Genomic DNA, 51,773 nt, shown 5'->3' on the forward strand with positions numbered 1-51,773 from the left:
ACGTAGACGCTCGAATTCATGGGCATTCTATCAACTGCGAATGTTCATTGAGTACAAATCTCTTGGCGCTGGAATTCGAGTTACCTCTATTTCCCCAGCCTATACCTCTCAAATGTGTCACAACTGCCTACACATTCATCCTGTAAAAGGAAAGTCTTACCGTAGTGGCAAGACTTTCCAATGTGGGCATTGTGGTTGGCATGGAGATGCCGACTTTAATGGAGCCAATAATATTGCACTTGTGGGGCTGTCTATAAACCAGCCTGGAGGCACGGGGTTATCGTGCAAGTTAAACCGAACTATTGAGTATGTTCAGCTTAGCTTGTTCGATGACTTCAGGGCTACTAAAAACCCAAACCTCAGCTCTTAGCAGGTCTGGGTAGTTTATTTTTCTGGATACGGGGTGATACCTCAGTTATAGCCGTTTTCACTTGGATAGGTACATCTAAACTGAGTTCGATACAAGAAGCTGCTTCACAAAAGAATAAAACTTTTAGGCGATAAGTGGCAACGATAGAATAAGGCTTTCAGCTTGATGCTGAACTCAGGTTATATTTGAGCAATAGTAAACGGAAAATTTTCTGGCGTGTTCAGGTGGAACAACGATGAGAAAAGATGCGGTGATAGACTCCACAGGATGCTACCGCTACTGGCTATTGCGGGAATGGGACTCTAATTCTCGGAAGGTTGCTTTTATTATGCTTAATCCAAGTCGTGCGGATGCGACTATTGATGACCCTACGCTGCGTCGCTGCATCAGTTTCGCTCAATCTTGGGGTTATGGTTCCCTTGAAGTAGTCAACCTATTTGGTTACCGAGCTACAAAACCAGCAGACCTGATCAAGGTAAAAGACCCCGTAGGGTCAGAAAATGATCGCTATCTTCAAGAGGCTGTTAAACGAGGAAATAGAACTATTTTAGCTTGGGGTAATCGGGGCATTTTGAGGAACCGCTGTAGAGAGGTTCTCAATTTGCTAACTGGCTGTGATCCACTCTACTGCTTGGGAATTACTAAGATAGGTTGTCCACGCCATCCACTTTATGTTAAAAGCAACACAGAATTGTCCATTTATTCATCTTGAATAAATGGACAAATATTTATTATTATACTGTTTTTGCTCATATATGCTTAATTAAGTCAGTATTTCAATTGAATTGATAAATGATAGAGCGTTCATCAAGATCTACAACAACCTTCCCACCCCGGTTTTTTTCGACCTGTCGCCAAACTTCATAGCCACTCAGAATGGCTTTTTCCCAATCACCAAGCGAACACTGAGAAACTTCTAAATGTGAGGTCATATTTTTGATAGTTTTCAGGAGTTGGTAATCAAGAGTTGAAACGGCTTCTAAAAATTGGTGATCTTTGGTATAGCTAAACACAAGAGCTGATATACCTTCCTCTATGGCTATTGCACGACCGCCATCTTCAACTTCGTCAATGCCGGAATCGCTTTTTCGTTTAAGTTTAAGGTTACTACGAATGACTGGAGACCATCCTAAAACTGCGGCGTATGATAAATGAAAAATGTCGTGAAAGCGGTAGCCATCACTTGAGTAGGAGTTATCAGTGAGGTCATTCCCAATCTGTTTTCCATTGATAAATGCTTTCATCTTCACTGAAGTATTTTCACTTATCTCTGTAATTTCGACCTCAAACTGACGTGGTAAGCGCTCATGTTCTGGAAAATTATTGTCGAATATGTAAACACCTGTTTGGACTAAATTTTTCCATCCCCAGCGGTCGCGACATTTTTTCAGATTACCTTCCGCAATTTGTTCCAAATTAAGCTCGAACTTGCTAGACACATTGGCAATATACCACAATAGATCGCCCAACTCTTCTGCAACACGCTCTTTAAAAAGCTTATGGGCTTCGCCATCGCGAAGGTACTTTTTGTACTCACTGAGCAACTCACCTGCTTCACCAACTAAGCCCATTAGAGGTATAGTTATTCCATTTCCTGTCTTGCTGGTAACTTGGTAGGTCTCTTGTGCTTGTTCTTGATATTCGCGAAAATCCATTATCCGCTCCTTGAGATTCTAAAATGAAACTAAGTATCAGCTTTTGTTGTTTTGTATTCTTCAATAGCCGGGTTAATTCCCCACTTGGGTGGATACCAGTAATCTAAGGTTTGTCCTTTACCAGAATACTTCTGCTTGATGCGAGTTCGACCTGATATTCCGAAAATATCGGGATGTTTCATCCGAGCATATTTATCGACTTCACAAAATAGATTTTGGCAATCAATTAATTGTAGCTTTCTTCCCCATAGGGACTGAAAATTTAGTCCTAATCGCTCAAACTCGGACTCTTGCCTTTCTGCCATAAGCTTGATAATTCCTTGCTCATTGAAATTACCGAGATCAGTAAAGCATTTACGAATACCATCTAGTGCTCCCGGTCCAGGAATTACAAATTCCATCTCACTGAAGTTCGTAATTTCGCTATAGTTCACATCAGTAATGAACTGATATGCCAAAAAATCACCGATGGTTGGATATTCACGCAGTAAATCGAATCCTTGCTGCATATTTTTAGCATCGGCAAGCTTTTTAGGCAACTCATTAGCCATCATCTGCTCGATTAGCTGGAGATGATTGCGGTGTTTTGCAGTGTGTCCGAAGTTTGTTCTTCCTGATGGCATGATGTATGCGGCAGAATAGATGGTTTGACCTGACTGAATGGCATCTTTGAGAACTTGGTCATAGCGTTCAAAGGAATATTCATCGTAAATAATGGAACCAAGTTTGTTCTCTAAAAGCTGCCACGTTTCGATCTTATTGAAGATTTTGAATAGGATAACTCTAAAGAACACCTCGTTAGGTGATGACGGAAGGTCATCTCGATAGATGACATTACGGATTAAATACTGGCTTACACGATCTGATGCACGGTAGGCATTGGTAAACTTATATGTCGAAATAATTGGATCATCAGTCCAAGGTATCGGTGCATTTTTCAGCTTTTTGAAAAATATTTTTTGCCGTTCAGCAGCGAATCGCCAGTAAGTATTGAATACAATAGTAGGCTTGACAGGCAGAATGTGTGAAATCATGTCTGGGGCAGAGCTTCTGTCGTCGCCATACTCACCAAAATCAAGACTTAGTTGTTTGTTTTGTTCGACGTTTTCAGTAACGTTTTTCTGACGTTGGATGCCCATATTATATTCTATGCGTTATCTGTTCGTGAGTTGTTGCAGCAAGCCTTGTCAAGCCACCTTTTTTAGGATAATGAGGCTATTATCTGACTTAGTAATGGTGTTGAGCTTGGCTACACCAACGAAGCAATGTTTAACTTAGCGATCGCGCTCTAAATCATCTATTACCTTTTGCAGATACCAATTCTCCGGCATCCCCGGATATTTTTTCTTAGCTATTTCAATCAAACGGGCAGCAACATCCCAGTATCCCCCCACCATCCGCAGGAGTTGTTGTTGTAACTCTCGATCCACCCGCGCATTCGACCAAATTTGTCGTTCTTGATTGATAAAGATATCTTTCTGATTCAATTGAGCCGAGCGTTTTTTCATCACGGCTTCAGCCTTTGCTATTTGTTGCTTCTGCTGATTTAATGCCTGATGATACTTCTGCCAATCCTGTTTCTCAAAATACAAGTTCGCCGCTTCTTGATAATCATCCGCTGCGCCTTGGTAATCTTGAAAATCAGCACGCGCCGCCGCCCGATGATAATAAATTTGTGGATCATTGGGCTGAATATTCAACCCTCGTGAATAGTCCTCAATTCCTTGGCGATAGTCGCCCAGTTTTGAGTAAGCTTGACCCCGACAGACGTAAAATTGAGAATTTTCTGGTTGTAGCTCAAGTAACTGGGTAAAATCATCGATCGCGCCCCGATAGTCCCCCAGTTCAATGCGAACCCGCCCCCGATAGTGACGAACTTGGATATCCTGGGGATCGAGCTGCATGGCTCGACCGAGATCTTGCATCGCTCCTTGTAAATTCCTCAATTTACTGCGAATAATTCCGCGATAGCAATAGGCTCTAGCATCATTGGGCGCAACTTGCAACAGCCACTGGCAATCCTCTAAGGCTTCCCGATAGTTCCCCCGTTCTAGCTTGGTGATAACCTGAGTCAGATATTTCTGCGTTTCAGCCGCACTCGCCGCCTGGATTTGCGCTGCCTGAATTTGTTTGATACTCTCTAGGCAATTCTGGCAATTGTCTTTATCCTTCTGTTCCAGGTACAGTTTTGCGGCTTGTTTAAAAGATGCGATCGCGTCTTTCATTTTCCCCAACCGACGGTAGGCTGTACCTTGCAGCTTATAAGCAGCCCCGTGATTACTATCAATCTGGAGAACCTGTTGAGCATCCTCCAGGGAAGCTTGAGCATCTCCCTGCGCCAACTGAGCCAAACTGCGCCCCAAATAACTATCCAGATGTTCAGGATTCACCTGTATCGCCTGAGAATAGTCTGCGATCGCACCTTGCCAATCCCCCAAATCAAAGCGAGCCAATCCCCGTTTGCAGTAAGCATCGGCAAATTCCGGATTAATCTGCAACGCTTGCTCAAAATCCTGAATCGCTCCCTCTAAATCTCCTTGTTGCGCCTTCTGTCGCCCTCGCTCGTAAAATTCGCGCTCCATTTCCCACTTCCAACTTTTTTGTGCGATCGCCAGTTGTCTTGCCCGTTATCATAACTCATCGCCTCTAGACAGATGAGGCAACCCAGATCAGGCGTGTAATATATAAAAAGAGATAATTCTTAAAAAAAGTTCATGATTGTTTCCGCCTCTGGCTTCGATAGATTTAAACAAGCAATCAAAGAAAAGGTCTTTTTTGGCAATGAACCCACTCCGGAGTTGATTGCCATCCTCATCGTCTACTTTGTCCAAGGTATCCTAGGGCTAGCCCGTTTAGCGATTAGCTTTTTCCTCAAAGATGAACTGGGTTTGAGTCCAGCCCAAGTCGCAGCGCTGCTGGGGATTGCCGCCTTACCCTGGGTAATTAAACCCCTATTTGGCTTTCTGTCCGACGGACTTCCCTTATTTGGCTATCGCCGCCGCCCCTATTTAGTCCTGTCGGGCTTAATGGGAACAGCCGCGTGGTTAAGTTTAGCAACAGTAGTCGATACAGCTTGGGCTGCAACCCTTGCCATTCTCCTAAGTTCCCTATCCGTAGCCATTAGTGATGTCATCGTAGACTCGCTAGTGGTGGAACGGGCAAGGCGGGAATCCCTCAGCGACTCCGGTTCCCTGCAATCCCTAACTTGGGGCACCTCTGCCCTAGGGGGATTGATTACGGCTTATCTGAGTGGTTGGCTACTGGAGGCGTTCAATACACAAACTGTTTTTGGCATCACCGCCACCTTTCCCCTACTCGTCTGTGGCGTGGCGTGGTTAATTGCTGAAGAATCCGTCACTTCCGGGATGAACATCGCCACCGTCACCCAGCAAATCAAGCAACTGCGCCATGCGGTTACCCAAAAAGCAATTTGGTTACCCACCGCGTTTATCTTTCTGTGGCAAGCCACACCCACAGCCGATTCAGCCTTTTTCTTCTTCTCCACCAATGAACTAGGATTTGAGCCGGAATTTTTAGGGCGGGTGCGTTTAGTCACCAGTTTGGCGTCTCTGGTGGGTATCTGGCTATTTCAACGCTTTTTAAAAGGCATTCCCTTCCGCACGATTATGGGGTGGACAACCGTGCTGTCGGCTGTTTTGGGAATGAGTGCCTTAATTCTAGTTACCCATGCGAATCGAAGCTTAGGCATTGATGATCACTGGTTTAGCTTAGGGGACAGTCTAATTCTGACGGTGATGGGGCAGATTGCGTTTATGCCTGTACTCGTGCTTTCAGCAAGACTTTGCCCGTCCGGGGTAGAAGCCACCTTATTTGCCCTGCTGATGTCTGTATGGAATTTGGCAGGACTACTATCTCACGAATTTGGCGCGTTATTAACCCATTGGCTAGGAGTTACAGAACATAACTTTGATCGCCTGTGGTTATTAGTCACGATTACGAACCTCTCTAGCTTATTACCATTGCCCTTCTTAGGTTGGTTACCGACGAGTGATCCGCAAGCTGAAATCAAATCCGAAACCGAATCAAAATCATTACCGCCAGCAGAAGTATTTGAACATCATACGTCGGGTTCTCTATTAGAACAGCCATTCCTACCCGACGTCATGCCAGAGTTTATCCGGGTTTGTAGTGAGGACTTTAGTCCTCTTGTCAAAAGCGCTAAAGCGCCTACTACCAAAGGGGTTTGTAGTGAGGACTTTAGTCCTCTTGTCAAAAGCGCTAAAGCGCCTACTACAAACAAACAACACGATTAAATAACGAGGGAATAAACGATGATTGCAACAGAACAATTTTTTGAATCAAAGTATTCACTATCCTATGACCGCGAAGGATGGAAACGGGGGTATCAATCCCAACCGAATGAATATGATTACTGGATTGAGGACATTGAAGGAGAAATTCCGCCAGCGCTGAATGGCACGTTGTTTCGCAATGGTCCGGGTTTACTTGATATCAACGGTCAACCACTGCATCACCCCTTTGATGGCGATGGTATGATATGCGCGATCGCCTTTGATCAAGGTCGTGCTTATTTCCGCAATCGCTTTGTCCGTACTGAAGGCTTTCTTAAAGAACAAGAAGCCGGAAAAATGCTGTATCGCGGTGTTTTTGGCACGCAAAAGCCCGGAGGGTGGCTGGCAAATGCCTTTGATATTGATATCAAAAATATCGCCAACACAAATGTGATTTACTGGGGCGGTAAATTATTAGCCCTTTGGGAAGCGGCGGAACCCTATCGGTTAGACCCCAAAACCTTAGACACCATCGGAAAAGAAACTCTAGACGGTATTTTGGCACCCGGAGAGGCGTTTGGCGCCCACCCTTGGATTGACCCAAGCTGTAACCAAGATGGGGGTGCGCCTTGTTTGGTGAATTTTGCGATTAAACCGGGTTTTTCCACCAAAATCACCATTTATGAATTAGATGAAGCTGGCACATTAAAACGTGGTCAGTGTCGCACGGTTCCGGGTTTTGCCTTTATCCATGACTTTGTAATTACGCCGAATTACTGCATCTTTTTCCAAAATCCTGTCACCTATAATCCTTTTCCTTTCCTGTTGGGATTAAAAGGGGCGGGTCAATGTGTAGACTTTAAACCCAACGCACCGACTCGGATTTTAGTAATTCCGCGTCATGGTAATGAACCGATGCAAGTCTTAGAATCTGAAGCTGGGTTTATTTTTCACCATGCGAATGCCTTTGAGCAAGGGGAGCAAATTTGTGTGGATTCTATCTGCTATGAGTCTTTAACTCAAGTGGACTCGGAGATAGATTATCGGGACGTGGATTTTGATGCGCTTCCACCCGGGCAACTTTTTCGGTTTACGCTTAATCTAGGGGATGCTACGGTACAACGACAGCGACTATTAGAACGTTCCTGTGAGTTTCCCTGTGTTCATCCCGATCACGTTGGACGCCCTTACCGTTATGTATACATGGGAGTGGCTCATAATCCCACAGGCAATGCTCCACTGCAAGCCATTTCTAAGCTAGATCTAACCACAGGAGAGGAACAAATTTGGAGTGCAGCCCCCCATGGCTTTGTCAGCGAACCGATTTTTGTTCCCCATCCTGAAGCGAAGCGAGAAGATGAGGGTTGGGTGTTAACCTTGGTCTATGATTCGAGTCATCATCGCTCCGATGTGGTGATTTTAGACAGTCGAGATTTAAACCAAGGCGCGATCGCACGACTGCATCTGAAGCATCATATTCCTTACGGATTGCATGGAAGTTGGACTTCGACAGTCTTTTAATAAGAATATGACTCGCGCCCGCCCTCATCGATTTATTTAGGGGCGGGTTTCACTACTATCGTTTTGCACAAATGTGACTCGCACCCGCTCCATCTCCCCCATCTTCCCCATCTTCCCCATCTCCTAAGGCTCGATAGCTTAAAATTATAAATATCCACGGCTGATCGTATTGTCCTATCTCTCAGCAGAATAGAGAACAGGTCAAACCAAAATCTAGACAATAGCGATTCTCAGCCGCTGCGGAGATTTCTCTAAATTATGATATCGAAGCAGAATAATTTTGGTGGAGAACAGTTATGAAATTTAGCATTGTCATCACGACTTATAACCGCCTCACCTTGCTCAGGCGGGCAATTGACAGTGCTTTGGCTCAAACGATACCTTGCGAGGTGATTGTGGTGGATGATAGCTCGTCTGATGGTACAGAGGTTTATGTGCAACAGCGACACAAAGAACTCTTAGACAGGGGTGACGCTCGTTTAATTTATCACCGAAATTCTACAAAACTGGGTCACTCAGGAGCGGTCAATCAGGGTGTAGCATTGGCAACAGGAGACTGGGTGAAACTGGTGGATGATGATGACTACCTTGCCCCTAAGTGTCTTGAAGAAATGGCTAAAGCGATCTCCGGGCGTCCAGAGGCTGTGATTTGCTCCTGTCGAGCCATTCAGGTTGATAGGAATGAAAAAGAAGTCAGCAGAAGTCGGCAAGTTGGCAAGGGAACGCTTGTATATATTCCCCAAGACGAGATTCATTACGCCATGCTTTTGGAACTATTGCCATTTGGCACTCCTGTACAAGTGGCATTTTCCCGTCTAGCTTTTCTTAAATCAGGAGGATGGGATGCAAAATTCGATACTAATTATGATGATATTGATTCCTGGATTAGAATTGCCCAGTTTGGTGATGCCGTTTTTATAAATAAATATCTGGCTTACCGGACTGTTTGGGATGGATCATTTAACTGCAAGTTTACTTTAGAGAATCGCCTAGAAACAAACCTGATAATTAAAGAAGAAATTTATGCTTGCATTAGCGATAAATATCGGCATACTTTGCCTAACTTATCAGATATAAAGTCGTCAACAATATTACATTGGGGATTTGTCGCGCTTAAAAAAATGGAAGTTTTTATCGCTATAAAGATTTGGCTAAAAACCGAATTTTTTCTAGGGGGATCAAGGCTATTTCTGAAGAGATTACTTTATAAAAATAGTTTGGATAAACTATTGCAAGATTCTCAAATTAATACTTCTTTTTTAGTAACTCGTAAAAATAAAAAAGCTACTTAAGTCAAAGTGAGGGAGTTGACACTTCCGTCGCTCAAAGCGAGGGTCTTCTCAGGACTCTCAGATAAGAGTGCTGAGATTTTCCTAACACTCCACACCCGGTCACCCTATACCCCGTCTGCTTTTTGGCGTTCTTAGCCGCCCCTTCAGGTTTTGGGGTAAAATCAAGAGTTCGCAGTCAAACGAAAATGCTTGTAGTAAGGGAGATACTTCTATGACCCGGATGTATTACGACACAGATGCTAACTTAGACCTACTTAGCGATAAAACTATCGCAATTATCGGGTATGGGTCTCAAGGTCACGCCCACGCCCTGAATCTCAAAGAGAGTGGCATCAAGGTGATTGTGGGTTTGTATCCGGGCAGTAAGTCGGTGGCGAAAGCGGAGTCAGCCGGATTAACGGTTCATTCTGTTGCTGAGGCGGCGAAAGCGGCGGATGTGATTATGATTTTATTACCGGATGAGGTACAGAAAACCGTTTACAATGTAGAAATTGCCCCGAATCTGAAAAAAGGGAACGTCCTTGCCTTCGCCCATGGGTTTAATATTCACTTTGGTCAAGTCGTTCCCCCACCTGATGTGGATGTGATTATGGTGGCACCCAAAGGACCAGGACATTTAGTGCGACGGACTTACGAACAGGGAGAAGGTGTCCCTTGCCTATTTGCCGTGTATCAGGATGCCACAGGTCAAGCTCGCGATCGCGCCATGGCGTATGCTAAAGGGATTGGTGGAACTCGTGCGGGTATTTTAGAAACCACATTCCGGGAAGAAACGGAAACCGATTTATTTGGTGAACAAGCGGTGTTATGTGGCGGATTGAGTTCCTTAATTAAAGCCGGATTTGAAACCTTAGTGGCGGCGGGTTATCAGCCAGAGTTAGCGTATTTTGAATGTCTCCACGAAGTCAAACTAATTGTGGATTTGATTGTGGAAGGCGGACTCGCCAATATGCGTGACAGTATCTCTAATACTGCTGAATATGGCGATTATACCCGTGGACCTCGCATCGTTAACGATGAAACCCGCGCCGAGATGCAGAAAATCCTGAAAGAAATTCAATCCGGTCAATTTGCCCGTGAGTTTGTCTTAGAAAACCAGTCAGGTAAAGCTGGATTCACCGCCATGCGCCGTCAAGAAGCTGAACATCCTATAGAAGAGGTGGGTAAAGATTTACGGGCAATGTTTAGTTGGTTGAAAAAGTAGTTATTAGTCATTTGTCATTTGTCATTTGTTAATTTTTGGCAAGACAATTGGCAAATGACATCAGTCTTTATAACCCAGTCCGCGCAGGCGGACTTTGTTTGTGTAGCAGCGATTTCAATCGCCTTGGCAAAAGGGGGTAATAAAGGTGGATTTGGTATAACATTTGTCCTCTTATTCAGCAAACCCCAATTATCATGAACGGGTAAATGCGTAGCGATAATGACAACAAATAACCTCGAATCAACCAAATCAAAAATAGACTCACCGCCAAATTGGACGGCATTAATTTTATTATCAGTCGCTTTAATTGCTTTGTCGCTAACTGCCATCTTTATCAAGATATCGGTTCAGGAAATTAGCGCCAATGCCACGGTATTCAATCGCCTCTGGATAGCAACAATTATCTTTGGGTTGTGGAATAGCTTTAAGCAACTCCAAAACAAGGAGTTGGATGAGCCGGCTGAAACCAATTCACACTATCAGATAAGTGAAATCATGCTTCTGTTGGGTGTCGCTATTGTTCATGTCATGGGTCGATTTTTGTGGACATGGTCGCTGACTCAAACCAATGCGGCAAATGCGACGGTTCTGTCTAATATGCCTCCCCTATTCACCGCGTTAGGAGGATGGTTGTTTTTCGGTCAGCGTTTTGACCGCCGATTTGTGTTTGGGTTAGGAATTGCTCTGGCTGGAGCTATTGGGTTAGGATTAGAGGATTTATTTCTATCAGAAAATAGCTTGTTCAGTGAAACCGCGTTTATTGGTGATGCGGCGGCGTTATTATCTGCCATGTTCTATGCTGCCAGTTTTTTAATCCTGGAGCAACTTCGCAGTCGATTAGCGGTTCAAAATATCCTCCTGTGGCGCTGCTTGTTGGGTACATTGTTTATGATACCCGTTGTGCTGATGCTGGAAGACCAACTGTTTCCAATGTCTTGGCAAGGGTGGCTAGCGGTGTTCGGTTTGGCGGCTATCTGTGAAGGATTAGGACATGGGTTAATTGTCTATAGTCTCAAGTATTTCTCTTCCGCATTTGTAACCCTGGTTCTGTTGCTTGAACCTGTGATGACTGCCGTTTTTGCTTGGATACTTTTCTCGGAAGGTTTAAGTCTTCTCAACCTATTAGCCTTTGCTGTGATTCTTGAGGGTATCTATTTAGCCAAAACCGGTAAGGGAGCTGATAAAGCCTAAAAACTCCTCCGACTTTTCACGCCATTTGGAACAATCAACATCAAACTTAACCCCCCTCCCGTCCCCCTTATCAATGGATAATTAATAATTGATAATTGATAATTGATTAATTAGGTCTAAGACCTCTTCGTTTACGAAGAAATTAAAAAATATTTTCCTTAAATTCAATCCTCTTCTTTTAAGGAGAGGTCATTATCCATTGTTCATTATCCATTGTCAATTTGTGAACGATCCCCCTCTTCCCTTATAGATCCCCCTCCCGTCCCCCTTAAAAAGGGGGAAGCCAGCGGATGCGGGAGCTTTTTTTGCACGGGGAAGCCAGAGGATGCGGGAGCTTTTTTTGCAGGGAAGGGGGGGAATTCAAAGCCTCTCTCTAACCCCCCTTTTTCCCCCCTTTTTCCCCCCTTTCAAAGGGGGGCTAGGGGGGATGGGGGCTAGGGGGGATGGGGGCTAGGGGGGATGGAGAGAGGTTTGGAGAGAGGTTTTCCAGATCCCGACCAAAAGTATCGGCAACTTAGTATTAAAACGTAATTCTATCTAAATTCAACATAAATTAGTCCTCCAAAACTACTAGATTAGTTTGAACCGCTATGGTGAAAGAGTCTTGATTTGAAATCCCTCAAAGACAACTTGAAACCCTTCCCGTTCCGGTGACGCACACATTAAACCCACTTGCACTGTTTCTGTTTCAGTTAAATAAGCCAATCTCATCATCGTAAACTGCTCGCCGTCAAGGGAATAGTTGATCTCGACAGCGCCGCCGCTACGTTGTAGTTTTAACCATAAGGATGGAGGATTTTCCGGAATACCCACCACAGACCAATCCGAATACTCTCGCGTAATCACCGTGCTGGCATATTGTACACCGAAGACAAACTCAATTCCACACTTTAACCACGTCTGATCATTCTCGCGGATCATTAACCCCGCTTGGTCATAAAGTTCCTGATACTGTCCAGTGATTTTCACAACAGCTATAAAATCACCGGTTATGTCCTGATAATAAAAATGTCCCGTATCGCGGATAAATCCGTAATGCGTCTTGCGCCAGAAGTCTGTTTTTAGTCCTGACGTGACTGTAATTACTTGCTCTTGTTCATTCCAGACAGGCGGTTCATTATACCATTTCATGGAAAGTTATCTCTAAGTAGGTGGACACAATTAAAGGCGGGCGGTCGAGAACTCGCTACCCTTGAGAAGCAAGCTACGTCATTCGTCCTTCCTCCTTTGTAAGGGTTTGAGGTCTATTTACAAAACTTATGATATACAGTAGGGTGGGCATTGCCCACCAGCCTTAGGTCCCTCAAGTCGTTACACAATTAAAAATTAAACGGTACAAGCCATCTCGATAGTGGGGATTCTCTCCCAGATTGGGAATCCGATAAGGGTACACTAAACTGCTAGGAACCCAAGCTTGCGCCCTCACATCGGGATTCCGGAAAACAAGGAATTTCCGTCGTCAGAGCTACTTTGTTAAGTTTTGTAAAAAAATAATCCGTCCTGGTTGTGTATGATGCAATTAATGTATACTTAACCGTGGCATAAACGCTAGATCGCCTGATCTTAATTGTGACTTTGCCTAACAATCACTTTTGCACCCAGCTCGGTAACAACTCCAAATAAGTAATCTTACGAATACAGTGTGGGCTTCAGAAGTAGTCTTTTCCAAGAGCCTGAGGACTTTTTAACATCAGAAACACTACGTTCTTTCAGAATGTAGAGATGTGTTATGGCGTGTCTGTCATGGCTGTGATGGCATGGCTTTTACCTATTGTTTTCCCTCATATCTATCGTTGTAATTAGCTATTTAGAAAGGTGAAATAGCGGTGAACTCCGAGAAAATTTCCTGTTACCTGAATCGCTTGGATCATAGAGGTTCATTTTTGGGGCTGATGAATCAAGGCTCTTGGCAAGAAGTAAATTTTGTCGCCACCCAGGCAGGTCAAGTTCGGGGTGGTCATTTTCATACCAGAACCCACGAAGTCATCTTTTTGGTGCGTGGGAAAGCCGAGGTAGAACTGCAACATTGCCACGATCCTCAGCAAAAACAACAATTTATTTTGAACTCAGGAGAAGGCATTCAGATCAAACCCTACATGCTGCACACCTTGCGTTATTTAGAGGACAGTGAGCAAGTTGCCCTATTAGATGTTCCCTTTGATCCGGAAAATCCTGATCTTCACACCCTGGCTGCCACTAACTCATAAGGTAAGTCTAAATTTTATGGATTGGCTAGATAAGTTTAATCCGTTCTCGTCGGAAAAAGGCTAGAGCAAGTCTCTTCGTACAAATATTTGGGAAAAAGATAACCGATGATTCCTCAAATTCAACCGTGGATTGATGATAGTGAATGGCTCGAAGTTAAACGGGTTATCGAGTCAACGTACTTAACCGAAAATAAAGTTACAGCCAAGTTTGAAGCTGGGATTAAAGAATTAACCGGGGCAAAACACGCGATCGCGGTTTGCAATGGTACCGCTGCCCTGTATTGCGCCTTAAAAGCTTTAGATATTGGTCATGGGGATGAAGTGATTGTCCCCAACTTAACCTTCGTGGCGTCCGCGAATGCCGTAATTATGGTAGGCGCCAAGCCCATCTTTTGTCCAGTACGAGCCGATACTCTGTGCATTGATGTAGACGCCGCAGCCGGGTTAGTCACGGACAAGACGAAAGCAATTATGCCCGTGCATTTGTATGGTCAAAGTGCGGATATGGACGCCGTATTGACCTTTGCGAACCGATTTGAATTAAAAATAATTGAAGATGCCGCTCAGGCAATTGGAGTTGAGTTTAACAATCGCCATGTCGGCTACTACGGAGACGCTGGTGCTTTTTCCTTCTATGGCAACAAAACCATGACCTGTGGTGAAGGCGGGATTATCCTCACCAATAGTGATCGTATTGCCCAAACCTGTCGCCGCCTGAAAAATCATGGTCGCTCCCATCGAGGTACCTTTGTCCATGAACATATTGGCTTTAACTTTGCCATGACGGAAATGCAGGCGGCTGTTGGTATCGCCCAGCTCCGAAAATTGCCTGCCATTATTGAGCGCAAACGGCAAATTTATCACGCCTATATCACCGGTTTAGCCGATGTCCCCCAGTTACAGCCTGTTTTTATTGATCCACGCTGTAAACCCGTCCATTGGTTTACCTCGTTTTATGCCGAAAACCGGGCTGAACTCGCTGACTATTTAACCGATCAAGGAATTCAAACCCGACTCTTTTTCTGTCCACTCCATCTCCAACCGTGCTATCAAGGCTGGGCTGATCCCCAGATGAATTATCCGGTGAGTACATCCGTCTATGAGCAAGGGATTTCTTTACCTTCAGCATACAGTTTGACTGACGATGAGCAAGATTTCATTATTGCCCAAATTCGTCAATTTTATCAGCTTAAGACTTCCCCACAACCTCTAGCCGTCGGGTGTGTTAGCGAAGCGTAACCCACCCCATTGGTTGTCAAGGATGTAGGGGCGGGTTTGACAGATAACTTATAGCGACAACTTTGTCGGGGCGGGCGCGAGTCATATCTGGGTACAACCCTAAATGATAGTAGTAAAACCCGCCCCTACACTAAACCCGCTCTTGGGCAAACCCGATTGATAAACGCACCCTTATGAACGAGCAAAACCTGGCTGAGTCTCCAGCTTCTGAATATCTTGAGTATCGAGATCAGGTGGTGGCGGCTGTTGCTAATTTACCTCACGGGAAAGCCCTAGCGGAGGCGCTAATCGCTGAGCGCAACGTTTTTCACTTCGTTTATCCCGATGACGTGACAGGCGTTAGCGGAATTCAGGTGCGGCAAGGGCATGGTCCCAAAAGTCTCGATAATGACGCCATTGACACTCACTTTCACGCCTACCTCGACAGGGTGATTAACCCCCAAATTCGCGCCGGTATCCTCACCGATGGCACCCATCCGGGAGACTATGACGATCGCAAACTGCGTTGGTCCGGCGCTGGAGTCGCTGGATTTTGGTCTCGCCATCAGGAGATCTTTACTCTAGAGGTTGGTCCGACTAGCTATCCTCGTTATCGTTTGGATTTAGATCGTCATCCCTTGGCGGCGCTAAAGCTGATGCAGCAAGGGCTAGAAAGGTATCACGATCCCTATGCTTATTTTGCCCGGGGAATTGGCGTCGCTGTTGTCCCCCTGACGACGGATGGCAGTGTCTATATTGGCGAGCGATCGGCTCACGTTGATTGCCCCGGTGTTCTCAATTTTGTGGCAGGTTTGGCGACATTTTCTGTCACTGTTGAAGCGATTAATTTCTATCAAGATGCTCAACGAGAGCTATGGGAAGAAATCGGCGTGGCGATGACTTTAGATGAGCGGAATACTCAGTTTATTGGTATGTCGGGAAATCCGCTAACTGGAGAGGTGGACTTGGTTTTTGTCGTCCAAACCCAAATGTGCGATCGCTATTTCCAGTCTGGGCAATGGCAAGAACATTCTCGATTGGTTCGCATTGGTAATAAAACTGAAGCTGAAGCGCTGCTGGAACAGGGGCGGTTACCTGGAGCCAAAGAACCCAAATCCTTGATGTTTTCCTCTCGGTTTGGCTTAGAATACTTGGTTCAAAAGTATTGGTAAACGATGCAAGACACATTTTGGAGCAAGCTATCTATGTCATTTTCATTTTCATGGAAAGAACAAGGGAGCCGATACATTTTAGGATTAGCTGTGATCACCTTTGTTGCCCACTTTTGGCACTATAATAATCTGGGATTGTATGAAGATGATTATTTTTTAATCGCTCAGCCAATGTCCATGAATATGGACGAAATTGGTGAGTTCATGACCTGGCATATTTTCAACTTCAATGCCACCGAAGCCCGTCCCCTTCTTTATATTATTGAGTTTTCTGTTGGTTTATTAGGCAAGTTCATTGGAGATTTTCATGGGCTTTACTGGATTAATTATGGGGTCATTTTAATTAACAATATTTTAATGGGTGTTTTTCTTAAGTCCCTTTGGAATCAACCGATTTTTGTGATAACTGGAACCCTAGGATTTACCCTATTTCCAGCAGAAACCACTCACGCTTATTTAACTCATATCTCTCTCTATTCTTCTTTAACCCTTTTACTTCTGGCTTTTCTCAGCTATTTGTCCCACAAAAAACTATTGTCATACTTGCTTATTTTTTCGTCACTTTTATGCTATGAAACCGTGTTTCCCGTTTTTATTACGGCTCCCCTATTTAAAAACAAGTGGGATAGAACTCTGTTCCAGAAGATGCTCAGACATACCCTAATTTTGGCAGCGATGTTAGGCGTAATTGTTATCGCACGAAAGATAACAGGTGAATCCAGGATTGAACAGCTAGATTTTCTCACCTTGATTAGCACTCCGGTTCGTCAAATGCTGATTGGTCCGTTTGTCAGTTTGAGTATGTTTTTCTATCGTCCGGCTCAGACGTTGCTCAACCTAAACGGAGAATTATTAATCATTGTCCCTTTATTTTTTGTCGGGTTTATTTTACTTTTCTCGAACCTAAAAACTAAACCTGATTCGGATTTTTATACGGAAGGAACTATTACAGTTTTGTTACCGATTAAAAAATTAACCATTTTGGGACTAACCTTGTTAATTCTGGCTTATCCCTTGAATTTTACCCGTGCCGCCACGGCAATTAATGGACGGGATTCGCGGGTACATATGACAGCCGCGATCGGAGCCGCTATTCTGGTGGGTTTGTTTTGTTACCTAATCGTTAATATAGCTAAACATAAGATAACTCAAACTATCGTTAATAGCGGGTTAGCGGTATTTTTCTCCTTATTAGTCGGATTTTGCATAACAGTACAGCACGAAAATCAGCTCAGTTGGGACTATCAACGAGCATTTTGGACAGACGTGATTCACCTTTGTCCAGATATTACGCCAAACACGATTATTTTAGTGGATGCTCCTTTAAATACAGGAAAACAGTTACATTCGTTTATTCAATGGGGTGTACCGATGACATTGAGGCAAATTTATAAATTTCCTAAAACATGGGAGCGTCTTGATGAATTACCGAAAACTGATGATCAGCCGAGATGGTACTTTTGGCGAAAGTACACACTTTATCCCAAAGTCTATCGGTTAAAGCCCAATTGGCAAAACTTAATCATCAATCAAAGTCAATTCGATTTCAGTCCTAAAAACAAGGCGTTTGATTATTTTCTCCAATGGGAACCCCCCCGTCTTGTTGATAGTCATAATATTATTTTGTTAGAAACAAGAAATGATCAATTAGTCCGCAGAATTGAACCGTTAATGATTGGCGATCGACTGCTTGAATTTCAACCTATTTCTCCGTCAACACTTGATTCCTTTCAACGTGGGGTTCTCTATAATTCTTTAATCCAACCCGATAATCAAGCTAAAATTAATTATTTAAACCAGGTGTTTTAACAAATCAATCGATTGTTTTAAATAACGAATAGAAAACATTTAATTTTTCGATAGTGAGACGATAATGATAACCATTGAAACAATTGCTACGGTAACAAAAGACTGTGACGTAACCATTAAAGTTCCGGTGAGCATTCCTCCTGGAGAACACAAAATAGTGTTAACCGTAGATGATCAATTAATCGCCGATCAAACAATACTATCAGCCGACGATGCCTTGGCTGAGTTTAGAGCGACGATGGAATCAACTTTAGAGTCTGTCGAATTATCCGTTGTCGTGCCTTTTCACAATGAAGAGTCAAATATTGACCACCTATTTGAGCGGCTCTTTTCCGTTCTCAATCGACTCAACCTGACGTATGAGATTATCTGTGTTGATGATGGCAGCCAGGATAATACTCTACAGTATTTGATTACTCATCACCAGCGAAATCCAGCGATTAAAGTCGTCAGTCTCTCCCGGAATTTTGGCAAAGAAGTTGCCTTGACAGCGGGGATTGATCACTCTCAGGGAAAAGCCGTTATCCCAATCGATGCTGATCTTCAAGATCCGCCAGAACTTATTGAAGAACTGATTAATAAGTGGCGCGAGGGGTATGATATCGTTTATGCTAAGCGTCATTTACGCTTAGATGATAGTTGGCTAAAACGCTTAACTGCTAAAGCTTTTTATTATACGATAGGCAAGTTAAGTCATGTGGATATTCCTGCCAATGTGGGAGATTTTCGCTTATTAGATCGGCGGGTTGTCCAAGCATTGAAACAGATGCCGGAACGCACTCGTTTCATGAAAGGTGTATTTGCGTGGGTTGGTTTCAAACAATGCTCCATCCTCTATGATCGCCAACCCCGTTACCAAGGACAAACCAAGTGGAATTATTGGAAACTCTGGAATTTTGCCCTGGATGGAATTATCTCATTTAGCAACATTCCCCTAAAAATTTGGACGTATGTGGGATTTTCATTGGCGGTTTTTGCATTCTTGTATGCCACGTTTTTGATTATTTTTACCCTAATTGTGGGAATTATCGTACCCGGTTATATGTCGTTAATTGTCGTTGTTCTCTTTCTCGGTGGTGTACAGTTAATCGGGTTAGGCATAATCGGGGAATATTTGGGACGAGTTCATGAAGAGGTTAAACAACGTCCCCTCTATTTAATTCAAGATCATCACGGTTTTACCAAAGTGCTGAAAAGCAAAAGTATAAGAACGTCAATACCAATGAGATAGATGTAGCCATGGATGCTCAAATGTACCAGCAAATGATGGAACTCCAAGACAAACATTGGTGGTTTGTCGCACGACGGTTGATTATCGAACAAGTAATCCAGACATTAAAATTGCCCGAATCCGCAGAAATTTTTGAAGTCGGATGTGGAACCGGAGGAAATTTAGAAATGCTTGCTCGCTATGGTGAAGTTTATGGGATGGAGTTAGATGAAACAGCACGCCTTTTTGCCAGTGATCTTAAACTCGGCGAAATTCAACCCGGCTGCTTACCCGATGATATTCCCTTCCCTGATAAAACCTTTGATCTGATTGTACTATTAGATGTTTTGGAGCATTTGGAAGACGATACAGGATCGTTGCAAGCGTTATCTAAAAAACTTAAACCTTCTGGCTGGTTGTTAATTACTGTTCCAGCTTATCCTTGGCTTTGGACTCGACAGGATGAACTCCTGCATCATAAGCGTAGATACCTGCGACGGAATTTGCAGCAAGTTGTTCGTTGTGCGGGTTATTGTCTGCATTTCAGTAGTTACTTTAATTTTTTCCTGTTTCCTTTAATTACTGGAGGACGACTCCTGCTAACGTTGTTCAATAAAAACGAGGATGAGCTAGTTATGCCACCAACGCTGATGAATAAACTGTTAATTAACGTATTTGCTTTTGAGCGCCATTTGATTCGCCGTTTATTTCTTCCCTTTGGGGTATCAATTATGCTTTTAGCTCAAAGAAATTAGTTAGATCCTTATACCTATGTTGTTAAACTCAAAAACTAGCAAATTTTATCAAGACAAATTAATTTTCTATACAATCATAATATCTGGATTATTTTGCCTTATCCTCTTGGTTGATCATTTTATTCTGGATACTTTTGCTGCGCCAGGGCAATATACATCGTCAGAGCCTGAGTGGAATGCGGATCGTTTGGCGATGGCATTTTTTGGGAAATACAACTTCAATTTGTATAATCCTGAAGATAGTGTTGGACCCCTGATTAGTGATATGTATGGACCATTACTAGCTTTGGCTTATTTGCCTGCGACAATCTCTAATTCTCCCACATGGGCGCTTGTTTTAGGTAAATTAATGTCACTAGGATTTTTCTTTATTCCCGTAATTTGGTTATATGTCAGTGAAACTTGGCAAAAGCAAAAGTTATCCTTATCTATACTCGCCTTAATTGCCTTTTTCTTTTTTACAACAGATATAAGATCATTATCTTATGATGCTTTTAGGATTTGTGCGGATTGTCCGGCTTTAGGATTTTCCGCCTTAGCTTGTATCATCATTTACAAAGAACAAAACAAAAGTGAAATTCCTTTATACAAGTTATTGCTCAGTGCCATTTTTGCTGTTTTCGCGGTGTGGACTAAGCAAATTGCTGTCCCGATATTAATTTCTTTGCCACTCTATATAATTCTGGCTTATGACACTAAAACTTTTAAACGGTATTTGGCTTGTTTAGTCACGAGCGGAGTCGTCATTTCTGGCATTTTAATCGTTGCCTTTAATCCGCAAGGATTATTATTTAATATGATTACCATTCCCAGTCATCAACCTTGGGAAGACGGCAATAATAAACTATCGGTTATTTTATCAGCGGCAGAAGAATTAGCGGGCTATTGTCTTTTACAAGGTGTTATCGTCGGCGTTGGCATTTTACTAACTGTACCCAATGACCTTCAGAAAATAAAAGATTGGATCAAAGAAAATCCTTGGCTTTTATTTTTCATTGTCAGTTTATTTTTTATTCCAACTTCTTTATTGGGTCGAGTAAAAGTTGGCGGAGATGCTAATGGAATGTATACGGTTTACTTTTTAACGCTTACAGCTAATTTGGTTTTATTACAAAAAGCCACAACTTTCTCCATAGAATCAGGCAGAGAAATTTTACAACGTGTCAGTCAAACAGGGTTAGTGGCTCTAGTAATTATGTTAACAATCTATAATGTAAATCTACCCATTCAGAATATTTATAAAACATTACCTAATTTTTTCAATAATGTTCATCAAGTCGTGTATGACTATTCTCGCAACCATCCCGGTCAAGTATATTTTCCTTGGCATCCCTTATCGGTTCTCATGGCAGAAAATAAACTCTATCATATTGATTCGGGTCCGTTTGATCGGTATTTAGCTGGATATCCGATTAGTCAAGACGATTTTCTGGCGTATATCCCTGAAAATTTTACCATGATAGCGATACCAGCTTGGGCTGAGGAAAGAGGCGAGTACGGTAAATTTTATCTTCATTATTTACCAGATTTTACTCAGAAAATTGAAGTGCCAGATTTATCGGGTTTTGTTGTCTACACGAAAGCTTTGAACCCGAATGTCTCTCATGTAAAAATGCATTGAAATTTCTCATTAATAATGGTATGTTGAGTTGATTAGGTCGGCGGTGGAGTAATCAATGCTAGAAAAGCGATTTTCGTCAAAAATTGTTAAATTCATGATCGGCGGAGGTGTGACAACCTTATTTAATCTAATCTTAATTTTTCTACTGATTGACTATTGGGGATGGAATACTCTTCTACTCCACAATGTCGCCAATGCTGTCTCAATTGAACTGTCTGTGTTATTGAGTTTCTTCATTTACCGCCTTTGGGTATGGACAGAAGGAGAATGGACGATTAAAAATGTTTTATTTAAGCAAATCCCCCTGTTTCATGTAGCGGCTGGAACGGTGATCGCCTCTCGAATTCTTTTTCTATTTCCGCTATTAGATTATTTCAATGTTGATCCAAAAATCAATACATTGGCTGGTGGTTTATTGGGTGCTGCGTTGAACTATGTGATGAGCGATCGCCTTGTCTTTAAAAATGATAGTACCGATAAACAAACAGAAACTTTTAATCACCAAAAAGAGGAAAATTATTTATACTTATCTACTCGGGTTTCAGACTCAAATGATTATTGATAAATATCCGCATGAGGCAAAGCACTATTGACATTTTACTTTTTATATGAACAACAATACTCTTATTTTATCAATGAGAACACTTCAACTGAAATTATCAGATTTAAAATTAACCAATTTTTCTCATACAATTAATTTTTTATTATTATTTGTTGCTTTATTTGCCGTATCGTTTACAGCTATTTTTATTAAAATTTCTGTTAGCGAAATTAGTTCTAATGCGACATTATTTAATCGCCTTTGGATTGTTACCATTATTTTTGGAATATGGAATGGCTTCAAAAAAATTCAATCTCAAAATTCGGAATCCGCAACCGATTTAACATCCCCAGCACCTAACTTTCAACCCTGGGAATTTTTTAAACAAGGGGGATTTCTGTTAGTAATTGTGGCAACGCTTCATTTATCTGGACGTTTTATCTGGACTTGGTCTTTAACCCAAACGACTGCAGCTAATGCAACCGTTCTTTCTAATATGACTCCGGTTTTCACGACTTTGGGGAGTTGGCTATTTTTAGGTCACTATTTTGATCGTCGTTTTTTAACGGGTTTAAGTCTGGCAATGTTGGGAACAATTACGTTGGGAGCAAGAGATGTATCGTTTTCGGGTGGGGAATTCATTGGTGATATAGCTGCTGTCTGTTCGGCGATATTTTACTCTATTGGTGGTTTGATTAGTCAAAAAGTCCGTCAGCATTTTGATTCCGCAACGATTTTGATGTGGCGATCTTCATTAAGTACAGTTTTTATGCTTCCAGTGGTACTAATTTTTGACAAGCAAATCTTGCCAATTTCTCCTTTGGGTTGGGTTGCTGTGATTGGTTTAGCAGCGCTTTCTGAAGCAACTGGTCACGGTTTAGCTATTTATAGTATGAAACACTTTACCGTTAGTTTTTTGAGCGTATTTTTTTTGTTAGAGTCTGTGGTAACAGCTCTATTAGCTTGGATTATCTTTGCTGAAAAAGTGGGGGTACTTAACTGTTTCGCTTTTTTGACAATTATAGTAGGAATTTATTTCGCTAAAACGGGTAAAGGTGCTGAAACTAAGCAGTAATCAGTCGCCACGAATTTGATTAATAATGGTTGACAGGGGCCAATATCCCCAAGATTCGGTAATTTTCTGATTTTCAATCTTGAAGATTTCTAAGGCTTCAAACTCGACTTTCTCTCCCGTGGGTTCAATACCAACAAATTTACCTAAGTGGGTAGCACTAAATCGTCCCCGAAAGACAACCTGATTGTTTTCTTCAATCAGATCATCAATAACGACGTGAATATCGGGAAAACTTTTGTGGGTAAGTTTCAATATCTTAATCGCCGCTTCTGCGCTCTGAAGGGGTAATCCATGATCAATGTAATCTGGAGCAACATACTGATGTATGGCTTCGTAATCTTTAGTATTGTAGATTTCAAAAAAACCCGCTACGATTTCCTTATTGGTGAGATCAGCCATAAAATTTATCCCAACTAAGATCACCTTTATTATACCACTATAGCAATCTGATCTGAGTCGTGACAATTTGCCGAAACCGGCTTCTGGCTATACCTTGTTTTCGAGCCAATACCTTGTTAAAATTCATCTATGATTTCCGATTACTTAATCATTGCCAAATTATTTAGCGTTTGTATAAACTAAAATGAAATACAACAAACTAGGGGATAGTGACCTACTGGTATCTCAACTTGGCTTGGGAACGATGACTTATGGAAAACAAAATACCCTAGAGGAAGCCCACCAACAATTAGATTATGCGGTTTCTCAGGGAGTCAATTTTATTGATACCTCGGAAACTTATCCTTTCCCGAATACCATGGAAACCCCTGGAATAACCGAGGACTATATTGGTCAATGGTTAATTCATCAACAACGTGATCAGTTAATTATTGCCACTAAAATAGCCGGAGTTCATCCCCAGTTAACATGGATTAGAAACGGTCAAAATCGCATTGATCACGCTAATGTGACAGAAGCAGTAGAAGGTAGTCTAAAACGCTTGCAAACTGACTATATTGATTTATATCAGATCCATTGGCCCGATCGCTATGTTCCTCTATTCGGGGAGCCTGACTATGATCCTCAACGGGAGAGGGACACCGTACCGATCGCAGAACAATTAGAAGTTTTTGCTCGTCTAATTCAAGCGGGTAAAATTCGTTATTTAGGGATTAGTAATGAAACCCCGTGGGGGGTTTGTGAATTTTGTCATATTGCTCAACAGTTAAATTTCCCCAAAATCGTTTCGATTCAGCATGGGTTTAGCCTAATTAATCGTAAGTTTCATACAACGTTAGCTGAAATGTGTCGGTTTAATCATGTAGGATTATTGGCTTATAATCCTCTAGGGTTTGGTATTTTAACAGGGAAATATGTCTCAGAAATTCCCAAAAACTCTCGGCTAGATTTATTTAAAGGAATTTATTGCCCTGATGATTACCCTAATCTCCTAGAAGCGGGACGGAGTTATGCTAATTTAGCCCATAACTATGGAATGAAACCCGTACATCTGGCATTAGCGTATGTGAGAACCCGTTGGTTTGTCACCAGTACGATTATTGGCACAACAAAGCTCGAACAATTACAAGAAAATTTGAGCAGTATTGATGTTGAACTAGATGAGGCAATTTTAAAAGAAATTGATGCTATTCATCGCCGTTATCCTAATCCAACTCCCTAAGTTGTCATCTAGATTGTTAATTAAGACTAGGGATGAGTAGCTCTACTGTATCCTCATCAAGGGTAAAATACAGAGTGTTTTTGTTTTATTAACTTAAGCCCATGAGAATTCTCTTTGTTATCAACTTGCCTTACAGCAGCATAGAAATCTTAGCACAAGAGGCTCTTTCGGTTCTGGAACCTCAAGGAATTGAAATCTTCTGGGTATACATGAATCAGCTTATAGAACTGATTGATACCTGTCCCGAAATGTTGAAATTCGTGGACTTGATTCATTTTATGATTGATGTTCAATCCTTCTCGTATGAGCATATCAAAAAAGCGGCTGATCTACGTCCAATCCTAACCAGCTATCACCATTGGAACTTTAAAGAAATACCAAAACAGTTGGAGTTAGTTGATCACATATTTTACGTTGCTAAAGGGTTAGAATCAGAAGTACAACAGCTAAAACCCGAAAAAGCCACCACAAGTATTGTCTGTAATGGAGTAGATACAAAAGTATTTTGTCCAACTCTAAATCAAAAAAACCGTGATAATTTTGTGATTGGGTTTTTCGGAACGCAACGTCCCAATAGTCGTAGCGATCGCAAAGGAAGTCGGCTACTACTAGAAGCAACAAAAATCATGGTTGAATCGGGCTACAAACCCACTTTTTTAATTATGGGTTACGGCTGGAAAAATTTCGTCCCAGCTCTGAGAAAACTAGGTTGTAAAGTTTCCTATAAAGTCAGTGTTCCACGAGAAGATGTCCCTAAATACTATCATCAACTCGACCTCTATGCGATAACGTCACGCATCGAAGGCGGTCCCTTAACCCTTCTAGAAGCGGGAGCTTGTGGTATTCCAATCATATCAACTCCTGTCGGTATTGCAGTAGAACTTCTTGCCAAACCTGGATGTGGCAAACTGCTTTCGGGATTCGATAGTCAAGAAATCGCTGAAGCGATCATTTTTAATATGGAAAATCCCCAGATAGCTCAATCAAGAGCTGAAGTTTTACTTCAAGAAATCCGTCAATATTGGACTTGGGAAGAGTCTTATAAAGACTTACCTCAAACGTATTTTGATATCTATAACAGAATAGCTAAATCAGCACCGCTAAAGTTATCGAGCATCCATCGGGGTGATATACCTCCCTATCTCAATTTGCAACAAGATGCCGTTTTACAAAGACGCATTGCTAGAAACTATGCGTTGTTTTATTTTGCATTCTGTCTCTATGATCATGGTGAAAAAATCGCCGCTTTACGGACAGGATTACCGCTTTTGCCTAAGATAAAACCTAGCTATTTTTGGCAGGAACTTCAGCGCGAGGAACATTGGTAAAAGATTATGTACAAGGGTGAGGGCAAATGTACAAGGGTGAAGGCGCAAGCCTTGCGCCCCTACGTTTACACTCCTATAGACTGACGCTCTAGTGCGGCGCGGCGGAAATATTTGAGCAGCTTTGTCGGTGTGGAGGAGCTGGGGAAGCTGGGGGAGATGTTAGCTGTTCAGTTATTTCTGCCTTCTTGCACTAGATCGGATACTCATATTTTTCAAACCAATCTCGATATTTTCTCTCAATTTCTTCCACTAAATTTTTATCTAAATAGTTAACCCAATACCCGTTACTACCATCGGTAATATGATTGCTGTGAAAAAGATTAGTCTTGTGGTGAATATCATCCCGTTCACCCTCACTTTCGTAAGACAAATTATTGATTTCCTCAACAATAGCTGATGCGTCTACAGAACCTACCTCACAACGTCGAGCTAATTCCTCTATAACAGTATTTTTTTGATTGAGAATCCGATCATAAGGAACCACTAGATCAGCCACATTAATCCATTTTTCGTGGGTTTGTATGAGAGAGTCAGCGAATTCAATGGATGGAGGCGTTGTGAATGTTCTTAAATTACTTGCCAGCACGTCTCGAATATCTCTATACGAATACAAAATAAAGTGCGCTTGATTGACGATCATTTCGTTGAAATCATGGATTTTGATCAGCGTATATTCTTTTTCCGGGATCTTCTTATACTTCCAATCTCTTGACCATCCACAACTAAAATTATTCTTGATTGTCGGTGAACTACAAAGTACCAGGCGAGTAGCATTATATAACCATGTACTCCCGGATCTCATCATTCCTGCAGCGACAAATAACTTTGATTTCATTGCAATACATCCCTTTTTTGCGTAAAACCATGAGATTCTTTAACTCATTATATAGGGTGTTTTTCCAATGGATCATAAATTTAATTTAAATCTTGTCTTCCCGAAAGGAAGTCCTGGATAATCCATCGGTTAAGTTCATCACTAAATAGACCAATAATGCAACGGTTTTGACAAACAAAAATAATGTCATTGATAACCATAAAAGATGGTTATTTTGCAAATACCACGTTGCTGCAGCCGGTGGGATAAATCCCCAAACACTAGCCAGTAAACTGGTATCACGAACTACTTTTCCATCCGCTAAACCGACAAAATATCCTTCTAACATCGTAGAAGCTGAGGCAAAGGTTAATAGAAAAAACAACCACCAAATATAAATATGTATCTGGGTATTAATCTCTGATTTGTTGGTGAATATAGAAAAGATAGTTTGAGGGAATAAAACACAAACTATAGCAATACTTAAAGCCAAGACTAAGCTACTGATCACGGCGACCCTTAGTAAAGGTAAAAACTTTTCTGAGGATTTTTGACCTTTGAAGTTTCCGGATAATGTTTCTGTGGCAAATACTAAGCCATCGGTTAAATAAACACTAAGATGACTGATTTGTCCGAGTAAGAAATTTTGGGTAAACGTAATCGTCCCCATCATGGCACTTAATTTACCAAAAAATGCCAATACTGATAATTCACTGATGTTGCTGATCAAGATATCCCGATTAAAAGAAAACATTGTTTTAATCGCAGATGGCTCTAAAACTTCTGCCATTACTGTTTTTACGTCTTGCCAGGAAAAGTCTCGAATAGAAAAGATTAAAGCGATAAAACACATAAGATATTGACTACATGCTAGAGACGTTCCTGCCCCTTTACTATCCCAATTCAACTGAATAATAAATACATAGTCTAAAAGAACATTAAAGGTGTTGCCCAAAAATGATAAGATTAAGACTTGACTGTTTCTCTCTCTTCCCAGAAGCCAACCGATCAGCACAAAGTTAAGTAATACGGCTGGTGCGCCCCAAATCCGAGCATTAAAATAATTAATCGCTGACTCTTTGACCGTTAAATCAGCATTCAACAACGAAAACCCGATCTCTCGTAAAGGATACTGACAAATAACCAGAATCATTCCTAATGTCAAAGCAATTAATCCATTTCTTAATCCTATTAATAGTATTTGTTGTCGATCATCGGCTCCCACAGCTTGAGCTGTCACCCCTGTGGTTGCCATGCGTAAGAACGCGAGCGTTAAATAAACGACATTAAATATAATATTAGCTAAAGAAACCCCGGCTAAGGAACTAATTTCACTGAGATGACCCAGGAAAGCAACACTGATTAAACCCGCTAAGGGAATCATCAAATTGGAAAGAATATTAATGAGCGCTAGTCGATAAAAGCGAGGAATAAAATCATACTGATTCGTCAGTGTTAAGGTCATAGGTTAAGAGACTTCACTTTTACAGCAAATTTCAGGTTAATGAATTACAGTCTATGCCAGCCAGATCCCCGACCTCTTCAAGAAATCGGGGATCTTTGTACTAAGAATTAATTTAATACAGTACAGGGCTACTGAAAGCTTACATCATAATCCTTGATTTGATGAGCCGACTAGGTCGTTTACCTCTGTTCTAATTGCTCAACTTCCTTTTCAGTACGTTCATTTGGGTTTGTGGGATTCCAGTCGGGAAATAACCCAATTAAAAATTGATTGATGCTGGTGCGGGTGTTGCGGCTAGCATCATCTAGCGGTGCAGGTAGGACGCGATCGCCTAACGTGATAAACAGCAATGCTAGGATCAACAGTGGTCCTAGAAGATTTTTGAAACCCATAACTCTCCTCCCCGTCGCATAGATTCATTTGGCATACTGCTAGTTTTCCCCTGAGTCAAGAGAAAATCGTCATTTTTCTATAATTCTTTACATCGCAGGGGTTTGGTAACCAAACCCCTACGGTCGATCAAAACTCAAAACTAGACGCCGAGTCAGATAGTGCGTTAAGATTATAGGCTGTGATTTTTTTTTAAGAACCATGCATGCTCAAGAGGTTATTCGCTCCATAGAAGCGGAACAGCTTAAATCAGACCTACCGACAGTCCATATTGGTGACACAGTTAGAGTCGGCGTCCGTATTCGTGAAGGGAACAAAGAACGGGTTCAGCCCTACGAAGGTACTGTGATTGCCATGCGTAACGGTGGTATCAACCAAACGATGACCGTGCGGCGTGTCTTCCAAGGTGTTGGTGTAGAACGGGTTTTTCTGCTCCATTCTCCCCGAATTGCCAGTATTACAATCGTGCGTCGAGGTAAGGTTCGTCGGGCGAAGCTCTTTTATTTGCGAGAGCGTGTGGGTAAAGCGACTCGCGTTAAGCAGCGCTTTGACCGGGGAATTTAAATTTTTTTGGATATTGGCTTGGTATTCATGCCCTAATTGCGTTACACTCAGTAAAGCAAAGGGGATAAATTCACCTCTACCAGCCAACCCAAGCGCTCTTAGTTCAGTTGGTAGAACGCAGGTCTCCAAAACCTGATGTCGGGGGTTCAAGTCCTCCAGGGCGCGTTATAAATATATAAAATTGGGGGAGCATCAGCAGTTCTACCCAAGTCTTATAGGATAGCGATGGTGAAAACCCCTGTGTTTTAACCAGGGGATGAAACCGAGCAGAGCGTTCAGCGTAGAGACGCGCCATGGCGCGTCTCTACTTTAGTCGCGAGTCTAATTTATCCTGGCAACGCCCAAGTAATAGTGTATCATAATGTTAGAAAGCATTGCAGGGGTCGAGCAAATGTTTACCTTAATTTACGAGTTTAAGCTAAAACCAACTAGCGCTCAAATAACCATCTTTGAAGGGTGGTTAGAGCAATGCCGTAGGGTATACAACTACGCTTTAACTGAGCGCAAAGATTGGGTTAATTCTCGTAAAAGTCCGGTGAACGCTTGTTCGATCAAAAGGGAATACATCATACCAGCAGACAAAGAAGCACCTAATTATAATTCCCAAGCAGTAGCACTGACCCAAGCAAAAAAGAATATTCCTGCACTCAAGCAGGTACACTCACAAGTGCTACAGCAAACCCTCAAGCGGCTACAGTTAGCGTTTGAGGGGATGTGGAAGAATGGGCGGGGATTCCCACGGTACAAGAAAGTGGGTCGGATGCGCTCATTCGTATTTCCGTCAATGGGGATAGAACCAATTCAAGGGAACTATATCAAGCTACCTAAGATTGGTTTAGTCAAGTTAAACCAATCCCGCCCAATACCTGATGATGCACTCATCAAACAGGCACGGATTGTAAAACGGGCGTCCGGCTGGTATGTACAGCTCACCTTGCAGTGGAAAGTAGATGTACCGGAAGTTAATCCGACTGGTACATCAATAGGAATAGATGTTGGCATCAGCCATTTTGTCGCCGTATCTAATGGGCAATTGTTTCCCAATCCAAAACCGTTTAAGCGACTAGAAAGCAAGCTTAAATCACTGCAACGAAAAGTAGCTAATAAGCGGTTTGGGTCAAACAATCGCGCCAAGGCACAAGCGAAGGTGGCACGACTACATGAGCGCATAACAAATACTCGTAAGAACTACCACTGGGAATTAGCCCATAAGCTTTGTGATTGGGCGGATATGATATTTGCTGAACAACTCAACCTCAAAGGATTAGGTAGAGGCTTCTTGGCTAAGCACTGCCTAGACGCGGGGTGGGGTCAGTTCCTAGATATCCTTTCCCAATGCTGTTTTAAGCGTGGCAAATACTTCCAAAAAGTACCCGCCGCAGGTACAAGTCAAACCTGCCCCAAGTGCCTAAAAGAGACAGGTAAGAAAAAGCTCTCCCAACGGGTACACAAATGCCAGCATTGCGGGTATACGGCTAATCGGGATGTCGCTGCCGCTCAAGTAGTCGAGATTAGAGGTAGGACAGCCGTGGGACACACGGTGGTTAAGCTTTCTGAGGGTAAAGGTCACGTCCACCGAAGACGTTAAACTCTGCCTCCTTGTGAAGAAAGAATCCCCCGCGTTTTAACCGGGGGAGTGTCAACCACTTCACTGATGAGTGAAGCAGGTTAATATGAATTATGAGTGCTGGGTTGAACAGCTCTGATAATCAGTAGAAGGGGGAAATCAACTTATTGTGGCAAAGAAAACAAAAACGGACACAGAGTCTCAGGAAAAAGCCTCTGGGTTTAATGTTGTAACGTTTCTTCAAGAAACCAAAGAGGAACTTAGTAAAGTCGTATGGCCCTCTCGGCAGCAACTCATTAGCGAATCGGCTGCCGTGTTATTGATGGTCGTGCTATCAGCCACCCTAATCTATTTAGTGGATGGCTTATTCTTGTGGGCGTCACAACAGGTATTTGGATGAGTTTTGCAGCAAACGAATCATACGATCGCGACTCACAGCTACAAGAAGCCCCACCTGCCCGTTGGTATGCGGTTCAGGTGGCATCCGGCTGTGAGAAGCGGGTAAAGACAAATCTAGAACAGCGAGTGCAAACCCTAGATGTCGCTGACCGAATCTTAAGAGTTCAGATTCCCCAAACGCCGACGGTAAAAATCCGTAAGGATGGATCTCGCCAGCACTCTGAAGAAAAGGTCTTCCCTGGCTACGTCTTGGTGGAAATGGTCATGGATGATGAAAGCTGGCAGGTTGTCAAAAACACACCCAATGTGATTAATTTTGTAGGGGCAGAACAGAAACGTCGCTATGGACGGGGGCGAGGTCACGTTAAACCGGTACCCCTGAGTCCTGGAGAGATCGAACGGATCTTTAAGCACGCCGAAGAACAAGAGCCAGTTATTAAAGTAGACATGGCTGTTGGCGACAAAATCATCGTGCTATCGGGTCCGTTTAAAGATTTTGAAGGCGAAGTGATTGAAGTTAGCCCCGAACGCAGTAAGCTCAAGGCGTTACTCTCCATTTTTGGGCGAGATACGCCAGTTGAATTAGAATTCAATCAGGTGGAAAAAACAGGCTAAGAATGGCAAAAAAAATCGTTGCAGTTATTAAGTTGGCGCTCCCGGCGGGGAAAGCCAACCCTGCTCCCCCAGTAGGACCGGCTCTTGGTCAGCATGGGGTGAATATTATGGCGTTTTGTAAAGAATACAACGCCAAGACCGCCGACCAAGCAGGAATGGTCATTCCCGTAGAAATATCGGTGTTTGAGGATCGCAGTTTTACCTTTATCCTCAAAACCCCACCTGCATCCGTGCTGATCAAAAAGGCAGCGGGTATTGAAAAAGGCGCAAGTGAACCCAATCGGCAAAACGTTGCCACTATCACCCGGGCGCAACTGCAAGAAATCGCCCAGACGAAAATGCCTGACCTCAATGCCAATGATATTGAAGCAGCAATGAAAATCGTCGAAGGGACTGCCCGGAATATGGGCGTCGCGATCGCAGAATAGTCCCTGAGTTGAGGTTTAAGTGCCATCAACCCGCAATCGAAGACCGTTGTCAACCTAATTTGGGGGAGAGGTAAGAAGCTTCGTTAGTCACCCCAGGAGAGATAAATGCCCAAAAAACTATCACGTCGATTACAAGAATTACAAGGCAAGGTCGAAGAGCGACCTTATGAAGCCATAGAAGCTCTTAAGCTTTTAAAAGAAACCGCAACGGCAAAATTCCCGGAATCCGCCGAAGCCCATATCCGCTTGGGAATTGATCCCAAATACACCGATCAGCAACTGCGGACAACCGTATCCCTACCCAAAGGAACGGGTCAGGTGGTACGAGTCGCCGTCATTGCCAAAGGTGAAAAAGTCACCGAAGCGACGAATGCGGGGGCAGATATCGCCGGTTCTGAAGAATTAATTGGCGAAATTCAAAATGGCATGATGGATTTTGATCGCCTGATTGCCACGCCAGACATGATGCCCCAAGTGGCTAAGTTAGGACGGCTCCTCGGACCACGGGGTTTGATGCCCTCTCCCAAAGGTGGTACCGTTACCTTTGACCTAACCCAGGCGATCGAAGAATTCAAAGCAGGTAAACTTGAATTTCGTGCCGATCGCACAGGCATCGTTCATGTTATGTTTGGTAAGGCATCATTTTCTGCTGAAGACTTGTTGGTCAACCTCAAGTCCTTACAGGAAACGATTGACCGCAATCGTCCCTCAGGGGCGAAAGGTCGCTTTTGGCGCAGCATATTTGTCAGCGCTACCATGGGACCCTCCATCGAAGTCGATATCCCGACGCTACGGGACTTGAAAGCGGTTGAGGCTGCCTAATGTGAACCGTTAGATTTGTTGACAATCCAATATTTCATTGGCTTGTACCAAAGACAGCAGGTGTTCATCACTTAATATCCTGCCGAGGTCAGCGCCCGACGTATCCACTATCACTGTACATCTAAACTAAAGTACAGGTTAAAGATACAAGAGCGAAACCCCGGCATGTCCGGGGTTTTGTTATGGCTAATGGCAGGATTTTCTAACTATCAACTATGAAAGGAAACAAGGAGGTGAAACAAGAATGGGCAGAACCCTGGAAAACAAAAAGGAAGTCGTCGCTGATCTCAAGCAACTCTTGAGTGAGTCCCAACTCGCCATCATCATTGACTACCAGGGACTTTCCGTGGCTCAAATTACCGATTTGCGGGATCGGCTGCGTCCCACAGGCACAGTCTGTAAGGTCACGAAAAATACCCTGATGCGGCGGGCGGTTGAGGATGATGAAAACTGGCAACCCATGACCGAATTCTTGGTCGGTTCCACCGCCTTCATGTTAGTCAAAGACGATGTGGGTGGTGCAATTCGGGCATATCAGGACTTCCAGAAAGCCACCAAAAAAACCGACTTCAAGGGCGGCGTGATGCAAGGTCAAGCCTTGAGTCAAGACCAAGTCAAGGCGATTGCTGACTTGCCGTCGAAGGAAGAACTCATTGGACAGATTGCGGGTGCGATTAATTCCATCGCCACCAAACTGGCTGTGGGTGTCAACGAAGTTCCTGCTTCCCTGGGTCGCAGCATCAACGAAATTCCTGGCTCACTGGGTCGGGTTTTGCAAGCGCTCTCCGCTCAGAAAGAAAGCGGTGGCTAGTACCTACCGCTACCTTGGAAGTAAAAAGCTTACCCTGAGCTTAGTCAAAGGGTCAAACGTAAAAAATCAAACGAAGGAGTTTATTCATGTCTGCTACAACCGACGAAATTTTGGAAAAGCTAAAATCCCTGACGTTAATCGAAGCGTCGGAATTAGTTAAGCAAATTGAGGAAGCCTTTGGCGTTAGCGCCGCTGCTCCTGCAGGTGGCATGATGATGATGCCCGGAATGGCGGCTCCCGGTGCGCCTGGTGCAGCGGCTGAAGAGGTGGAAGAGAAGACAGAATTTGATGTCATCTTAGAAGAAGTTCCCGCCGATAAGAAGATTGCCATTCTGAAAGTCGTGCGAACCATGACGGGTTTGGGGCTCAAGGAAGCCAAAGATATGGTAGAGTCTGCGCCTAAGCCGATTAAAGAAGCGGTGGCAAAAGAAGCCGCAGAAGAAGCCAAGAAACAACTAGAAGAAGCTGGTGCTAAGGTTTCTGTGAAATAGAACCTTGTTGGGGCAATTTATGACTTGCCCCCGCAGTGGATTAGAATTGTAGGGGCGCACGGCGTGCGCCCCATTTCACCGTCAAATCTATTCCACAATTTTAGCTGTGTCAGTCCACCATCTTGGGTTTAGGCTTGTTACCCATAAAATTTCAGGCTCGCATCCCTTACGACGAACCCTCCCCGCCGTCTTGGGGAGGAAACTCTCATCCGGACGAAATGAAAAAAAATGTGACAGTTAATCAATAGTCTACTGGCGGCTCACAAATTATCAAAAGCTAACTATAATTTTTCGATTGATTTTAACTAAGTTTCACGTTTGTTTCTATGTTTATTGGAAAAGCCACCGAAAAATAATCAAGTGGTTTTTCTGAAATGCTTAATTGTCAAGGCATCCAAGGTTTTTAGAAAAATAAATCAATCAAAAAAAATCTAAATCTGGAACATTGACTCGATTAAAAACGACTTGAATAGTAACAACGCAACACTACACCCTACCTATTGATGGACGTTACTATGAAACGCAACCTTAAGTCTTTTGTTACCTTTTCAACCCTAGCCGCTACCGCGATCGCGCCTGTTTTATTATCGGCTGATATGGCATCTGCTAAGCCCACTGGAACTGATGCTAACTATATCGGTGCTGGTGTCGCCGCAGGCGTGACCAACGGTGGACACAATAATGATGCGGCAACATTTGGCGGGAATATTCAAGGTCGTATAACGACTTCAAAAGCGCCAGTTTCTCTGCGCGGTGCTGTTCTATTTAGTGAGGATACCAGCGCCATTATGCCGATTGTTTCCTACGATGTTCCTGTCACAAACAATGCCAATGTTTACGTTGGTGCTGGTTATTCTTGGGTTGAAGCCGAAGAACATGCCACACCTATAGGAAACAAAAATGCTCCTGTTATTACTGTCGGTGCTGAAGCTCAACTTGGTCGCAATCTTGTTGTTTATGGCGATACAAAGGTGGGGATTGAAGCTTATCAAAATAGTCCAGCTTCTGCAGTTAGTATTCAAGCGGGTGCAGGTTACCGCTTCTAAACCATGACGCTCTGGTGAACTAACCCTGTAGAGACGTAGCATGCTACGTCTCTACGTCGTCGGGGCGGGCGCGAGTTACATCTAGGTGAAGTCAGAAACGATAATAGTAAAACCCGCCCCTACACTACCTTTCCCATGTTCTAGATCTGCCAGGGTACATCTGAAGCATTGCGCCGCTGCACATTTTTAAGTTCATGAATAATATTTAACAAAAATCAATAAAGATTACATTATAAAGACAACGGATATCTTTACCATAAAATTACATTAAAATGTGTTGTCGGAGATACAAAAAGGTTAAAGTTGAAGTATAAAAGCCCTATAACCTGACAAAAAAACTATTGAGGTAAGGATCATGACTACTGAACTCAGCCAAGTTTTATCGATGATTTTGATCGTTTCTGTTTTCTCGATGGTTCTGTCGCCAGTATTGTGCTGGATTCTTCCCGCCCGCACCGCCAAAAAAACAGTGTAGGAGGGATGTTGAGTCAGCCATCTAATTCTTTGAGGCTAAATCGACAGACGCTTAACTCAACTCCATAACATAGAAGGTACGAGAGAGCAGCGAATTCATCAGGGTGATTATTCCATGAAACTGATACGTCTATTAACCCACCGTCTCCCGGTGGGTTAATTGTTGGTTTGAGTTAAAAGAATAAACATGGCGAGACTTGTCAGAGTATAGTGAGAAGAACATTACGTTTTGGGAACCCTTCTCGGAACGCCGCCGATGTATCAACAGCTCAAACAGCTCTGGCTAGCCATTGTCAACAACCGAGGCGATAATCACCCCCGCTCGCCTAACTCTCCCCTGCAAGCCCCTATCCCGCTGTCATTCTACCCTGAGAGTCAACGACAACCCGACAACTCAGACGAGATCAACGAATTAAAACAGATCAATCAGCAACTGCGGCGCAAGATTGCTGAACGAGAACAGGTTGAGCAGGTATGGCGAGAGCGAGAGGCTTATTATCGAAACATCGTCGAAAATGCCAATAGCTTAATTTTACGCATCGATACTCAAGGTACAATCACCTTTTTAAACAAATTTGCCCAACAATTTTTAGGTTATCCGGAAACAGAAATCCTCGGACATTCTGCAGCTAAGACGATTATTCCAGAAACCGAGACATCGGGACGCGACTTAACCACTTTAATTCAAGACATTATCCAACATCCGGATCAATACCGCTACCACGAAAATGAAAATATCCGGCGGGATGGGAGTCGCGTCTGGGTAGGGTGGACGAATAAAGCGCTTATGGATGTCTCAGGACAAGTGACAGGTATTCTCTGTATTGGTCACGATATCACCGAACGTCATTTAGCTCAAAACGCCCTGCGCTTGATGAATGAACAATTGGAGGAGCGAGTCGCTGAACGCACAGCGGCGTTAACCGCCACCAATGAGCAATTGCGCCAAGAAATTGCTGAACGCCAACGGGCGCAGGAAACGGAACAGCAATTAATCGCGTCACTGCAAGGGGCGAAAGACCAGTTACAAGCTATTTTAGATGCTGTACCCGGATGTGTGTCTTGGGTGGGGACAGATTTAAAGTATCAAGGCGTCAACCGTTATCTGGCGAAGACATTTGGATTATCCCCCGAAGCGTTTGTGGGGAAAGAACTGGGGTTTATGAATTCCACGCCCGGATTTAAGGAGTTTATTGTCCAATTTTTTGCCAATCCACTCCAGGAAGCCAAGCGAGAAATTGAAACTTTTGTTGACGATAATTGTCGGCATTATTTATTAGTTGCTCAGAAATACCAACAGGGTCAAGCGGCTGTCTGTGTCAGTGTGGATATCACTGAACTCAAGCGCACGGAAGAAGCGTTGCGGTTGAGCGAGGAAAAGTTTGCTAAAGCCTTTCGCTGTTGTCCCAATTCGATCACGATTAGTACCTTAGCAGATGGACGGTATATCGAGGTCAATGAAACATTTATGCGGTATTCTGGGTATCAGCGTCAAGAGGTGATTGGTTGTACTGTTGAGGAATTGAATATTTGGGTGCATTCTGATGATCGCGATCGCATGATTCATAGTTTGCAGCAGCACGGTTCGATTACGAACCAAGAATATGAGTTTCGGACGAAATCGGGTGAGATTCTCATCGGTTTACTCTCCGCCGAGATTATTAATTTAAGGGGAGAACGTTGCTTACTGGCACTTACCCATGATATTACCCAGCGTAAATTAGCTGAACAGCGTCTCAAAGAGAGTGAAGTCCAATATCGGGCAATCTTTGAAGCCACTACGGATGGTTTAATTATTAGCGATTTAGATGGACAACTCGTGGAGGTAAATCCAGCCGCTTGTCAAATGCATGGTTATTCCTATTCAGAGTTTATTCATCTTGATCCCGAAAGCTTTATTCATCCGGACTCCCATTCAATATTTTACGAGTATCTGACTGCGGTTAGACAGGGGGTTCCCTTTCAGCGGGAAGCGGTGGATCTACGTTCCGATGGTACGCCGTTTCCGATTGAGGTGCGGGGAACCGGGTTTATGTACAAAGGGAAACCCCATCTTTTAGCCGTGGTGCGGGATATTACGGAGCAAAAGCAAGCCGAAGCGCGATTACGAGAAGCGGCTGAACGCGATCGCTTGTTGGGAGAAATTGCGGCTCGCATTCGCCGATCGCTGGATCTCAATGAAATTCTGAATACGACTGTAGCAGAAGTCCGCCAATTCCTGCAAGCGGATCGGGTGCTGATTAGTTATATGGATGGGACGATGCATGGTAAAGTCGTGGCAGAATCCGTGGCGGATAGTTTTCCATCCTGTTGGGATTTAGCGGTGGAAAATGACGAGTATCTTCAGGAGTTAATTGCTTTATTTGAACATACTGATGTGCAAGTTATTGAAGATACTGCTCTTTTGGAAACCTCCCCAGAACGCGCTAAATATTTGGATCAATTCCAAGTGAAAGCCGCCTTAGCCGTGGCGATTGTTGTGGATGAACAAATGTATGGCTTATTAGTGGCGCATCAATGCACAAATCCGCGTCATTGGCAACTCTTGGAAGTGGATTTGCTGCGCCGTCTGGCGACGCAAGTGGCGATTGCGATTAAGCAGGGACGATTATACCAACAGCTTAGTGAACTGAATACAAACTTGGAGTATCAAGTTGAAGAAAGAACGGCGCAATTACAGCAAAAAATGCAGGAATTGCAAGAACTAAATCAACTCAAAGATGTGTTCTTACATGCGGTATCCCATGATTTACGCACACCGGTGATGGGGATGTTAATGGTGCTGAAAAATTTACTGAATAGTTATTTTTCTCCTGAAAACCTAGAACTAAGGACAATTAACCAAGGACAATTGACAATTCCCGTCCCACGTTCTATTGTAGAGCGGATGATCCAAAGTAGCGATCGCCAACTTAATTTAATTAACTCGTTACTGGAGATTCACGCGGCTGAATCTTATGGTATTCCCTGTGAGTGTGAACCGTTAGAACTGAGTCAACTTATTCAAGATATTCTCACAGATTTGCAACCCTTATTGGTCAAAAATCAAGTGACGTTGACGAATCAAGTTCCCGATGATTTACCTTTAGTGAGTGCTGACGCCAAACAATTGTGGCGAGTGTTTGAGAATATAATCACCAATGGGATGAAACACAACCTCCCCGGAATTCACCTCACCCTGAGTGCGACGGTGGTGGAGGGTGCTGTTTCGGGGGGTATGGTGCGCTGTGCGATCGCGGATAATGGAGTAGGGATGGAACAACAACAGTGCGATCGCCTTTTTGATCTCTACTATCGCGGCGCGTCTTCTCGCAGCTTAAGCGGTATTGGCTTGGGATTGTACCTGTGTCGGCAAATTATTAAAGCACACGGGGGCGAAATTGGGGTGATTAGTTCTCCTAGAGAGGGTACGACGTTTTGGTTTACTTTACCCCTATCTCAAGAATCGCCTACCCGTTAGAGTTTTGAGTGTCAACCGACTTGAGATACATTTTTATGTCCAATTGCACGGGGCTGGATAGGATTTATTTTTTGAGGAAAACTAAATAGGTAGCTACGGATTCGACGAACCGTTGAACTCATCACCATCAGCATCTTAGGTAAGCAGATGCAGACTATGGCACTAAAGAGTGTAATCATTAAACAGTCAGCTATACCCATACATCTATTTTCTTGTTAGTTGCATTGAAATTTCTTTGCCTATCCATTGATTATGACGGCAATTTGTCAAACTTGATACAGGACAATGGTTAAAATTTCTTTTGGCTCTGATAAGTTTTCCTTCTAATACAATTTGTTAAGTAGAGGTTTGGTTACCAAACCCCTACGGCATGGTGAGGATGTCAACCTTTATATCATGTTGTCCTGACGATTGCCCATAATTGCAATGCTGTAACCCACATTCCGCACTTCAAAGGTTAATTTTGCCCAACTTATTCATCCGTTATCAGGTTCAGCGCTTTCTAATTCCTGGGTACAGTAGGTAGAATCTAGATAGGGTTGCAGTGGGACTAATCCGGTTTTAGACAATAAACATTGCGCCTGTTCAGTTCTGAGAATTTCAGCAAACTTTCTCCCAATGGGGGGACGACTATTATCTCTGGGATAAATAACGGCTAAGGGATAAGCTAAGGGATAGGTTTGACTAATCAATGCCTCAACATTAGCTCCATAACTGCCTTTAGAATTACATAAGTCAGTGTTTGGGGTAATTGGTTGCTGGTTATCTTGTACCAAGGGTGAAATCCCAGGCTTTTCCCCGTCAACGATAGCTAAGGGATAGACCGAACATTGTCCTAACACTTTACTCAGGGAATCAAATCCGATCGCGCCAATATTTCTCTGTTCAAAATCTCCAATGACTTGTCGCAATGTCTCAAAGGTTTGGGTGCGGATAATCGGGGGACGACCTAAGTTAGCAAATGAGCGAGTCGGTTGGTTACTTTGTTGCAGGAGGGCTTCAAATTGGGCAATATTATCAGTATTGGTATTCTCTTGTAAAACACGCTGCTTAAACAGTTGAATTGCCTGATCACTGAGGGGAACATAAAGTTGAACAGGGAGATCCGGTCCACCTAATTCTTGCCAATTGGTAATCTCTCTTGTGTAGAGTTGGCGTAATTGCTCAAAGCTAATTTGCCCATTTAAGGCGGCGGGTAAACTGTTTTCCCGTTGAGCATAACTGAAGGCGACAAAGACAACTAAGCCATCATGAGCCACTTCTTGTGCGTCTAAGGCAAATCCTAACCGATTCAGGGGAGTCGCGATCGCAAACTCCGCTTCTTCGGATCGAACCTGTGCGATCGCGTCTGTCCAAGTGGGGACGGATTGATAGTTTAATTCTAATTTTGGTTGACGCTGATACAATTCACTCGCCAAGGTGGTATCCTTGGCAATTAAATTGGGTTGCTCCAGAATATAATCCCACGCCCCGTCTTCTTCCGCCGTATAGGTAAATGTTCCCGTCGGAATCCCTGACACCTGTTCAATACAGCAGGGAAATGGTTCAGTTTCCATCGTGGTTTGAGGTTGATTTCTCCCCAATAGCCACCAGATTAATAATCCCAACAACAGCAGTGCTAAAAGGAGCCAGAATAACCGAGGACGCCAAAACCGCCATTTCTTTTTCTTGACCTCGGCTTCTACTTCCGGTTGGGAGAAAGGGGGAATAATTTGCGGTTCGGGGGGCAAGTGTAATAAAGCGCGGCGAGCAATTTCTGCGGTTTCAAAGGATGAGGTGCCAATGCCAATTAGGGATAAAATATAGTCTTTGAACGCGGGTTGAATGAGGGGCCAATGCTTTATAATCCGGGGATTGAAGGGTTGCAGCGTCACCGGATCATGGGTGCCACCGTTTAAAAGGTAAAATGCGACATACCCCAAGTCTTGTAAATCCTTTTTTGGGAATAACAAAGGACGTTCAAGTAATGGCGGATCAAATCGTCCTTCCCACAAGAGTAGGTCACACAAATAGATAAAAAAGCCTTGGAAACTGGGAACAATTAGCAAGCTATCTAAACTGATATTGCCATCCGTGAGTCCTTGTTGAACTAAACCCGAAGGGAGACGAAATTTTTGTCCATGGAGAAATTCCAAACTTTGCAGAACTTGTTCCAGGATCTGTCGCACCTGATAACTGGTCATTGCCCCAGTTTGCGCCAAGTAACTGGCTAGGGTAGGATAGGTATCTAAAACCCCTTGGCTGACTAAATAGCAGCGTTCAAAACGTGGATCTGCGATCGCGTCCCAAGGGGAGACGAGGCGAAAGTCTTGCACCCGCCCATCAGCTAAAGTGACGCCAGCGAGATTGACAAAGGCTTCTTTGCGTAACTGGCTTTCTTGGAGATTAAAATAGCGATCGGGTAAAACGTATTCCTTGATGACCACAGGTTGGCGAGTGGGGAGTTGCAAGGCTTGATAAAGACGACCTCGACCCCGATTTTTGAGGAAGCGTTCAATTTGATAGGTTCCCCGAATTCCCCGAATTTTCGTTTCTGGCGGTAACAGGGTAAGAAATCCACATTGGCGACAATAGTTGGCACCGGGTTGTTCGAGCAGGGTTTGTTGCACCCATTCACAGTAAAATGGATTTCCTCGCACACAGCGATACTCCGGATAGAGGGACTTCACTCCGGGCGGAACGACGACTTCTGTCACCACGCCGCCTTCTGCTTCGGCTTCTAATCCTTCACCCGGTTTCGTTTTACCCGCCAACCGATCTTTGAGTTCATCTAGACTCGGCGCACGCTGCTTCAGTTCATCTTGCAGAAACGGCACTAACCAGAGTAAACGCGCTGGGACGAACCTGATCAGGATTGCTCGAAAGCGACCTGGGATCGTCTTGAAGCCATGGAAAATCCGACTTCCTTCAACGCTGCGAAATTGTTGAAATAAGCGTCCCAGAAACCCTTTTGGGTTACCCTTAACCATAACTGCTGCTCCTGCCAAGCCTTGTTAGGCGGTGTACTGCTATCTTGCCATAGCCACGGTGTTAATATAATTGGTCGTTTCCCAAAGCGTTGATAAATTTAACAAAATTTGCTTTTCCTAGAATCCGAAGTCTGCTAGTGTAGCATTATTTAGTCAAATTAGGAGTTACTAGAAATGGCAAAGGAGCAAGTGGCGAAGCTGTTTCGAGATGCTCAAGCGAACCCCTCTTTAAAAGAGGAACTCAGAGCCGCCCCCAACGTAGACGCATTTATCCAAATGGCAAAAGAACGGGGTTATGATTTCACTGTGGAAGAATGGCAAGAAATGACCGGGTTTTCTGTTGAAGAAGTCGAGGGTAAGTTGTCAGAAATTCCAGGATTGTAATGGATTAAAGTATGATATAGATTGAGCAAGTTTTTGGAACGATGACACACCCCATTCCTCATTAGTCTTGTTTATCATTCATCGCTGCGGATAAAACTGGACTGCAATTTTTATCTACAGGCGTAGTTGTAGATACCATCGCTGCCATAAGCTGTTCGGGTGTCACATCAAAGGGTAATCTGTGGATATCAGAATTAGGCTGGCAAGCAATATCCGCCCCCTGGCGCAACTGTGCCAAAGTGATATTCCCTAAACCCAAATCATCCAGGGTTTGGGGTAAACCGATTTCGCGATAAAACTTCAATAACTGTTGCCTTGCTGAGGCGGCGAGTTGATTCCCTTGCACCATTTCTTCTAAGCGCAATTGCACCAAAATTCCATAGGCGACTTTCTCCCCATGTAAGGCACTGTGAGAGCCTCTAAGATGGGTTAAACCATTATGCACAGCATGAGCCGCCACAGTACGACACTGCGCCCCACCTAAACCACCAATTACACCCGCTAGCAAGACTGTGGCATCAACCACATCTCGCCAAACCTCACTCCCTGGTGTTTTTAGGGCGTCTGCTGACTTTTGAAATAGGATATCCCGTAGCACCCTCGCCTGTTGTACCCCTGCAATAATTAAAGTTTGATCCGAATGAGCACTACTCACGGATGCCTCATACCATTTCGCTAAGGCGTCTCCAATTCCTGCTACTAAGGTACGTTGGGGGGCTGTTTCAATCAAGCTATAATCCAGGATGAGCAAATCTGGGCAACGATTCAGACTCACATCGTACAGGAAAGCTCCCTCGTTCGAGTAAATATTGGAAAGCGCCGTCCAAGCGGCACAGGTGGCGGCAGAGGTGGGAATTGTGACAACTGGAAGTTGGCACTGATGGGCTAAGAGTTTAGCCGTGTCCAAGGCTTTGCCGCCACCCACACCGATAATTAAGTCGGCTTGATGGCGGGTAACTGCTTCTTGCAGGGATGCGAGGGAGACTTCACTGCAATCCGGACTATAGGATGCCGTAGCACAGTTTAACGGCGGCTGTTTCAAGATGGGTTCTAGCTGTGGTGATAACGTCGCCAAGGTATGATTCCCACCGACAATCAGGGGACGATGACCCAAAGACGCGATCGCCTCTCCAGATTGTGCTAATGCCGGGACACCGCGCAACACCTGCGCTGGGGCAACTGTGAGCGACAGCAATGAGGGAGGAGCAGGGTTAGTCATTTTTAGCAGAGGATTCAGCTAATTGAATTTTTATCTTACCTCATCTCTCCTATCTCCCCTAGCAACTCAGTTTCAAGACTTCCCCTGAAAAGTCAGGTGGAGGTGTCTGGTAATTGAGCCAAGCGTTCTTTGTAAATATTGATCGTCATCTGTTCATCATCACGCTTAGCCAGCGAGCGGCTGATTTTACCTACAACTAGGGGTTTAGATATACCGGGTTCTGGGTGGATCACGGTGCGGGCGCGAATAGTCAGTTGGTTAGTTTCTCCACCCAAACGCCCATAAGAATACAAATCACTGGCGGCTTGGCGCAGACTGGCTTCAAGTTGAGATTCGTTGATTGTTGTGGGTAAAGCGATGACGGCTTGGTTGCCTCCGTTGTCGTAGACTAAGGAAAAAGGCACAGCACCAGGAACCACTGTACGGGTAAACGGGACAATACTCAGCGCAAATAAGCCGCCTGTGAGAACCCCCATAAAGCCAGTAATCCCCACCAGCCGAAATCGGATGCCCCATTTAAAGATAAAACCTAGGATGCTAAGAACTCCGCAGACTAGGGTGAGAATGCCTATCCATTGGGTATACGTGAGAAAGTCAGTCGTTGTTGGCATAGAAGATAAGGTGTGGCTACTTGATAAACACCAATGGCTACATCGTTGCTGTTTTGTTATCTGAAGAGTAGGAATAGATAGTTGGTAAAAGTATAGTCAAATATAGACAGACATAATTTCATTGCAGAAATTCCCTTCGCTTTTACTTTGAGAGATTAATTCTCCTTGGGTGAACTACGCACCTCTCTATCCCATAGCGGTTAAACGCATTTGGGAATGCTTTTCGTAAAATATTGTAGGAACCTATAACATCAGATTGAACAAGAACCCCCTTGTCTGTACAATATAAACCTCGTTTAATTCTTTTTCCACTAAAAACGGGTTTCTCCGTTATCTGTCCATAAACGGGGAGAGGATCTAAATTCAAAAAATTAGAAGCTGAGGTATAGGATTCTTCTTGAAGAATCACAGATATTCCGGCTAATTGACAATAAGTCAAATACCCATGACCATAAATCCAGTTTTGACGGATGAGATAATTGGCTGAGTTGTAAAGATTTTTAGACTGCCAACACAAGGGATCTATCTCCCTCCAAAAACGATGCCCTTTTTTAATAATATGTCTTTCAGCTAGTAGCATTATTCTCCGTGAGATTTTAACTCGGGCCTAATCTTTTAACCGCTCTGCTTGTCGCTCTAGATTACCTTTGTTTTGAGCGCTGTCCACTCTTGCATAAATACAAGCTATCAAGTCAGGTTTCAAGTTGTCATCAATCGCCTCCGAAGTTATGATAATCGTACCAGACGGCAATTGATGACCTTTCAAATTTCCTTGTTTCCACCACCTCCAGGCAGTTCGATAACTTATTCCTGCTTTTTTGGCATAGTCTGAAAGTTTCATGTCTATATATTACACAACATGACTACATCTGACTATATTCTTATTGAAACTTTACAATACAAACCAGTATCAACGATTCCTACTTTCCGCTCCTCGAATAATTGACTTTCGCGTCCATTCTCGCACACTCTCTAGCTGAACAATTGCCTGATCGCGTTCCCGGTTATCTGGACAAGTCTCTAGTATAGTATCTAGCAGCCGTCCCCACAGGTACTCAACAGTGCCAATCTCTTCGAGTTGCGCTTGGGTGGGACTATCCCATCCAAATAAGCGATCGCGTATTGCCCTCGCTTCGGCAGATAGATGATCTTTGTCCACCTTATTCTCTCCTGAATCCCCTTACCATACCTGCACTTTTCCCTATTGCCCGATCCCCGTTTCCTTGAGTAATTGGTCGATTTTATAATTGGGGTTAACTCGCGATTCATCCCACGTCTCCGGAGCAGTAGGGCGTGGGGCTTCCCCCGAATTCAGCTAATTTCCTGTCGAGCTTTCTGAGTCCAAGCCTCATTAATGAGTATTTTGCTATTAGATAGTTTGAAATCAAACGGATGAGGAGGTTCAGGGACACCTAGAACACCAGTTTGCCGATGAGATTTAATTAAGTTAACAATCCAAGTACAAAAGTCTAAAATTTCCTCAGGTAATAGTGTTAGGTCAAAGTGCCAGCTTTGATTAATTCCTCGACAATCCCGTCCCCACAGCCTCGATTGAACGATACCTGCCCCTTTATTAATAGACACTCGCAAAATAAAGGGGCGTTCCGGGAGTAATTCATCAGGAGCTGTGTGAACATAGACACACAGATAATTCATGCGTTGCCGATCATCAATCCAAGATGCCATTGGCAGATTACCCGTTGATGGATTGCGGGTTGTAATCTTCACTGGCACGTTCATCTTTGCGGCAAATTGATAATAAAACTCTTGCCTTAGCTGAGAAACCGTGCGTATAGCTTCAGGAGTCATGATTACTGCACAAGAGTGAACACTTAAAAACGTTTTTTGCGATAGCGAGAAAGCCGCCGCAGTTGCTTATGCCTAGCAATGGCTTTGCGCTTCCGTTTTTGAATCGGCGTTTCAAAGTGACGATGTTTCTTCATGTCGGGAAAAATTCCCGCTTTGGAGACAGCTTGTTTAAATCGGCGGAGGGCTGACTCAATCCCTTCATGTTCACCGACAGTTACCTGTGCCATTTTATTTCCTCCTCAGCTTGAGTTTATTGCTTGATGCCTGACCACACCTAGCCGGAATGAATCAAGTGAAACCAGCACAAAAAGCTGATTTCACTCGATAGTGCAGCTTTTAGGAGACGTAGAGAAACGCCGCCATTAATGGGCTGATTACATCCGCATTATTCGGTTTTAGTAGCGTCGAGAGAATCCATCGCGATTGCCGCCGCCGCGACGACCACCACCGCCTTGACCCCGAGGTTCACGAGGTTTAGCTTTATTCACTTTCAAATCCCGACCCATCCATTCAGCGCCATCTAGAGCATCAATAGCAGCAGATTCTTCAGCTTCTGATTCCATTTCCACAAAACCAAAGCCCCGCATCCGACCTGTTTCTCGATCCGTGGGTAACTGAACCCGCTTCACCGTGCCGTATTCAGCAAAAATACTGGTAATGTCTTCCTCTGTAGCATCATAAGACAGGTTACCAATGTAAATTGACATAGAGTATCTCCAAAACCAATGAATGTAGAGACTTATGATTCGGAGACATGCCTGTCCGTAAATCAAAACAAACGATACAGCCGAATATAAACCTCGCTGATTATAATAACACCATTTATCCACTACCCTGCTGACATTCTCCCTAATCTACAACCTAAGCAACCCAGAGATGCTGGGCAAATCGCACAGCGAAGCTGACCAACACTAGAGTGAAAAATAGGAGTGTTGCCCATCCCCATCGCGGATAACGCGCCAGCAGCAGACCTAAGGCTATCGCGATTGATACAATGCCATAGGCATGGCGTTCAGCAGAAATGGTGCGACCTGGGCTTAAAATCACGGCTAAGCTGCAAAATCCATAGGTGACGGCAACAGGTCTAAGCTTTGTTCGCTCTCGCACGAGTAAATAGCCACCTCCCCAAACCATAATCATATTAATTAGCGGATCTCCAGCTAAAAGCCACAGGAGAATGAAGAGGCTGTAAAAGCCATACCCTTGCTCCACACACAGCCGTTGCAGACGAGATCTCTTTCGCGGGGGTTGAAGAGTGCCTCGCTGTGTGAGATCACTTTGCGATCGCCACAATAAATAACCCAATGCACAAATTGTGATAAAAATCAAGGGATGCCACAGATCTTGAATCCAACCCCGATTCCAGTTGGCTGTCCCTGCTGAAATTTGCACCAGCATCTTCAACCATCCCTGTCCATAAAAAGCTTGTTCAGGTTGCCATGCCTGTTGCACCCTTAAAAAGGCTAGCATGTCCCCAAAACGAATTCCGCAGTAGAGGCTATAGAGTCCCATTCCTCCGGCGGTGGCTAAGCTAGGAAGGTAGGCGAAAGCCGATCTTTTCTCTCGCCAAGCCACCAGCAAAAACGCTGGGGATAGTGCAATTCCGGGTAATCGTGTCGCACTGGCTAAGGCTCCCCATAAAGCTGACCAACCATAGTGTTTACGGTCAAACGCTCGCAAAGCCCCTGTACTCCACAACAGAAATAGCCCCTCCGTATAGATTACTGTGCCAAATAGAGACAAAGGACACCAAGCTAAAACCGCTGTTGTCCAGCGAGCAACATTCTGCCCATGACTCTCTTGAACCCAACCACACAGAAGGATTAGCGCACCCCAAAACGCCAGATTATTCACAACAGTCCCGGCTACATTAAAGGGCAATCCCCCACTCATCACCGCCCGAACCAATAAGGGAAATAAGGGAAAGAATGCTACATTATGTCCCTGACCATCATTAGCATATTCATAACCTGAAGTGGCTATTATTTTATAGTGGTCACTATCCCAAGCGGAAAAGACATCCCAACTTACCGTCGGTTGAATGCCCCCAAGTGGCGCAGGTAATAAGGGAGCAATCACCAACATAGCGATAACAATGACAATTCGGCTGAGTAGCCACATCACCGTGGCAAAAGTAATACTATTCACGTAGATGCTTTTCTATTCCCTAATTCCTAGAACACCAATTCAGTCATTGAATCCTAGAGCGCCGGTAAGCGTAATCACGATGGGGGTAAAGCATGAGAAAATGGGTTGACACCTGAGATCTTTGCCTTTTTGGATTAGGCTAAAAAACTCGATAAACTAGGTACATCTACCCAATTTCTATGTTGATGAGATTGATGGGTTAAATCCATTAATAATTGCGAATAGACTCCTTCTCGCAGCGAAAGAATCATGGGTTCACCTGTATCAATGCTTTGTACCCACTGATCCACAACCCGAATGAAGGGCGCTAAACGTCCATCAGGGTAAACTTGGGGAAATGCTAGTCGTTTGGGAATGTCCACTTGTGTCAGCGATTCACCAGCCGGTGCTGCCCAAAGATGAAATCCATGGACATAATCGTTTTGATTAGAACTGCCCAAAATCAACGTCCCGCGATCGCCATAGACTTCGATAAAATGCCCCCGTCCATTATAGGTAACAGAACTGAGGCAAAGTTGGCAGGGTGTACCATCGGCTAATTCCAGCATCAGCAGACAAGTATCATCGGCGTCCACAGGTTTCAGCTTCCCCCCTTCACCCGGATCAGGGCGTTCTGGAATTGCCGTACTCCTGAAGGCGCACAACCGACGCACCGAGCCAAAAAGCCAATTAATGTAATCAAAAGCGTGAGAACCCACAGCGCCTAATGAACCTCCGCCTTTCTCTTTTTGGGCGTACCAGTTCCAAACCCGCTGCGCGTCGGCTCGACTGGAGACTAACCAGTCAATTTTAATCAGACGCTTTTGACCAACATAGCCAGATTCTAAGTGTTCTGCCAAGAGTTGCCATGCTGGAACAAAGCGAAATTCAAAATCTGGCATCGCCACAACCCCTTGCTTATTGGCAAGGTGATAGAGATCCCGCGTCTCGGTGGCACAGAGGGTCATCGGTTTTTCCAATAACAGGTGTTTTCTGGCTTGCAACACCTGCTGCGCCATTTGGTAGTGGAGAAAGGGTGGGGTAGAAATGCTCACGGCTTGAACCTCTGGCATCGCGAGTATATCCTCTACGCGTGAGCACGCTTGGGGAATGTTGTGAGATTCAGCCACCGCCCTGGCTTTATCCAGGTTAGGATTATAAACCGCTACCACCTGTGTGCGGGGGTAAATTTGAAAACCTGGGATATGAATTTTCTGTCCAAATCCAGTCCCGATTACAGCAACTCCAATTTGATTTGTCATTTGTTATTCGTCATTCGTCATTCGTTATTTGTCATTAGACAGGTAACAGGGAACAGGCGAGAGTCAATTTCGAGGCATAGCTTATACCTGATCATTCATGAGTTAGTTTTGTTTGTTCAACCCAGTCAATCACGTCTTTGCCTAAGCAAGTGCCATTAAGTTGGTCAATCTCGCGGATACCTGTGGGACTGGTAACGTTGACCTCGGTGAGATAGCCACCAATCACATCAATCCCGACAAAATACAAGCCATCTTGTTGTAACTTTGGCTTGAGTAAAGCGCAAATTTTTTGCTCTTGGGGTGTAATTTCTGTCGCCGCCACTCGACCCCCAACCGCCATGTTGCCGCGAAATTCGCTACCCGTGGGAATGCGATTGACTGCCCCAATGGGGTCACCATTGAGGAGGATGATCCGCTTATCTCCCTCTTTGGCAGCCGGAAGATAGGTTTGCACCATGACGGGTTCATGCCCCCATTTGGTGCTAATTTCGACTAGGGAATTCAAGTTGCGATCGCCTGCTTCTAGAAACAGAATCCCTTCCCCTGCTTTACCACCTAAGGGTTTAAGCACGGCTGCTCCTTTTTTGGCGACGAATTTCTGGATGGTCAACTTATCCTGGCTAACAATGGTTTCAGGAATCACCTCTTTAAACTGCAGGGCGTACATTTTCTCGTTTGCCCGTCGCAAACCCGTCGGTGTATTGATGAGCTGAGTCTTTTTGGGGTTGATGTAGTCAAGAATGTACGTCGCATAGAGGTAGGGAATGGTTACCGGGGGGTCAGTCCGCATAAAAACGGCATCCATCTCCTCTAAAGGAAGGGAGACAGTATCTGAGATTGCGTACCAGCGTTCGCTGACTACCCAACGCCCCTCAACGAGTTCGGCTGGGGTTAGCTGCACTTTCTCTAGATTTGCCCAAGCTTGATTATTGACAACCATTAGCTTTTGAGCCTGAGTAACCCAAACTTCATGACCCAAGGCTTGGGCAGCTTCCATGAGTGCCACACTCGTATCATGACTGGGATTGAGCTTTGAGAGCGGGTCAATGATAAACGCAAATTTCACGCGGGGAATCCTACCTCAGTTGTTAAGTTGCGGCTAATCGTAACATCTTGGTGATTGGGGAAGTGCGAGAGTTGTGACCCTTCGCTTCGCGTATGGCATGGTTTATAGGGGCGGGTTTAGCCACTTTCGTCTTGCTGGTGATGATCACTTTTATTCCAAACCTACCCTGAGTATTCCAGACGTAGTATGCTACCTCTGGAACACTTCTTCCCCATCTCCCCTATCAATCAATGACTCGCCCCTGCTCCATTTTGCAGTAAGGTATCTAGTTCACCTTGCATTTCTAACCCATAAAGGTCGTCGCAACCACCAATATGCTGGTCATTGATAAAAATTTGTGGCAGAGAACGGCGTCCATTTGCCCGTTGTGCCATCTGCTCTCGTGCCCGTTCATCGCCATCGATACAATATTCGTCAAAGTTAACACCCTTTTCCTTGAGCAGTGCTTTAGCCCTTATACAGAAGGGGCAGCGGCTCCAAGTATAGATTTCGACCTTGGGTTCCATTATCTTTTCTCAACGTCAGCAACATTTCTTCAACTACCCCAACTTACTCCGCTTCACCTAACGGTTCCGCTTCGCGCTCAGTTGGGGATTGCATCTATCGTCCACCTCAACTGCGAGTACATTCCGAGGCGCTCGCCTTTGGCTTCGTCCGACGAAGCATCAGGGACGGCTGAAAGACGCCCCGTACTCTCCCACTCTTGGCGAGAGAGCAACACTCTAAGTGCAACATTCCTAGCACCAACTAGATCTGCATGGAGAGTATATCCACACTGCTGACACACAAAAGTTAAACCCTTGTTAGGTCTATTTTCTTTAGATGTGTGACCGCAATGCGGACAAGCCTGAGAGGTGTAATGAGCATCTACTTTCACAGCTAAACTTCCAGACAACACAGCTTTGTAATCAATGAAGCCGTGCAATTCGGCAAATGA

At 44.0% G+C, this 51,773-nt stretch carries 51 protein-coding genes, 1 tRNA gene, 1 pseudogene and 1 other annotated feature; of the genes and pseudogenes, 30 read left to right on the forward strand and 23 right to left on the reverse strand.

The genetic code is table 11. The annotated features are described in order from the left end of the window. The coding region (locus RLO19_RS30890; RefSeq protein ID WP_446361598.1) for a zinc ribbon domain-containing protein at positions 1–370 on the forward strand (370 nt) is incomplete at its 5' end. 235 nt (positions 371–605) lie between these two features. Then, complete coding sequence (locus RLO19_RS30895) at positions 606–1,082, forward strand: DUF1643 domain-containing protein (RefSeq protein WP_446361600.1); 477 nt, start codon at positions 606–608, stop codon at positions 1,080–1,082. Between the two features lie 64 nt (positions 1,083–1,146). Here the strand turns inward: RLO19_RS30895 and RLO19_RS30900 are convergent, their stop codons facing one another. The 3 genes from RLO19_RS30900 to RLO19_RS30910 all read right to left on the reverse strand — a co-directional run bounded on the left by RLO19_RS30900 (position 1,147) and on the right by RLO19_RS30910 (position 4,607). Further along, positions 1,147–2,025 carry a MazG nucleotide pyrophosphohydrolase domain-containing protein gene (locus RLO19_RS30900; protein ID WP_446361602.1) on the reverse strand — a complete coding sequence of 293 codons (879 nt, stop codon included), beginning with the start codon at positions 2,023–2,025 and terminating at the stop codon, positions 1,147–1,149. A gap of 29 nt (positions 2,026–2,054) precedes the next feature. After that, complete coding sequence (locus RLO19_RS30905) at positions 2,055–3,164, reverse strand: nucleotide kinase domain-containing protein (protein ID WP_446361604.1); 1,110 nt, start codon at positions 3,162–3,164, stop codon at positions 2,055–2,057. Positions 3,165–3,299: 135 nt separating this feature from the next. Beyond that, the gene (locus tag RLO19_RS30910; protein ID WP_446361606.1) at positions 3,300–4,607 is read right to left on the reverse strand and encodes a tetratricopeptide repeat protein; all 1,308 of its coding nucleotides are present in this window, start codon (positions 4,605–4,607) and stop codon (positions 3,300–3,302) included. 132 nt (positions 4,608–4,739) lie between these two features. Between RLO19_RS30910 and RLO19_RS30915 the strand changes: the two genes are divergently transcribed. From RLO19_RS30915 to ilvC, 4 genes are all read left to right on the forward strand, one after another. Then, a complete protein-coding gene (locus RLO19_RS30915; RefSeq protein WP_446361608.1) occupies positions 4,740–6,299 on the forward strand; it encodes a folate/biopterin family MFS transporter in 1,560 nt (519 codons plus the stop codon). A gap of 18 nt (positions 6,300–6,317) precedes the next feature. Next, positions 6,318–7,799, forward strand: a complete 1,482-nt coding sequence (locus tag RLO19_RS30920) for a carotenoid oxygenase family protein (protein WP_446361610.1) — start codon at positions 6,318–6,320, stop codon at positions 7,797–7,799. 296 nt (positions 7,800–8,095) lie between these two features. Beyond that, on the forward strand, positions 8,096–9,091 hold the full coding sequence (locus RLO19_RS30925) for a glycosyltransferase family 2 protein (RefSeq protein WP_446361612.1): 996 nt from the start codon (positions 8,096–8,098) through the stop codon (positions 9,089–9,091). A gap of 211 nt (positions 9,092–9,302) precedes the next feature. Next, a complete protein-coding gene (ilvC, locus tag RLO19_RS30930) occupies positions 9,303–10,295 on the forward strand; it encodes a ketol-acid reductoisomerase (RefSeq protein ID WP_446361614.1) in 993 nt (330 codons plus the stop codon). Between the two features lie 14 nt (positions 10,296–10,309). On the opposite strand, the gene RLO19_RS30935 is transcribed toward ilvC, so the two are convergent. Beyond that, positions 10,310–10,624, reverse strand: a complete 315-nt coding sequence (locus RLO19_RS30935; protein ID WP_446361616.1) for a hypothetical protein — start codon at positions 10,622–10,624, stop codon at positions 10,310–10,312. On the opposite strand from RLO19_RS30935, the gene RLO19_RS30940 reads away from it, so the two are divergent. After that, on the forward strand, positions 10,608–11,486 hold the full coding sequence (locus tag RLO19_RS30940; protein ID WP_446361618.1) for a DMT family transporter: 879 nt from the start codon (positions 10,608–10,610) through the stop codon (positions 11,484–11,486). The two genes, RLO19_RS30935 and RLO19_RS30940, sit on opposite strands and share 17 nt — an antisense overlap. Positions 11,487–12,074: 588 nt before the next feature. Here RLO19_RS30940 and RLO19_RS30945 read toward each other — a convergent pair. Further along, positions 12,075–12,617, reverse strand: coding sequence for a DUF1349 domain-containing protein (locus RLO19_RS30945; RefSeq protein ID WP_446361620.1), 543 nt, complete (start codon positions 12,615–12,617; stop codon positions 12,075–12,077). 695 nt (positions 12,618–13,312) lie between these two features. On the opposite strand from RLO19_RS30945, the gene RLO19_RS30950 reads away from it, so the two are divergent. From RLO19_RS30950 to RLO19_RS30990, 9 genes are all read left to right on the forward strand, one after another. Further along, complete coding sequence (locus RLO19_RS30950) at positions 13,313–13,693, forward strand: polysaccharide biosynthesis C-terminal domain-containing protein (protein WP_446361621.1); 381 nt, start codon at positions 13,313–13,315, stop codon at positions 13,691–13,693. Positions 13,694–13,798: 105 nt separating this feature from the next. Continuing rightward, a complete protein-coding gene (locus RLO19_RS30955; protein WP_446361623.1) occupies positions 13,799–14,932 on the forward strand; it encodes a DegT/DnrJ/EryC1/StrS family aminotransferase in 1,134 nt (377 codons plus the stop codon). A gap of 173 nt (positions 14,933–15,105) precedes the next feature. Then, a complete protein-coding gene (locus RLO19_RS30960; RefSeq protein WP_446361625.1) occupies positions 15,106–16,083 on the forward strand; it encodes an NUDIX hydrolase in 978 nt (325 codons plus the stop codon). Between the two features lie 33 nt (positions 16,084–16,116). Beyond that, positions 16,117–17,892 carry a hypothetical protein gene (locus tag RLO19_RS30965; protein ID WP_446361627.1) on the forward strand — a complete coding sequence of 592 codons (1,776 nt, stop codon included), beginning with the start codon at positions 16,117–16,119 and terminating at the stop codon, positions 17,890–17,892. Positions 17,893–18,130: 238 nt separating this feature from the next. Further along, positions 18,131–19,123 (forward strand): glycosyltransferase family 2 protein, encoded by a 993-nt coding sequence (locus tag RLO19_RS30970; protein WP_446361685.1) that lies wholly within the window; start codon positions 18,131–18,133, stop codon positions 19,121–19,123. Between the two features lie 8 nt (positions 19,124–19,131). Then, positions 19,132–19,857 (forward strand): class I SAM-dependent methyltransferase, encoded by a 726-nt coding sequence (locus RLO19_RS30975; protein ID WP_446361629.1) that lies wholly within the window; start codon positions 19,132–19,134, stop codon positions 19,855–19,857. Positions 19,858–19,873: 16 nt separating this feature from the next. Then, entirely contained in the window at positions 19,874–21,478 is a 1,605-nt protein-coding gene (locus RLO19_RS30980; protein WP_446361631.1) for a hypothetical protein, read from the forward strand. Positions 21,479–21,533: 55 nt separating this feature from the next. After that, positions 21,534–22,040 (forward strand): GtrA family protein, encoded by a 507-nt coding sequence (locus RLO19_RS30985; protein ID WP_446361633.1) that lies wholly within the window; start codon positions 21,534–21,536, stop codon positions 22,038–22,040. Between the two features lie 46 nt (positions 22,041–22,086). Then, positions 22,087–23,094, forward strand: a complete 1,008-nt coding sequence (locus RLO19_RS30990) for a DMT family transporter (RefSeq protein ID WP_446361635.1) — start codon at positions 22,087–22,089, stop codon at positions 23,092–23,094. Here RLO19_RS30990 and RLO19_RS30995 read toward each other — a convergent pair whose 3' ends face one another. Beyond that, on the reverse strand, positions 23,095–23,493 hold the full coding sequence (locus tag RLO19_RS30995; protein ID WP_446361637.1) for an ester cyclase: 399 nt from the start codon (positions 23,491–23,493) through the stop codon (positions 23,095–23,097). A 184-nt stretch (positions 23,494–23,677) separates the two neighbouring features. Here RLO19_RS30995 and RLO19_RS31000 point away from each other — a divergent pair, with 184 nt between their 5' ends. Both RLO19_RS31000 and RLO19_RS31005 read left to right on the forward strand, forming a co-directional pair. Further along, positions 23,678–24,715 carry an aldo/keto reductase gene (locus RLO19_RS31000; protein WP_446361639.1) on the forward strand — a complete coding sequence of 346 codons (1,038 nt, stop codon included), beginning with the start codon at positions 23,678–23,680 and terminating at the stop codon, positions 24,713–24,715. 101 nt (positions 24,716–24,816) lie between these two features. Beyond that, on the forward strand, positions 24,817–26,043 hold the full coding sequence (locus tag RLO19_RS31005; RefSeq protein ID WP_446361640.1) for a glycosyltransferase family 4 protein: 1,227 nt from the start codon (positions 24,817–24,819) through the stop codon (positions 26,041–26,043). A gap of 190 nt (positions 26,044–26,233) precedes the next feature. Here RLO19_RS31005 and RLO19_RS31010 read toward each other — a convergent pair whose 3' ends face one another. The 3 genes from RLO19_RS31010 to RLO19_RS31020 form a co-directional block, all read right to left on the reverse strand. After that, on the reverse strand, positions 26,234–26,683 hold the full coding sequence (locus RLO19_RS31010; RefSeq protein ID WP_446361641.1) for a hypothetical protein: 450 nt from the start codon (positions 26,681–26,683) through the stop codon (positions 26,234–26,236). 280 nt (positions 26,684–26,963) lie between these two features. Then, entirely contained in the window at positions 26,964–28,322 is a 1,359-nt protein-coding gene (gntT, locus tag RLO19_RS31015) for a guanitoxin biosynthesis MATE family efflux transporter GntT (protein WP_446361643.1), read from the reverse strand. Positions 28,323–28,501: 179 nt separating this feature from the next. Further along, a complete protein-coding gene (locus tag RLO19_RS31020; protein ID WP_446361645.1) occupies positions 28,502–28,714 on the reverse strand; it encodes a hypothetical protein in 213 nt (70 codons plus the stop codon). A gap of 199 nt (positions 28,715–28,913) precedes the next feature. Between RLO19_RS31020 and rplS the strand changes: the two genes are divergently transcribed. From rplS to RLO19_RS31075, 11 genes are all read left to right on the forward strand, one after another. Then, positions 28,914–29,276 (forward strand): 50S ribosomal protein L19, encoded by a 363-nt coding sequence (gene rplS, locus RLO19_RS31025; RefSeq protein ID WP_446361647.1) that lies wholly within the window; start codon positions 28,914–28,916, stop codon positions 29,274–29,276. Between the two features lie 92 nt (positions 29,277–29,368). Then, positions 29,369–29,441 (forward strand) — tRNA-Trp (locus RLO19_RS31030). 226 nt (positions 29,442–29,667) lie between these two features. Continuing rightward, on the forward strand, positions 29,668–30,864 hold the full coding sequence (locus tag RLO19_RS31035) for an RNA-guided endonuclease InsQ/TnpB family protein (protein ID WP_446361687.1): 1,197 nt from the start codon (positions 29,668–29,670) through the stop codon (positions 30,862–30,864). Positions 30,865–31,012: 148 nt separating this feature from the next. Further along, positions 31,013–31,243 (forward strand): preprotein translocase subunit SecE, encoded by a 231-nt coding sequence (gene secE, locus RLO19_RS31040; RefSeq protein ID WP_446336959.1) that lies wholly within the window; start codon positions 31,013–31,015, stop codon positions 31,241–31,243. Continuing rightward, a complete protein-coding gene (nusG, locus tag RLO19_RS31045; protein ID WP_446336960.1) occupies positions 31,240–31,857 on the forward strand; it encodes a transcription termination/antitermination protein NusG in 618 nt (205 codons plus the stop codon). Before secE ends, nusG begins: the two co-directional genes overlap by 4 nt. A 2-nt stretch (positions 31,858–31,859) precedes the next feature. Beyond that, positions 31,860–32,285, forward strand: coding sequence for a 50S ribosomal protein L11 (gene rplK, locus RLO19_RS31050; protein ID WP_446361649.1), 426 nt, complete (start codon positions 31,860–31,862; stop codon positions 32,283–32,285). Positions 32,286–32,390: 105 nt separating this feature from the next. Continuing rightward, on the forward strand, positions 32,391–33,107 hold the full coding sequence (gene rplA / locus RLO19_RS31055; RefSeq protein ID WP_446361651.1) for a 50S ribosomal protein L1: 717 nt from the start codon (positions 32,391–32,393) through the stop codon (positions 33,105–33,107). 29 nt (positions 33,108–33,136) lie between these two features. Further along, positions 33,137–33,297: a sequence feature (ribosomal protein L10 leader region), on the forward strand. Positions 33,298–33,351: 54 nt separating this feature from the next. Next, the gene (gene rplJ / locus RLO19_RS31060; protein ID WP_446361653.1) at positions 33,352–33,918 is read left to right on the forward strand and encodes a 50S ribosomal protein L10; all 567 of its coding nucleotides are present in this window, start codon (positions 33,352–33,354) and stop codon (positions 33,916–33,918) included. 86 nt (positions 33,919–34,004) lie between these two features. Then, on the forward strand, positions 34,005–34,409 hold the full coding sequence (gene rplL / locus RLO19_RS31065; protein ID WP_446361655.1) for a 50S ribosomal protein L7/L12: 405 nt from the start codon (positions 34,005–34,007) through the stop codon (positions 34,407–34,409). A 515-nt stretch (positions 34,410–34,924) separates the two neighbouring features. Further along, on the forward strand, positions 34,925–35,455 hold the full coding sequence (locus RLO19_RS31070; RefSeq protein ID WP_446361657.1) for a hypothetical protein: 531 nt from the start codon (positions 34,925–34,927) through the stop codon (positions 35,453–35,455). Between the two features lie 730 nt (positions 35,456–36,185). Continuing rightward, positions 36,186–39,389, forward strand: coding sequence for a sensor histidine kinase (locus tag RLO19_RS31075; protein WP_446361659.1), 3,204 nt, complete (start codon positions 36,186–36,188; stop codon positions 39,387–39,389). A gap of 476 nt (positions 39,390–39,865) precedes the next feature. Here the strand turns inward: RLO19_RS31075 and RLO19_RS31080 are convergent, their stop codons facing one another. Next, complete coding sequence (locus tag RLO19_RS31080) at positions 39,866–42,358, reverse strand: substrate-binding domain-containing protein (protein ID WP_446361661.1); 2,493 nt, start codon at positions 42,356–42,358, stop codon at positions 39,866–39,868. A 174-nt stretch (positions 42,359–42,532) separates the two neighbouring features. Between RLO19_RS31080 and RLO19_RS31085 the strand changes: the two genes are divergently transcribed. Continuing rightward, the gene (locus RLO19_RS31085) at positions 42,533–42,742 is read left to right on the forward strand and encodes a Nif11-like leader peptide family natural product precursor (protein ID WP_446361663.1); all 210 of its coding nucleotides are present in this window, start codon (positions 42,533–42,535) and stop codon (positions 42,740–42,742) included. A gap of 61 nt (positions 42,743–42,803) precedes the next feature. On the opposite strand, the gene RLO19_RS31090 is transcribed toward RLO19_RS31085, so the two are convergent. The 13 genes and pseudogenes from RLO19_RS31090 to RLO19_RS31150 all read right to left on the reverse strand — a co-directional run. Beyond that, positions 42,804–43,961: an iron-containing alcohol dehydrogenase gene (locus RLO19_RS31090; protein WP_446361665.1), complete on the reverse strand. Its 1,158-nt coding sequence runs from the start codon at positions 43,959–43,961 to the stop codon at positions 42,804–42,806. Positions 43,962–44,053: 92 nt separating this feature from the next. After that, positions 44,054–44,572: a DUF2518 family protein gene (locus tag RLO19_RS31095; protein ID WP_446361667.1), complete on the reverse strand. Its 519-nt coding sequence runs from the start codon at positions 44,570–44,572 to the stop codon at positions 44,054–44,056. 142 nt (positions 44,573–44,714) lie between these two features. Continuing rightward, positions 44,715–45,002: pseudogene (locus tag RLO19_RS31100) on the reverse strand (RNA-guided endonuclease TnpB family protein); the annotation flags it as partial. A 177-nt stretch (positions 45,003–45,179) separates the two neighbouring features. After that, on the reverse strand, positions 45,180–45,413 hold the full coding sequence (locus tag RLO19_RS31105; protein ID WP_446361669.1) for an IS607 family transposase: 234 nt from the start codon (positions 45,411–45,413) through the stop codon (positions 45,180–45,182). A 69-nt stretch (positions 45,414–45,482) separates the two neighbouring features. Further along, positions 45,483–45,731 carry a hypothetical protein gene (locus RLO19_RS31110; RefSeq protein WP_446361671.1) on the reverse strand — a complete coding sequence of 83 codons (249 nt, stop codon included), beginning with the start codon at positions 45,729–45,731 and terminating at the stop codon, positions 45,483–45,485. A 152-nt stretch (positions 45,732–45,883) separates the two neighbouring features. Beyond that, complete coding sequence (locus tag RLO19_RS31115; protein WP_446361673.1) at positions 45,884–46,381, reverse strand: hypothetical protein; 498 nt, start codon at positions 46,379–46,381, stop codon at positions 45,884–45,886. 23 nt (positions 46,382–46,404) lie between these two features. Next, positions 46,405–46,608, reverse strand: coding sequence for a 30S ribosomal protein S21 (gene rpsU, locus RLO19_RS31120; RefSeq protein WP_006099092.1), 204 nt, complete (start codon positions 46,606–46,608; stop codon positions 46,405–46,407). Between the two features lie 168 nt (positions 46,609–46,776). Further along, entirely contained in the window at positions 46,777–47,088 is a 312-nt protein-coding gene (locus RLO19_RS31125) for an RNA recognition motif domain-containing protein (RefSeq protein ID WP_446337248.1), read from the reverse strand. A 154-nt stretch (positions 47,089–47,242) separates the two neighbouring features. Beyond that, positions 47,243–48,529 (reverse strand): mannosyltransferase family protein, encoded by a 1,287-nt coding sequence (locus RLO19_RS31130; RefSeq protein WP_446361675.1) that lies wholly within the window; start codon positions 48,527–48,529, stop codon positions 47,243–47,245. A gap of 134 nt (positions 48,530–48,663) precedes the next feature. Next, entirely contained in the window at positions 48,664–49,770 is a 1,107-nt protein-coding gene (locus RLO19_RS31135; protein WP_446361677.1) for a Gfo/Idh/MocA family protein, read from the reverse strand. A gap of 91 nt (positions 49,771–49,861) precedes the next feature. After that, positions 49,862–50,836: a glutathione synthase gene (gene gshB / locus RLO19_RS31140; protein ID WP_446361679.1), complete on the reverse strand. Its 975-nt coding sequence runs from the start codon at positions 50,834–50,836 to the stop codon at positions 49,862–49,864. Between the two features lie 227 nt (positions 50,837–51,063). Continuing rightward, positions 51,064–51,342, reverse strand: a complete 279-nt coding sequence (gene grxC / locus RLO19_RS31145) for a glutaredoxin 3 (protein WP_446361681.1) — start codon at positions 51,340–51,342, stop codon at positions 51,064–51,066. A 77-nt stretch (positions 51,343–51,419) separates the two neighbouring features. Beyond that, positions 51,420–51,773 (reverse strand): zinc ribbon domain-containing protein (locus RLO19_RS31150; RefSeq protein ID WP_446361683.1); only part of this gene is annotated, 354 nt, incomplete at its 5' end.

It is taken from the genome of Coleofasciculus sp. G2-EDA-02 (assembly GCF_040226375.1).
In the GTDB taxonomy this organism is placed as follows: Bacteria; Cyanobacteriota; Cyanobacteriia; order Cyanobacteriales; family Coleofasciculaceae; genus Coleofasciculus.

Excerpts from the sequence above, each read along its gene's own strand:
- RLO19_RS30895 (WP_446361600.1), top strand. The coding sequence starts at position 606 with ATGAGAAAAGATGCGGTGATAGACTCCACAGGATGCTACCGCTACTGG.
- RLO19_RS30900 (WP_446361602.1), bottom strand. The coding sequence starts at position 2,025 with ATGGATTTTCGCGAATATCAAGAACAAGCACAAGAGACCTACCAAGTT.
- RLO19_RS30905 (WP_446361604.1), bottom strand. The coding sequence starts at position 3,164 with ATGGGCATCCAACGTCAGAAAAACGTTACTGAAAACGTCGAACAAAAC.
- RLO19_RS30910 (WP_446361606.1), bottom strand. The coding sequence starts at position 4,607 with ATGGAGCGCGAATTTTACGAGCGAGGGCGACAGAAGGCGCAACAAGGA.
- RLO19_RS30915 (WP_446361608.1), top strand. The coding sequence starts at position 4,740 with ATGATTGTTTCCGCCTCTGGCTTCGATAGATTTAAACAAGCAATCAAA.
- RLO19_RS30920 (WP_446361610.1), top strand. The coding sequence starts at position 6,318 with ATGATTGCAACAGAACAATTTTTTGAATCAAAGTATTCACTATCCTAT.
- RLO19_RS30925 (WP_446361612.1), top strand. The coding sequence starts at position 8,096 with ATGAAATTTAGCATTGTCATCACGACTTATAACCGCCTCACCTTGCTC.
- ilvC (WP_446361614.1), top strand. The coding sequence starts at position 9,303 with ATGACCCGGATGTATTACGACACAGATGCTAACTTAGACCTACTTAGC.
- RLO19_RS30935 (WP_446361616.1), bottom strand. The coding sequence starts at position 10,624 with ATGGCAGTTAGCGACAAAGCAATTAAAGCGACTGATAATAAAATTAAT.
- RLO19_RS30945 (WP_446361620.1), bottom strand. The coding sequence starts at position 12,617 with ATGAAATGGTATAATGAACCGCCTGTCTGGAATGAACAAGAGCAAGTA.
- RLO19_RS30955 (WP_446361623.1), top strand. The coding sequence starts at position 13,799 with ATGATTCCTCAAATTCAACCGTGGATTGATGATAGTGAATGGCTCGAA.
- RLO19_RS30960 (WP_446361625.1), top strand. The coding sequence starts at position 15,106 with ATGAACGAGCAAAACCTGGCTGAGTCTCCAGCTTCTGAATATCTTGAG.
- RLO19_RS30965 (WP_446361627.1), top strand. The coding sequence starts at position 16,117 with ATGTCATTTTCATTTTCATGGAAAGAACAAGGGAGCCGATACATTTTA.
- RLO19_RS30970 (WP_446361685.1), top strand. The coding sequence starts at position 18,131 with ATGGAATCAACTTTAGAGTCTGTCGAATTATCCGTTGTCGTGCCTTTT.
- RLO19_RS30975 (WP_446361629.1), top strand. The coding sequence starts at position 19,132 with ATGGATGCTCAAATGTACCAGCAAATGATGGAACTCCAAGACAAACAT.
- RLO19_RS30980 (WP_446361631.1), top strand. The coding sequence starts at position 19,874 with ATGTTGTTAAACTCAAAAACTAGCAAATTTTATCAAGACAAATTAATT.
- RLO19_RS30985 (WP_446361633.1), top strand. The coding sequence starts at position 21,534 with ATGCTAGAAAAGCGATTTTCGTCAAAAATTGTTAAATTCATGATCGGC.
- RLO19_RS30990 (WP_446361635.1), top strand. The coding sequence starts at position 22,087 with ATGAACAACAATACTCTTATTTTATCAATGAGAACACTTCAACTGAAA.
- RLO19_RS30995 (WP_446361637.1), bottom strand. The coding sequence starts at position 23,493 with ATGGCTGATCTCACCAATAAGGAAATCGTAGCGGGTTTTTTTGAAATC.
- RLO19_RS31000 (WP_446361639.1), top strand. The coding sequence starts at position 23,678 with ATGAAATACAACAAACTAGGGGATAGTGACCTACTGGTATCTCAACTT.
- RLO19_RS31005 (WP_446361640.1), top strand. The coding sequence starts at position 24,817 with ATGAGAATTCTCTTTGTTATCAACTTGCCTTACAGCAGCATAGAAATC.
- RLO19_RS31010 (WP_446361641.1), bottom strand. The coding sequence starts at position 26,683 with ATGATCGTCAATCAAGCGCACTTTATTTTGTATTCGTATAGAGATATT.
- gntT (WP_446361643.1), bottom strand. The coding sequence starts at position 28,322 with ATGACCTTAACACTGACGAATCAGTATGATTTTATTCCTCGCTTTTAT.
- RLO19_RS31020 (WP_446361645.1), bottom strand. The coding sequence starts at position 28,714 with ATGGGTTTCAAAAATCTTCTAGGACCACTGTTGATCCTAGCATTGCTG.
- rplS (WP_446361647.1), top strand. The coding sequence starts at position 28,914 with ATGCATGCTCAAGAGGTTATTCGCTCCATAGAAGCGGAACAGCTTAAA.
- RLO19_RS31035 (WP_446361687.1), top strand. The coding sequence starts at position 29,668 with ATGTTTACCTTAATTTACGAGTTTAAGCTAAAACCAACTAGCGCTCAA.
- nusG (WP_446336960.1), top strand. The coding sequence starts at position 31,240 with ATGAGTTTTGCAGCAAACGAATCATACGATCGCGACTCACAGCTACAA.
- rplK (WP_446361649.1), top strand. The coding sequence starts at position 31,860 with ATGGCAAAAAAAATCGTTGCAGTTATTAAGTTGGCGCTCCCGGCGGGG.
- rplA (WP_446361651.1), top strand. The coding sequence starts at position 32,391 with ATGCCCAAAAAACTATCACGTCGATTACAAGAATTACAAGGCAAGGTC.
- rplJ (WP_446361653.1), top strand. The coding sequence starts at position 33,352 with ATGGGCAGAACCCTGGAAAACAAAAAGGAAGTCGTCGCTGATCTCAAG.
- rplL (WP_446361655.1), top strand. The coding sequence starts at position 34,005 with ATGTCTGCTACAACCGACGAAATTTTGGAAAAGCTAAAATCCCTGACG.
- RLO19_RS31070 (WP_446361657.1), top strand. The coding sequence starts at position 34,925 with ATGAAACGCAACCTTAAGTCTTTTGTTACCTTTTCAACCCTAGCCGCT.
- RLO19_RS31075 (WP_446361659.1), top strand. The coding sequence starts at position 36,186 with ATGTATCAACAGCTCAAACAGCTCTGGCTAGCCATTGTCAACAACCGA.
- RLO19_RS31080 (WP_446361661.1), bottom strand. The coding sequence starts at position 42,358 with ATGGTTAAGGGTAACCCAAAAGGGTTTCTGGGACGCTTATTTCAACAA.
- RLO19_RS31085 (WP_446361663.1), top strand. The coding sequence starts at position 42,533 with ATGGCAAAGGAGCAAGTGGCGAAGCTGTTTCGAGATGCTCAAGCGAAC.
- RLO19_RS31090 (WP_446361665.1), bottom strand. The coding sequence starts at position 43,961 with ATGACTAACCCTGCTCCTCCCTCATTGCTGTCGCTCACAGTTGCCCCA.
- RLO19_RS31095 (WP_446361667.1), bottom strand. The coding sequence starts at position 44,572 with ATGCCAACAACGACTGACTTTCTCACGTATACCCAATGGATAGGCATT.
- RLO19_RS31105 (WP_446361669.1), bottom strand. The coding sequence starts at position 45,413 with ATGAAACTTTCAGACTATGCCAAAAAAGCAGGAATAAGTTATCGAACT.
- RLO19_RS31115 (WP_446361673.1), bottom strand. The coding sequence starts at position 46,381 with ATGACTCCTGAAGCTATACGCACGGTTTCTCAGCTAAGGCAAGAGTTT.
- rpsU (WP_006099092.1), bottom strand. The coding sequence starts at position 46,608 with ATGGCACAGGTAACTGTCGGTGAACATGAAGGGATTGAGTCAGCCCTC.
- RLO19_RS31125 (WP_446337248.1), bottom strand. The coding sequence starts at position 47,088 with ATGTCAATTTACATTGGTAACCTGTCTTATGATGCTACAGAGGAAGAC.
- RLO19_RS31135 (WP_446361677.1), bottom strand. The coding sequence starts at position 49,770 with ATGACAAATCAAATTGGAGTTGCTGTAATCGGGACTGGATTTGGACAG.
- grxC (WP_446361681.1), bottom strand. The coding sequence starts at position 51,342 with ATGGAACCCAAGGTCGAAATCTATACTTGGAGCCGCTGCCCCTTCTGT.